Below are 57,671 nucleotides of genomic sequence, written 5' to 3' on the forward strand. Positions count from 1 at the left end.
GCTGCCATTACCTTGATTTCCTTGATCATGTGGCTCAATTAATCATTCACCAGACACGCCCTAAAAGAGGAGGTTATATCATTGAAACCAAAAAGAATTTTCTCCCTTTCTCTAGTTGTTGCTTTAATTTTTTCTGTTTTTGTACCTAATGCTAATGCAGAAAACGTTGAATTGATCAATGAAAATGATGCTCTTAAAGCCGCCAAAAAATATTCTCAAAAGATAGGAATATGGGAAGATGCAGAATTTGTAATAGATTCACACCTCTATGATATTGATGATAGCTTACTTGGTTACCATATGCTAGTTAAAATTAATAATGAGTTAGCAGGTTATCTTGTTGTTTCCGCAACCAAAGATCGAGGACCCGTTATGCAATATGGAACCAATATCAAATCGGTTAGAATAATAAATGAATTAAAGTCTAAACAAGAAAAAATCTATTATTTGGGTGCCTCAGACTATGTTGGTGCAAAAAGCAGCACAAATTTAAAAGAGAAAATAGATACTGCTAAAAAAACTATGTTAACAGAATTAGAGAGCCAAAATTTAAAAAACAGCGAACAGTACAATGTAATAAAAAATAAAGAATTACGTTCACTCCCTAAAGATCCTAACAGTCAAGACTTATGGAATTCATTGCTTTCAACTGATGTAGAACCAAAACAAGATGTAACAGTAGAAGCAGAGTATCAAAAATATTTGGATGTTGATCCAATTTCACAACGATTAAGTGGAATTAACTATCCAAATTCCTCTTGTGGTCCAACCACTGCCGCTATGATTGTAGATTATTATAAATCAAGAGGATATAATGTCAAAGCTGGTGTAGATTATCCCCAAGGGGATGTAGATCTTATCAACCATCTATATGGTGAAATGTATTCATCTTATTATGGAACAGTTGGTAATGATTTCGCAGCAGGTCTATTACAGCATTTAAGACATGTAAACAGCAATTGGTTGGTGGCCAGATCTCCTGGAGAAGGATATTACGGTACTTACCAATCTTACATTCAGGGTAATGCACCTGTAGCTATTATGTTCAACGAGAGATATAGTGATTGGTTTAATGATGATGCTAAATGGCACTGGTTAGCTGGTTATGGGTATAACAATACGAGTGGTTCATATTTTTACGTAAGAGACCCTGACGCTGAGTGTTCAAAACAAGGAAGTACAGCCTCAAGTTGGTGTTGGGATTCATATAAATGGGTTGATTATGATCAAGATATGGAGCTAGTTTATTCTGAATATAACTGGTAAATCAAAAGGCTCGTTCTATAAACCGGCCTTTTTAAATTGATAAAATTCATTTTGCTCGAATGCAATACAATTCTATAAACAAACAAATCATTGTATAAACACAAACAAAAACCTTGCTTTTACTTCAGCATGGATTCATCCATTTCCTGTTCCCATTCGCTATGTAGCTTCTCTAAATTCCAACTTCCATCCTTAACGGGATTGAAAGTCGGGATTTTGTATTACATGATCTCTTAGCGGGGAAAATTCGCGTTTTGACGGCGGGATCCCTAGAAGCGTTTTAATGTTCATTCGTAACCAAATTGCCATTTAAGTCCATAGGAATTACAGGTGGATCAATTGAATGTATGGATAAACGTTGCGTTCAAGTTATCTCTTTTGCCAAAGCGTCCTTTATTTGGGCGCTTTTTTGACGTTATGGCCACTCAATCCCGACAATCCGATTTAACTTAACTCGCTTCTTAATGCTACCATTCTCAAGAACCATTTCTCCAGCAACCAGATCCACTTTACCGAGGAACCCGCAGAAGACCTCTACTCCTTGTTTCGTTGCACTTGAAACGATAATAGGCTTCTCATTCTCGATGGCCTCGGATAGCATCTGATCCCACTCTTCCCATTTCTGTTCGTCTGGCTCAGGTGGTATGTATTCTTCTTGTTTCATTAGCTTCAAGGCTTCGACATGCTCAGGTAACATGATTCGCATTGACGTGAAGAGGCGGTTGCCGCGATCCAATGCACTCATACACGATCATTCCTTTCAATTTCCAGTTTAACCAAACATTTGTTCGTTATCTACTAGAAATTGATTCCAATGAGATTCCTTAGCCCCAGGGACACAATCTCCGGAGCATTACTTATGCCACAGCACAAAAACAGGCCCCTAGAACCGCTTCTAAGGCCCCTGTTTTTCATCCCGAATACCCTAGGTACCCCCAAGGTTTTCATTTTTGAGTTTTTGCACGAATCTCTAAAGTGCGCCGATTCATTACCTCAACACACAAATCAGCGATACTCTTTGCGTTCGTGAAAATAACTTGTTTGGTGATCGGGTCAATGTATTGGCCCAAGCCTGGACTTAGTTTTACTTCCATGTCGTTGTTGTCATCAATGATGAATTGCATGACTGTATCATGGATACTATGGATTTTGTAATGATCTAGGGCTCGGGCAGTAGATTCCACCAACGGGATAATTTTCTCGTGGATATCAGGATACATATCCTGCGCAATGCCTTCATTTAGGATGAAGTCCAATCCATTCGTTGTTTTATCGAAGCGGAACAAGAAGATCAATATGTACACTCCCTATCGATTTTAGTACATACTGATCATACCAGAACCCCATAAAAAAAGAGGCGTTATTTCGCCTCAGAGCCATTGAATATATAAAAGAGCATGCTTGCCCCTGCACCTCTGCACCCCTGCCGCCCTCAGGCATTATCTCTCGTATGCGGTCACGGTGATCTCAGCGCTTCAGCTCATGCTCTGTCGATTTCATTTATTGCCACTATTTGCGCGGTTTATACATCAAAACAGTGTAGCTTATTGGATACATAAATTTCCTTTTCATGCAGATCGATTGGTTCATATACACAGGGCAATGAAGATGATTCATAGGAAAGACATTATTTTTTGACTAATCGAGCTATGTGTGTTATCCTAATATTATGTTGATTAGGTCTCAGACCTAGCATTTAGCTACAAACCCCCCGTATTTTTCGGGTAAAATCAGTTTGTAGCTAACGGAGTTATGCAGGTTTTGAGCATCGAGAATCCCCGAAAGCCAGTAATGGCGGAGGGTTCCATTGTATCCATTTTGGAATTAGAACATAGACTTGCATGTAAAATGGAGATTCTCTCCAACTATTTTCCGTTCCATTGTATCCATTTTGGAATTAGAACATAGACCTTTGGTTTGTCCAACAAAAACTGGAATTTGTTGATCAAGTTCCATTGTATCCATTTTGGAATTAGAACATAGACTCTATCGCTTGGTTCCGGATAAAATCACAGCGAAACACGATCGTTCCATTGTATCCATTTTGGAATTAAACAAATAACCTCCTCTGATTCATTCAGGGGAGGTTGTCTTATGATAGATTCCATTTCTTGAGCAGATGGCACCAAAATCGACGGATGCTACTTTGGTTCTGCTTGACCTTCTCTTTTCAGGAGAATTGTGATAAAATATTGATTAGTAAGAAGCTAATCGCTTCTTTTTCTCAGAATGAAAAGTTGCGTAAAATTAGTATTTTGTGCAACTTCTACATAAATCACAAACGAAGGAATCAGGTCTCACGGAGGTGCTAAGCGTGAAAAAAAAGTTGCGTAAAACTCATAGAGTCCTTTTTTGAGCATCTCGAACAGGAGGGAATGAGTTCAAAAACAATCCGCACATACCGCAATATCCTTTCGCAATTCGAAACATTCGTTACTAAAAATGGCGGTGACCTAAACAACCTCACCCGAGTCGATGTTCAAAGCTATATAAATCACATGGAGCAGGAGGGCAAAAAGCCATCGACGATCAACAACCACTTTGCTTGTCTGTCCTCTTTTGCTCGATTCCAGAAAAAGACATATATAATGGAAGGGATTCGTCGGCCAGAGATTAGACGCATCCAAAACATCGCCCCCAAGTCCCTTGATCGGAATGAACGGAACCGATTGCTGCGTGAAGTGGAGAGAGAGGGGAAGCTCCGGAATATCGCCATTGTTTATATGCTGTTATATACCGGTCTTCGCGTATCCGAACTGGTTGCCTTGAACCAAGAGAATGTAACGATGGGAGAACGATCAGGAAGTGTCTTGGTAAGAGAGGGAAAAGGAAGTGTTTCGCGTCGGGTCCCGTTGCCGGCCGAGGCTCGTTTCCATCTTAGACGGTATCTGGAGGAAAGAGCAGAGAAAGGAACATTGGATCTACCGCCCTTGTTCATCTCCAACTATCAAAAACGGATCAGCGAGAGAAGTGTCCAAGACATGTTAGCCAAGAAATTCAATATCCATCCTCACATGCTACGCCATACTTATGGCAGGGAGCTGGTTGCCAATGGGGTGGACATCGCCACGGTGGCCGAATTAATGGGCCATGCCGATATTAACGTAACCCGACGATATGCGAAACCAACCGAAAGAGAACTGAAAGAAGCCGTATCGAAGGTTTTTGGGTAAAACGTACGTTATCTCACAAGAAAACCTCCCCTGAATGAATCAGAGGAGGTTGTTTGTTTAAGTCCAAAGTGGATTCAATGAAACCATGTGATACGGCAGCATGGCATGGAAGGGATTGTAATGAAAAAGTATTTGTTCTAATTCCAAAATGGATTCAATGAAACCCTCCGCCATTACTGGCTTTCGGGAATTTCCGATGCTCAAAACCCGTATAACTCCGTTAGCTACAAACTGATTTTACCCTATAAATACGGGGGAGTTTGTAGATAAATACTAGGTCTGAGCTCTAATGAACATAACATTAGGATAACATTCGATTAGTCAAAAAATACTGTCTTTCCTATAAATCGCCATCATTGCCTTGTGTATATGAACCAGTTGATTTGCTGATAAGGAAATTTATGTATCCATTTAGCTACAACCTGAGGGCAACAAGATACGCTTGAATTGAAAGCCCATTCACCACAGGCCGCCTTTTCCGTTGATTTCATCCGTTACGGATCCGAAGCCAAAACGCTCCACACCATATTCAGGCCCCACAGTCTTCGGGCTCGACAAAGTCAGCCATGCCCACCCCCTCTTTCTTGGAAAAAGAGGGGGTTTTTCACATCCTTCCCGGATGAACGACAAAATTTATCGATTTCACGAAGGAAATAAGTTGAAAATAGAGAATATTTTATCCCCAAACAAAACTTCCGCAAAATCGTTCATAAAGGTGGGAAATCCATGTTTAAAAGCAAAACCCCCCAATTTTTCGACCAGAAGAAAAGGAAGATTGAGGGTAGCGTTGCAACAATTGAGAAGATTGAGCTGGGCGGGCATGAGCAAACCATCATGATTCGTGGACGGGACTGCAACCATCCGCTCCTTTTGTTTCTTCATGGGGGCCCTGGATTTGCCCAGATCGGCTTTGCACGCCATTATCAACAAGAACTGGAAAAGCATTTTCTGGTTGTTAATTGGGATATGCGTGGGACGGGAAAATCATTCTCCTCTCATCTCTTAAAAGCGGACATGACCATCGATCAACACCTTGAAGATATATACCAACTGATTCACTATCTACTGGAGAAATTCAGCCAAAAACGCATCTTCTTAGCCGGACATTCTTGGGGAAGCATCCTCGGGATGTTGTTCGCCAAAAAACACCCCGAGCTCCTGCATGCCTACATCGGGATTGGGCAATTGAGCAATGTGGAGAAAGGGGAGCTCATCTCCTATCAGCATGTGCTGATCCACGCCCGCCAGTTGGAAAAGCGACGTGCCGTTTCCGCATTGCAGAAGCTGGGTTATCCTCCTTACCAGCGGACACGCGACTTGTTTGCCCATCATAAATGGGTCTCCCGATTCGGGGGCGATGTGAGAAAAGGAAGCATCTTCCGCTTTCTGTTGCGTGGCGTGTTCTCATCCGAATACACCTTGCTCGATTGGTGGCGTTATTATAAAGGGCTGCGTCTCCATATGCGCAGCTTTGGCCGGGAGATCATGCGCGCCAACCTTTTTGAAGAAGTGGAAGAACTGTCGGTTCCCGTGTACTTCTGTGTGGGGAAATATGACTATCTCTCTCCGCATGAGTTGCAACAGCGGTTTTTTGAGCATCTTTCCGCACCTAACAAAGACCTTATATGGTTTGAAAATTCTGCACACTGCCCCCATCTGGAAGAGCCGCCATCGTTTTTGATCACAATGTTGCGCATCAAAGAAGAGTTGCTCATTTATAAGCAAAAAGACCTATTAAAGCTCAAAAGCCCTCTTGGCGTAGCCCAATCAGGATAGTCTGTTTTGCATCCTCCGCTCAAAGGCGGCTGGGCTTCTTATCAAAAAGGCCACGGTAAGGCACGTGCGATGGGCGCATGAACCCATCGCACGTGCCTTTTTGGGGTGGATTTTCCACAGAATGAATTGAATATTCGACCGATTATGGTTAAGATGAATATGAACCGTGTTTATCCATCAAGGAAATTGCTTTCAAACATAGGACAGTTGTGGAAAAGTATTTGATCTTCGATCAAGTACTTTTTTCGTTTGAGAGGTTTGGTGAAAGAGATTCATCTCAGAAAAACAAAGGGGTGAGAGGCTTGAAGAAACGAATTTGCATCATTGGCAGTGGTACCGCAGGTCTGCAATTGGCTTATGCCCTTAAGGAAGATTTTGATGTCACCGTCATTCACCATCGCTCCCCAGACCAGATCAGAAGCGGTCGAATTCGATCCACGCAAGTCCATTTTGGATCGACTCGAACGCGCGAAAACCGTTTTAACATGCCAAAATGGGAAGAACGGTCTCTGATTGAAAGCATCCATATCACCCTTGGACAACAAAAGCTGTTTGTCGGCAAATTGAAAGAGCCGGCGTTATCCGTTGACCAACGATTCACTTTCTCACATTGCATGCGGGATCTTGCTGAGAAAGGCGTCCCTTTCCGTTTGGAACGAATAGATAAAGAGAAAGCGGAAACCCTCATCGATGAGTTTGATCTGATTATTGATTGTACGGGAAAGACAGGACCGGTGCTGCCGTTTGCCATTGAGAAGGACTTGTCTCCATTCCAAGCGCCCCGGAGAAAATGCATCGTCGGTTATTTTGTGGGCGTCAAACCAACCCAACCCCTTGGAATCGGCGTGACCGTCCTTCCGGGATTGGGGGAGATGTTTGAGATCCCCGCCATCACGGAACAGGGCCCGGTCACCATCTTGTTCATTACCGCCGTACCCCATAGTGAGTTGGATGGGTTCAAGGGAATCACACAGGCTGATGAATTTGTTCGCCAAATGACAAGCACTGCACAAACGTTTTTCCCCGACATTGATAAACGAATCAATGCGCAACATTTCGCTTTATGCGATGAAAACGCGTTTTTGCAGACAGCGGTCACACCCGTTGTGCGAAAGCCATACCTCATGCTAAAAAATAAGTTGGTCATCGGGTGTGGGGACAGCGTTTTTCTTAATGACCCCATCACCGGGCAAGGCTGCAATCTCACTTCATTCTGTGCCGAACAATTGTACGAAACGCTGATTGACCACAAGGATGCAACTTGGGATGAACAAACAGGAGAAGCCTATTGGCATCGAACCAAACCATTCGTAAAGAAGGTAACCGAATGGACCAATGCCATGACCTTGCCGCTGCCCGAACATGTTGTCCAATTGCTGTTACAAGGGGCGCAAAACCAAGCCAAAGCAGACGAAATTGCGGAATGGTTCGCCGATCCGTCAACCGCGCATCAAGCCTTTTTCCCCACATCGGCCACAAACGGCAGGGAATAGACCGTTTGCTCTCTGCCACGCATCGCCTAGGGCGTGTCTGATAAATATGTCGACGGCTCCAAAACCGTTTTCCCATTTTTGACCATCTTAAACACTTGTCAAGATGGTGTCGATTATTTTCTGAAAACACTTCCCGTGTCGAATGAGAAAAACAAGAAAAACAACGCAAAACGGTGGCTTTCCAACATGAAAACATGAACAATTGCCTTAAGGGCGCTTAAACTTCCAGGAAAAGACTTTAGAAAATCAAGTTTTTATGAGAAAATGTTAAGTAGGAAAAGGAACGTGTCTCGCGTATCTCCTCTTTTACAGGTAGTGGATGACAACACCGCCATACTGGAAAGGAGAGAATGTCTTGAAACTAAACAAATCCTTACAGTCAGAAGATCTACTACTTCCAGCTTCCGAAACCGCTCCTTGTTCCATCTGTGGCAAAGAAGCACATTATGTGGAAATTAGCTTTGAATCGCCGATCTGTTCAACCGAATGTGCAAAACAGATGTGGAAACACTATGTGGACACCCAGGTATCACGCAAATATCGAACAATCGATGAATGGCCCCATTCGCCGAAAGATAAATAAAACAGCGTACAGCCTAATCCATGACATGGGCTGTACGCTGTTTTTCTATTGTTGGAGCGTTAAAGGGCCGATCCTCTGTTTCTTCAGGCGAGTGGCTTCCTTCAGTTCTTTTTTTTGATCAACAAAACGGTACTCCGGCTTAACCGTGCGCTTTTCAAGATCGACCGGCATCATGATAAACGCATCTTTGTACACATCCACGACAACATAGGTGGTGTTTCCTTCTTGCGCAACCAAGTATTCCACTTGATTGGACGCGATCAGATAGCCGCTGGCCCGGGAGATGGACACAACGATCACAACAAACACGAGGCCCGCCCAAACCCACCGTTTGTGCACGGCCAAAATAAACAACACGGTCGTAAAAAAGATGTACAAGAGAAGATAAAAACAAAACATCAACAAGGATTGCTTCACTTGAAAATCCAGCTTTAAACCCAGCATCAGCCCAACCGCAAGCGGCAATAAGATCGGTAACAGATATTTTCCCACCCGCCGCAATTCCGCATATTGCGTAAAAACCCAAAACAACAGCCCCACGGCCACAATGCAGGACATCGACAGGACAATCACGTTCAAACTGATATCCGCATAGAGCGAAGGCAGGCCGAAATAAGCTTTATAGGCGCTGTCCGACAAATAAGCGGCGAAATAGCCCAATCCCGTCACCGTTCCCAAAGCCAATCCTTCAGACAAATGAACTCCTTTTGCCACTGAGACATCGTTTGCGTTCTCTCTCTTTTCTAACCAATCCGCTAGCATGACTGTACATCGCCTCAAAATCATGAAGTTTGACTATCATAAATGAAATAATCCACCAATTAGGATAACTTTATTTTAATATAAAATAAATGATGATTTGGGATCATTTCAACTGACGCAAGCTGAATATCCATGCACTTGGCAGAATCATCGACGATCATTGGGGTGGTATCATCCCAAAATCCATCTGGACGAGTCCCGATTCACCTCGGAAGCTGTCCTGGGGTTAGAATCGTTTTCCCATTTTGAAGTGATTTTCTATATGGATCAGGTCAGCACTGACAAGATCCAAACGGGTACGCGACACCCACGAAACCGCACAGACTGGCCTCGGGTCGGCATTTTTGCCCAACGCGCCAAAAACCGCGCCAATCAATTGGGTTTGTCCCGTTGCCGACTCTTAAAAGTGCAAAGATTGACGCTGACCGTACAATCCTTGGATGCGATCGATGGCATTCCCGTAGTGGACATCAAACCATACATGGAAGAATTCGCAGCCGAAGGCCCGATTAAGCAACCGACTTGGTCAAAGGAATGGATGCGTGACTACTATGCGCCATTTTCCTCCAAAGATACGTGATTCCGTCATTGATGAAGCCTATGGTCAGTTGCTTTCACCATTAAAAAACCCTTCTATCCGCTTAGGGAAAGAAGGGTTTGTTCTGTTACATCAAGACGATTCCCACCGCAGAAACCACCGCGATCAAAATCCCCACCAGTATAAAGAAAGTGTAATAAGCCGTCCCTTTTTGATCCAAATGCATAAAAGTAAAGAGTTGCAAGAACACTTGAATCGCAGCCAGGACAAGGATCAGCGGCAGAATCATGCTCGTTGGAACGATATCATACATCACAAGGGCGAACGCGACAACCGTCAGCGCGATCATGAGCACGAACGATAAAATGTGTTTCATCGCGCTTTCAGGCTTGGCCGGTGAAGCGTGATTGGATGTGTTTTGCTGCTGTGCCACCGCTTAACCCACCTTTCCGAGCAAGTATACCAAACTGAAGATGAATACCCAGACAACGTCGATGAAGTGCCAGTACAGGCTGGACACAAACAGCTTTGGTGCCGTCTCTGTGTTGATGCCGCGTCTGGCCGCTTGAATCATCAGCGTGGAAATCCACACAATCCCGAAAGTTACGTGCGCACCGTGTGTTCCCACCAACGCATAGAACGAAGAACCAAACGCGCTGCTCATGAAGGTGTGCCCTTCATGAACATAGTGAATAAACTCGTAGATCTCCAGTCCCAAGAACGATGCGCCAAGGAGTACGGTGATTCCCAACCACAATTGCATCGTCTTTAACTTCAATTGATTCATCGCCAACATGGCCAACACGCTGGTCAAGCTACTGGTCAACAGGATGGCCGTAGCCAAGGCAACCAGCTTCAAATCAAACAGTTCACTTCCTTCTGGCCCACCCAGCGATTGGTGGCGCAGAGCGAGATAAGTACCGAATAAGCAAGCGAAGAGCACCGTTTCCGCTCCCAGAAAGAGCCAGAAACCAAGCACTTTATTTTTTCCTTCAAAGGTTGCCGTCTCCAGATGGTTAGGCATATTTGGGCTTGCTTTTACTTCCGAATGTGCTGCCATTATGCCTTAACCCCCTTATTCGCTTCTTCGATTTCATGAGGTTCAATATGGTACCCATGATCCTGGTCAAAGGAGCGCAAGAACATGGACACAATCACTACAATTAAGCCAATGATCCCCATCGCATAGTTGTCACGGGCGATAAACCCAAACCCTGCGACAAAGAAACCGATGGACATCAGCAAAGGAATATAAGACGGGGATGGCATATGAATCGAGCCGAGCGGTTCCGCTGCTGGCATTTCTTTGTTGCCCGCTTGTTTCTCCATCCACCATGCGTCATAACCGCGAACCAATGGCGTTTGCGCAAAATTATACTCCGGCGGCGGCGAAGAGATGGACCATTCCAGAGTACGACCGTTCCAAGGATCGGCCGGCGCTTTGGCCCCTTTCTTGAAAGTGAGCCAGATGTTGAAGATGAAGGCTAACGTACCGATCACCATGCCGAACACACCGATCGTGCTCACCAGGTTCAATTGCTCCAATCCCACGCCGGCTTGATAAGTGAACACACGGCGCGGCATACCGAACAGTCCCAAGAAGTGTTGTGGGAAGAAAGTGAGATGGAAACCAATCAAGAAAGTCCAGAAATGGATTTTTCCCAAGGTTTCGTTCAACATCTTGCCAAACATTTTTGGCCACCAATAATATGCTCCTGCAAAGAGACCCATGACGGTACCACCGACGAGCACGTAGTGGAAGTGCGCCACGACGAAATAACTGTCTTGATATTGGAAGTCAGCCGGTGGCAATGCCAGCATAACCCCGGTCATCCCACCCATGACGAAGGTTGGGATAAATCCGACGGCGAACAGCATGGCTGTCTTAAACCGGATTTCACCACCCCACATCGTAAACAGCCAGTTGAAGACCTTAATCCCCGTAGGCACGGCAATCGTCATCGTCGCCACCGCGAACACGGAGTTAGACCAAGGACCCAAACCTACCGTAAACATGTGGTGCACCCACACCATGAAGCCCAAGAAACCGATCAATACCGTCGCAAATACCATGGATGTGTAACCGAACAAGCGTTTTTTGGAGAACGTGCTGATCACATCCGACATGATGCCGAAAGCCGGCAGAATCACGATATATACTTCCGGGTGACCGAAAATCCAGAATAAGTGTTCCCAGATCACGGAGCTTCCGCCCATCGTATGGTCGAAGAAATTCGCTCCAAACAGGCGGTCAAACATTAACAGCAAGAGAGCCACCGTCAGCGCTGGAAAAGCGAACAGGATCAGGGCCGAAGTGACAAATGACGTCCAAGTGAACAGCGGCATTCTTAAGAAGGTCATGCCTGGCGCACGCATGTTGATGATGGTGACAAGGAAGTTCAAACCACCAATCAGCGTACCGATACCGGAAATCTGCAAACCCAACACATAGTAGTCTACCCCAGGGCCAGGGCTATAATCATTCAGCGCGAGCGAAGTGTAAGATGTCCAGCCCGCGTCAGGTGCCCCACCAAAAATCCAGCTCAGGTTGAGGAGTACTCCCCCCGCCGTAAACAGCCAGAAACCAAGAGCGTTCACAAACGGAAACGCCACGTCACGCGCTCCGATTTGCAAAGGTACCACGGCGTTCATCAGACCGAAGATCATCGGCATCGCAGCCAAGAAGATCATCGTCGTACCGTGCATGGTCAATAGCTGGTTAAAGGTATCGCCCACAAACAGGTCGTTGTGGGGAACAATCAACTGCAAACGCATGAAGAATGCTTCGATACCACCGATGAGGAAGAAGAAGAAACCCGAGATGAAATACAATATCCCAATCTTTTTATGGTCCACCGTGGTGAGCCAATCCCATGCTTTGCTCTTCTTGAACTTCGCGATGGTTTCTTTGTTATAACCACCGGTCAAAATCGCCGTGATGAACAAAGCAAAGACGATTAGCACGATAAGCGTCCCCATGGTGTTCCCTCCTTCTTAAACGAGATTCGATTATTTTTTGTACTGGAAAGCCGTACATTACTCTTTACTTGCGGCTCATCAGATAATCAACCAATGCGTCCATTTCTTTCGGCTCTAAGTAATCGATTTTCGGCATGAGCGCACCTGGTTTTACGCTTTGTGGATTTTTGAGCCATTTTCTCAGGTTCTGGTCATCATGCTTCAGGATCCCGGCAATGGTCTCACGATTGCCAAACTTGCTCAAGTCCGGGCCTTGAATGCGCGGATTGGTTCCGGCATGGCAACCCAGGCAGTTTTGCATGAAGATCTTTTCGCCTTCTTTTTGGCTCGCGGTTTGTGCGACAGCCGGCTTTTGCATTTGCGCTACCCACTTGTCAAACTTAGCCTGATCGTCCGCGAATACTTTGAAGTCCATCAAGGCGTGTCCAGCTCCACACAGCTCCGCACACTTCCCTTGGTATACACCAGGTTTCTGCGCATCCAACCACATCGTGTTTACACGACCAGGGATTACGTCGATCTTCCCGCCAAGCGCTGGTACCCAGAAGGCGTGCAATACATCTTCACCATGAATTTCAAGATGAACCTTTTTCCCTACTGGAATATGTAATTCCTGGGCGGTCTTGATATTCAATCCTTCATACTGGAATTCCCACCAATATTGATGCCCAATAACTTTCACTTTGATGGCATCGTCCTCCTGCGGCACTTCCGCTAAATCAAAGGTGTAAGTGACCGTAGGCACTGCCAATACCGCCAGCAGGATGATCGGCACGACAGTCCAAATGATCTCAAGAGTGACGCTGCCGTGAGTTTGTTCAGGCATCACATCTTTGCCTTTGCGTTTTCTAAAGCGGATAAGGACATAGATAAAGATCGTAATTACCACCGCAAAAACCCCACACATGAGGAAGAAGCTCCACTTGATGAGGTCAAGCTGCTTTTGCCCCGCAGTACCGGACGGATCCAGGACGTTTAAGCTTGGATCCCCTTGACAACCGGCGAGAACCAGTGTCGCGAGAACCAGTACTGTCAAGACTCGCCACATTCCTTGTCGACTCACCACGATCAAACCTCACTTTCTGTTAACTTGACCCGCCTCGTGTCACCACCCGAGGCGGATCACTGATTTCACAGTGCAAATGGCATCTATATCAAGCTATTTATAAGCACTGTTCCTATTTTGTCAGCATTGCGATGCTTTCTGTTATAACCACATCCAGCATGATGACCAACAGAATCGTTGTCAAATAAATCAAGGAATAGAAAAACATTTGTTTCGACCATTTTTCTTGATCATCTGTATAGAATCCCTTGATTGCCAGAGCAATATAGATGACACCTAAACACAGGGCGCATACGAGATAGAACCAACTGTTCGCTCCAGTTACAAAGAGCAATACGGATGATGGGATTAATAATAACGTAAAGATCAGCGTCTGTTTCTTGGTCTCCTTCAACCCTTTGACAACGGGAAGCATCGGAATGCCCGCTCGGCGATAATCATCCGCTTTCCGTATCGCCAGCGCAAAAAAGTGCGGAGGCTGCCACATAAACAGAATGAGGAAGAGCGCCCAGGCATTCAAATCAATCGAATTTGTTACAGCAACCCAACCAATCATCGGAGGGACCGCACCAGAAAAACCACCAACGACTGTATTCAACGTGCTCGTTCGCTTCAGCCACATGGTATAGATGAAAACATAAACCACAAAGCCCACCAATGCCAAGACGGCGCTTAAGAGATTTACACCTATACCCAGGACAAGCATGCCCACCACAGTCAAAATAATTCCATACCACAGCGCAACGGTTGGTTTCATCCTTCCCTCTGCCACCGATCTTGTCTTGGTGCGCTCCATCAACGGATCGATATCGCGGTCGTAAAAGTTATTGATCGCACAACCGCCCGCAATGACCAACGCCGTACCAAGCAGGGTAAACACGAGCGTGCTCCAATCGAACAACGTAAACCCCGCCGCCAGAAAATAACCGACAAAGGTGGCAAACAGATTGCTCTTGTTGATCCCCGGTTTGGTCACTTCCACAAAATCGCGCCAGGTTGCCTTTGAGGCTGCTTCAAGCGATTCTAAAATCGGATCAGCAGCTGATTGCTGAGGCATAGATCGTTCCACCATACAGACCTCCTTTCCAACCAAGAAACCTATGAGCCAGTTAACCGTTTTCACACGACCAAGAAGGGGTTGGAGTACCCACTTATTGTCATTCGTGTAGAATATATTTGGCTATAACACACAAAAAAATGTAACCCCATAGGCTCAATCGTCCTATGATATTACATTCCATTTCTCAAATATTGGAATTGAGAAATGTCAAAAGCCATGCTTTATACCAACATCATTTTAGTTGATCAGAATGAGGGATGCAAGCGTGGGTAAAAGAGCGATCTAGGCAACAAATCAATATTTACCAGTATTATTGCCTTCTTATTGCGATTCTCTTCACAAACTCCCTTATTCAATAGTCTAATCGATGCGATCAGGAGAAAGATGACATATATGTGAACAATTTTTGATAAGCGATAAAAGACACAGAGGGTTCTCTTTTGGTCGGTAGAATTCACGACGAATCCAACCCAATTTCTGTTCATCCAGGTAGTTTGCACCAGCCGCATTGTTAAAAAAGCTGCTTTTCCATGGAATGAAAAGCAGCCAGGATACATTTATTTTTCATTATATTGCTTACTCGTATTCAGCCATTTGATCACTTCCACACAAGTGCCCGAGTCCACCGGGATCTGTTTCATTTCATCCATCAACATGTCCACATGCTGTAATCCCGACGTCTCGCCAAAGACCTGTTTCTTCCCTTTGGTAATTTCCTCAAAGTTGGATATGCCCGGTCCCGCATCTTGAACCTGGATCTTTAACCCTTTTCGCGATTCTTCCTCGACAACATCAACTGAAATGGTGCCGTTATCCGCATACTGAATCACGTTGCGCGCAAGCTCTGATACAGATTGGACGATGCGTGCTTGATCCAATTCATCAAAACCCATTTCCCGGGCCATTTCCCGCACTTCACTGCGAATGTGTACAATATCCCACTCATAATTGATTTGGAATGTTTTACGCATGTTTTCCCTCCATCAAACCGCTTGCGTCCTGTTCTGTATTGCTATTTTCCTCGGGCTTGCTTCCCAGATGTTGCACATTGAACAACCGGGCATAGAGGCCACCTTCGCGTAGTAGCTCTTCATGCGTTCCCCGTTCAACCACTTTCCCCTGATCGACAACCAAGATTTGATCGGCATGGGTAATGGTGGACAAACGATGCGCCACAATGATGGTTGTCCGGTCTCTCGCCAGACGTTCAAGCGACTCCTGTACTAGATGTTCTGATTGTAAATCAAGGGCCGACGTGGCCTCGTCAAGGATGAGGATGGCTGGGTTCTTCAAGAAGACCCTAGCCAAAGCGATCCGTTGCTTTTGGCCGCCTGACAGTTTTACGCCTCGTTCACCGATTTCCGTCTGGTACCCTTCCGGCAATCCCGTGATAAAGTCATGGGCGTTGGCCGCTTGGGCCGCTGCCACGATTTCGTCCATGGTCGCATCGATTTTGCCCATTCGGATATTTTCTTCAACCGAGCCGCTAAACAAAATGTTTTCCTGCAACACCAATCCCATATTCTGGCGCAAACTGGCCAGGGTAATCTCACGGAGTTCGTGTCCGTCTATGCGGATCTCCCCTTCCGTGACATCATAAAACCGAGGGAGAAGCGAGATGATGGAAGACTTTCCGCCACCGCTCGGTCCAACCAAAGCCACCGTTTGCCCCGGCTCAATCTCCAAATCGATTCCGTCCAAGATCCAGTCTTGGCCCTCATGATAACGGAACCGGACTTGGGAGAACCGGACACTCCCCTTCACATCGGCAATTGGCTTGGCTCCCGGAAGATCGGTAATCTCATACGCTTCATCCATAAATTCAAACACGCGATCCATCGATGCGAAAGCTTGAGTTAACGTGGTTGAAGAGTTGACCAAGCGGCGGATTGGATTGTAAATCAAACCCATATATCCGTAAAAAGCGGTCATTTCACCAATCGTTAATGTTCCTTGTATCACAAAATAACCGGATAGCGCAATCACGATGATGGGAGCCAAATCCGTTAGCGTATTGATTGAGGCGAACGTCTTGGCAACCCACTTCGTATGCGTCATCGCCTTATGGAGAAAATGTTGGTTTCGCTTTTCAAACTGCGTTTGTTCATACCCTTCCAAATGAAACGCCCGAATCACGGAAATGCCTTGAATCCGTTCATGCAGATGCCCTTGCAACTCGGCCAGTGCCTGCGAACGCTCCTTTGTGAACCGGCGCATGTTCTGGAAAAAATATTTCACAGCCACCCCATAAAACGGGAAAATGATGAGGGAGATGACAGTCATCAAGGGATCAAGATAAACCATCATCCCGATCGCAATCACTAGAGTTGTAAAGTCAAGCCAGATATTCATCATCCCGGTGATGACAAATTCCTTGGTTTGTTCCACGTCGTTGATTACGCGCGAAATGATCTGGCCCACTTTTTGGTTTTGGTAAAACCGCAAGGATAGTTTTTGAATATGATCAAACAATAGATTACGAATATCGTATAATACTTTGTTTGCCGTCCATTGCGCAAAGTATTGCCGATAATACTCTACAGGCACGCGCACCACGGTAAATAAAAAGAAAGCCCCGGCGATGACCCAGGCCAGTTTTTCTAATTTGTCTTGATTAGACAAATGAGAAAGCAGTAGATCATCCACTACGTATTTCAAGATTAAAGGCAGTAAGAGCGGGATACCAAATTTGATAATCCCGATTACCATGGTAAGCGCAATCTCTTTCCAGTAGGGTTTGACAAATTGGAGATAGCGTCGCATACTCTCCATCCAATTCAACTCCCGAACAATGAACATGGACACGGTACCCATTATAGCAAAGGAAAATAGAGAGTATGTGAACAACGCCGAGAAATTCCTTTTACGAATCTAAACGGTTCCGTGCCCCCAAAAGTTATTGTCTATTTTATGACAGATTGATAAACGATGCGGGCCAGTTCTTTTCTCACCTGATTGATATTGGGTCCCGTGCGTACAGGATGGACTCGATTCGTCAACAAGATCACGACCACTTTCTCTTCCGGCGCCACAAAGAGCGACGTACCTGTAAAACCAGTATGGCCAAAGGTCGTCGATTTAGCAAATGGTCCCATATACCAAGACTGGTTCAATTCCCATCCCAAGCCGCGGTATGCGTCGGAGATGTGCCCCGTTTGCAGCCCAATCATGGCGCGCACTGAAGATGGCTGAAGAATCTGTTTGTCTTTCCAAACCCCTTTATTTAAAAAGAGCGCGGCCACCTTCGCCAGATCCTCGGCAGAGCTGAATAAGCCCGCATGTCCCGCCACTCCCCCCAACGCCCAAGCCGTTTCATCGTGCACCTGTCCCCAAACCAATCCCCGCTTGGTGTTTGTCTGCATCTCTGTCGCCGCAATCCGTTTCTGAAGCCATGCCGGAGGTCGATACATGGTGGAATGCAAGCCCAGCGGTTTCAAGATGGTTTTCTGCACATAACGATCCAAGGAAACGCCACTTGTCGCTTTCACCAACTCCCCCAACACGATGTAGCCAACATCGCTATAGATGACTTTCGTGTTTGGCTGCGTCTCCAACTCTTTAGCGAACGCGGCTTGAATCAAGTTCGCATTCTTAGTGACCGGTTGATTGGGTCGCACGAGCGAGGCTGGCAGTCCGCTCGTATGGGACAGCAGTTGCCGCACAGTGACATGGCTTTTTCCATTGGAAGAAAAGTCTGGAATATATCTGGCCACTGGTGCGTCCAACTCGATTTTTCCCTCCTCATGCAACTTCATCACGGCCATCGCCGTAAAGATTTTGCTGAGCGACGCAATATCATAGATGGTCTGATTGCTCGCGCGTTGTGGCTGTTTAGCCGGCCTTTTCCGATCGTCCTGGTAACGGTAGGCATAGCCGAACGATCGCAGGTATTCCGTCCGTCCAGCTTGGGCGACCAACACCGTGCCACCTGAAAAAACTCCTTGGTCAATCGCCTTTTCCATCAGTTGATCTATTTGTTTAAGACGCTCCACTGATAAGCGCCCCGCTTTCCCGTATCCGTTGAATTCAAAGAGCGGTGGATTTCCGTAGGCAAGAATGGTGACCAGCACGATAAACAGGAGCACGATTCCTGTCCCCCAATCCCGCCTCTTTTGGTTCAATAAGCTTCGCATGACTCCCCCTCAACTAAAACCACACGTGTCATTTCCCATTCCATCGTCCCATTTCCCCCACAATTAATCACATTATACCGCAACGTTCCTGAATTTTCATTCAAAAAAAGAAGACCCGAAACTCCTCAATGAGTTTCGGGTCCGTTCGATTAGTGACGGGCTTTTTCTAAAGCTGGGAGCAATTTGGGGTTGAGGATTTTGATGTAGGTTCCTTTCATCCCCAATGAACGGGATTCCACGACACCAGCCGATTCCAATTTGCGCAGGGCGTTGACGATCACGGAACGGGTAATGCCGACACGGTCCGCGATCTTGCTGGCAACCAAGAGCCCTTCCAATCCGTCTAATTCGTTAAAGATATGCTCAGCCGCTTCCAACTCACTGAAGGAGAGCGAGTTGATCGCGAGTTGCACCACCGCACGACTCCGTGCTTCTTCTTCTACTTGTCCGGCACGCTCACGCAGAATTTCCATGCCTACTACGGTTGCCCCATACTCAGCCAAGATGAGGTCATCTTCGCCGAATTCAGCGTTCAAGCGGGACAGTACCAGCGTACCCAAGTGATCTCCACCGCCGATGATGGGCACCAAAGTGGTAAATCCTTGACGGAACATGTCTTTCATTTCCGTTGGATAAGCGGTGTACGGACTTTCTACGCCCACGTTTGGCATGGTTTTGTCCACTTCCATCAACAGCTTGGCATAATCGGTTGGGAATTCGCGCGTTTTGATGTATTGGGCCATCCGCTCGTTTTCTACCTCATGGTTAATGGCCAAGCCCAACATTTTGCCCTCCGGGCTCACTACGAAAATGTTTGCACCGATGATGTCGCACAGTGCTTGCGCGACTTCGTCAAAGTCCACCAAATGATGACCTACGTTTCTTTGAAGAATTTTTGAGATACGGCGAGTTTTTGTTAACAGATCCATTGCTAAATGCCTCCTAGTAATTTGATACAGTTTGTATGTTTATTGAGCCGTCCATACTGACGTCCGATTGGGCTCCAGGACGATCTTGTTAGGGATTAACTTGGGAAAGTAGGATAACACTTACCTATTATGCGACATTTCATTTGGAACGCAATTTGATTTTTGTGAACAATTTTTGACTTTTATACCTATTTTAAATTATTCCCTTCAGCAAGTAGTTATAGCGGTGTAGCCAAAGAAGGGCGCCACAAAATCAATTCCACTTTCCCATCAATCAAGGTAAAAGGAACGAGTCCAACGCCGGAATATCGGCTATCCCTTGAGGCATAGCGATGGCGATTATCTCCCATGACAAAAACGGTCTCTTTCCTTACCTTGACCGGTCCAAAATCCCCGTCTTCGATCAAGCTGTCGATATACGGTTCCCGCACCTGCTTTCCATTGCGATACAGTCTTCCTTGGCGTATCTCAATGGTGTCTCCCGGTAACCCAATCACCCGCTTCACCAGATAACGCTCTGGATCAGACGGATCGCGGAAGGTGATCACATCACCCACCTTTGGTTTGTCCAACAAAAACTGGAATTTGTTGATCAATAAATGATCTCCATCGTGCAAAGTCGGCTGCATGGAAGTGCCATTCACCACAGAGAATGCAATCCCGTAATGATTGACTGTCCAAGCAAATAGGCAGGCATATATCAGTAACATCGCCCAACCATATAGCCGTCTTACTTGCAACATCTCATCCACTCCATCAACCTTCTTCTGCAATAGTCAGGTACTGATGATACCAATATGGAGCGAACTCAGGAGCAAATGGTTCCGCACGGCGATGAATTTTATTTTCCAACTTCTCTTTCGCCTTAAACACCTGTTCGCAACCTTCACAGGATATTGATATATAAGGCGATTTTTGGCAAATTCATCCTCATCTATCCAGCGATGGCGACCAGGTTCCACAGAGGGTTCGAAGTCGTAATTGGAGTGGCGTTGTCCACATCGTAGCGCTTAAGCTGAAACGCCTCGGCACACAGCACAACCGTATGGAACCAATCAAGTTTGGAAAAATGACAAACTGCCAATTTAGACGTCTCCCACACATCCCCATCTTTTTCTACCATTTGTGTATGATAGTTGGCAAGTATCAATGACTCATCTGTTCACAAAATGACGGGTTTTTTCCAAACTATGTAAATGATCCTTCCGTGTTTATAACTCTCCACTTAAACGGTATCATCAACGTGAAGTGCGGTTTGATTCACTTTTTGCACCCTATTTTTCTTTATTTCCAAAAAAAGAAAAAGATAAAACATCCAAAACTCAGAATTTAATACAATTGCTTTTTTGGGTTGATTTACCAGATATTCGCGTGTAGAAGGCGGGGCAGTCACAGTAACTGTCACACTTGGGATTACCCTCTTTCCCCTTCGTTCGGCACTCCGCTTTGCCAGTCCTTCCCAATCCATAGCTTTGAATTGGATATTTTTCGAACATTGCGAAATTGGATGGGCCACTCTGCTGACTTGCTTCGCACACGCGTTTTTCCTTAACTTACCACAATCCCGACAGAAAAGAAAAAGAAAAACCGAACCAAAAGTCCGGTTTTTGTGACGATTCTGTGTACGCTTTTGCCGCAGGCATATTCGGTGCTTCGGTGGAGCATGCCACAATGAGCATTCACTGTTTCTGCATATTCATATCTTGGTATGAGGACAGATCTCTATCTTTGCGGGCAAGCAGGTTGGCCCCCATCTCAATTGAGCGCTCCTTGGCTCGCAGCACTGCCCGTTTCATCGCTTCAGCCACTTCATATTGGCGCAATATCTCCAATCCCGCCATCGTCGTTCCGCCTGGCGAAGTCACTTCATGACGCAGTTGTCCCGCTTCTTTTCCCGTCTCCACCAGCATATGCGCCGCTCCCAACAGCGTTTGGACGGTTAATTGGCGAGCCGTTTCGGCTGATAATCCCGCCTGGACCCCCGCCGCTTGGAGTGCTTCCACCATATAGTAAAAGTAGGCCGGACCACTGCCTGACAATCCGGTGACAGCGTCCATGGCCCCCTCATTGACCCGAATCACCGAACCAATACTCTTGAATATGCGCTCTGCCATGGACAGCTGCTCCTCCGCCACCCCGTTTCCCCCACATAGTGCCGTCGCGGATAAACCGACCGCACAAGAGGTGTTGGGCATGGCGCGAACCACAGCCATCCGGCCCCCCAGGGCTTGCGCGATGGTTTCGGTCGAAATTCCGGCGACAACGGAGATGAATAATTGTTCACGACTTAAACGCGACCTCCATTCGGATAAAGCTTCCAACACATCTTTCGGTTTTACCGCCAGAATCACGATATCCGCTTGGGCAACATGGCCGATTGTTTGTTTGTCCGCGGTCAAGTGATATCGGTCGATCAATTCCGATAAGCGAAGCTGATCGGTGCGGTTGACCAGTGAGATTTTATCACTGGTCACTTCTTGTTTCGCGAGCAACCCGGCCAAAATGGACTCTGCCATCGAACCAGCGCCAATAAAACCAATTGTCCGCTCTCTTAACATGTCTGCTCCCCCTTATTAAAAATAAAAACACCCCCTTACGCCCCAAAGGACGAAAGAGGGTGTTCTTCCGCGGTACCACCTTTGTTGGCACGCGATTCACTCACGTGCCCAACTCCATGCGATTGTCCATCGCAACCTGATAACGGGAAGGATCCCGAACTGGCTCTTCACCAGTCGCATCGGAGAATGGGTTCGAACAGCCATACTGGCAAGGCCTCTCAACCGATGGGCCTCACTCTCTGTACAGTTGGACTTGCTCTACTAGTCCTCGTCATCGCGTTTGTTCCGAATTATTTCTTAATATTATGCAAAAGCCTGTATAGAAAGTCAAGTAAAAAATTGCATCTTGTGTTAACAATCCATGTGGATCTCATCAAATGGAGAAAACTTCCACCCCATCCGCAAGAAATATTGAGGGAACAGTCAGAAAATATTATTCCGACGAATCATACCAACCGTTTTCAACATTAAAATTTTATATCCAATTTCATATATCAACAGAAATAACATGCTTGTTTACAAATTAGACAAGAATTCATATACAAGAAAAAATGATTTGTTTAATGAATTTTAAATTGAAAGCGCATTCAAAGTGTAGTATTCTTAATACTATATAGGTATCCTAAAAATGAGAAAGGGTTTGGATCAAAAAAAATCTGCCTAAGTTAGGCAGACAACAATGCATGTCATTCCCTTATAACAAATAAAAAGAAAAACTAACCAGTACGTTCATGTGGACCGGAAGATACCGAGTAAAGTTCCTTTTCCAAACGCGTAGAACAACTATTGGTATATCCAAGGTACTGATAAAAAGGAAACAACTTTTCCGTACCTTCGTCCACCGTGATCCAAATCCTTTTCACACCCTTTTGCAAAAAGCGTTGCTCCAATTCGCGCACCAGCATCGTGCCAACTTTGCGCTTTTGGTACTCAGGATGAACAGCCAAGCAGTAGAAGAACCCCGTATGCCCATCCATGGTACCCACTATCGCTCCCACCACTCTTTTATCCGGCGCTTCTGCTACGATTACCAAATCACGATCAAAGCCTAGTTGCTCTGCCAAGACTTGTAGTGTTTCTTTTTCTTGCTCGTGTGATGCGGTCATTTGCCAGATCTGGGAGACATCATGGGCATCGGCAAGCTGAAAAGACCGTAGGCGCATAAAGTTTCTCCTCCAATGGGGAAATATACATCTAATTTGGCTTTTTTATTGTAACTCAAGATTGATTTCCATTTCAATCCGAGTCTGTATGGAAGGTTTATCTAGAACATACAGGTTTCAGCTCTTTTGCCGCCTTCCATAGCCAAGGTACATAGAATGCCAACGTCAAGCCCAAAAAGACTGAAAATGTCGACAATGACCAATGAACGACTACCGAACCGGCCAGCAGCATGATCCAAATGCTGAGGGACCACCAACTCAACCGACGGGAAAAACCCTGGGTGTAAAACATGGCGGCGGTATAAATAAAGCCCCCGACCGCTAAACATGATGGGGCAAACACGGTGGCAAGGTGTGAGAGCAAGGCATCCCATTCTTTGACATGATGCAGTAAAGCAGTGGTCGGCATATGAACAAGGTACTTCAACAAAACCGGATACAACACCATTTGAATCACATAATGAAGCGCAAGCGCTGCATTGCCTATCAACTGAATCATCCAAGCCCATTGCAGAATCAACCGAAATTGTTTGTCCAAGGCGTAAGTCAAAATGCCGAAAGTGCTGACAAAACTCAAACTGGATAAGAGCAGACTTGACCAAGAAACCGTCACAAGCCATTCATTTTGCACGATAAACTTCGTCCGCATGACCCAACTTCCATTCATGGCATGGACGAGCACAAAGAGCATGAAGAGGCCAGCCAACCCATGCAAGCAGGCAGAACTTCTAAAAACCCAGGCAAACCACATTCTTCTTGCTCCAGAAGATGATGACGCCAACACCGCTTTCACCTTTGGGAGTCCTCTTGCCATCTTTCCCCCCCTCACCTGCCATACCTATCCCCTCTTCTTATTTTAGCATATTTGCGTAAGAAGTCCCCCACTTCTAAAGTGGCGGGATGAATGGTGTTTTGTTTAGTATCCCCATTACGGGGATGTTTATAACAAACTTTTTTCTAGGCAGGAAAGAAAGGAGACTTTATAGAAAACAAGGTACGCACATATGTGCTGTACTTTGATAAAAGCGAAACAACGCTCCATCCTTCCGCTTGGCCTCTATCATGACATCCAGTTGATCAATATGGGAAGCGGCCATCGTTAGAAAAGGATAGATATCATCCAACTCCACATAATCCGCATGCCCTCGATGATCCGTTTCACTTTTGGGACTGAGATATGGATCTTGGGGGAAAACGGTTCCCCTGACCAAGTAGACACAACTCTCGGCCTTAAGCTTTCCACGGTTTCCCCTTGGTGATTGCAGCGGTGGTGATGAGAATGATTTTTTCCATCGTAAGTTTCGGCTGTCCAATTTGTTGAAAAGCTTTCACTGTCATGGTTTTGGCTGGCGATGCGTTTTTCACATGACTGCTCATCGCCACAAACCCAAAGCGCACAATCATACGATCACCCTTCGTAGCATGCCCCTTGCTTTTATTTGCCACTCGAGTGGCGGGCCGTCACCCTTTGCATACAAAAAACCTGTTGACCATAACGATCAACAGGTCATTTGCGTTTCTGTCCGCTTCCATTTAGCCAGTGACAACGCCTTTTGCAACGCACGGGCCTTGTCCAGCGTCTCTTGATATTCTCTGTCAGGGTCGGAATCGGCCACAATCCCCCCACCCACGTGGAAAAAGGCCTTTCCTTGATGACATACGATCGAACGGATCACCATGCTCAGGTCAAACGACCCCCGGACATCGATATAGCCGAGTCCCCCTGAATAAATGCCGCGTGCCACCGATTCCATTTCATGCAAAATTTCCATGGCTCTGATCTTGGGAGCTCCCGTCATCGATCCCCCCGGAAATGCCGCTTCAATCACATCCAGCGAAGAACGTTCCGCGGATAGCGTCCCTTCGACCGTTGACACTAGTTGGTGGACGGTGGCATAAGACTCGACTTGCAATAGCTTAGGAACACGAACGGAGCCCGTGTCGCAAACTCGTCCCAAGTCGTTCCGCACCAGATCGACGATCATCACATTTTCCGCGCGATCCTTGGGATGGGTCTCAAGCTCCCGCATCAACCGCCGATCTTCCCCCACTTCTGCGGCACGTGGACGCGTTCCTTTAATCGGCCTGCTTTCCACCACCCGGTGTTCATCCATACGCAAAAAACGCTCAGGAGAAGAGGAGACCACCGTCCATTCCCCCAATCGTAAATAAGCGGCGAACGGGGCCGGATTGATGTGTCGCAAAATACGGTAGAGAAGGAACGGATCCTCCGCATAATCCGTTTCAAATTGATAGGTATAACACGCTTGATAAATGTCGCCTTGGCCGATATATTCTTTGATCCGCCCTATCCGCTCACGGTACGAGTCCGGAGTCACCGTCATGCGAAAGGTTTCTTCCTGCTCCGCCGAAGCCGCCTCCGGAATGGAAAGCGGAGAGGGAGGTTGCCGCATCGCTTCACGCAACTTGCCCATCCACGTCGCCACGGTTCGCTTGGCCAAAGCCGGATCCCCCTCATATAGGTGACTCACATAGGCTTTCTCTTCCAGATGATCGTATATCAGCACTTGGTCGACATACATCCAGATCATGTCAGGTGCTTGGGTGGGGTCAAGCTGATGGACAGGCACTTGTTCCAGATAGCGGTTGCACTCATATCCCACGTATCCGACCCACCCGCCTACAAAAGGCAACGGGGGCTCGATCCCCATATGGCATCGAGTGGAATCCAATGCTCGCCGCAACATGGCGAAAGGCGATTCTTCCATCCGCTTTCGCACTCCGCCCCCGTCCATCCACTCCGTTTGGCCATGCTTGCTCCGCAAGATCAACTGCGGTTGGCCGCCCATCATGGAATAACGACTCAATCCTGTGATCAGGCGGGAGCTGTCCAACCAAAACGCATAAGGCTCCTCCTGATACAATTCTGCAAAAACCTGTTCCAAATCAATCGGAAATGGAATTTCCTCTATCAGCCATTTCATCGCATTCTCGCCTTTCTTGTAATCAACCCGTTCTATGTATGTTTTGCCCAATTCCTCTCATACTAAGCGGGAGGTGATACCTGTGTATGAGGGTAGAACGTTTGACGAATTAAGCATGCTTCCTTTATCGCAGTGGACCATGGAAGAATTGTCTTATCATCATTTTGTGATGGCTCAGATGTCCCCGTTGATGAACGTGCAAGGGATCAGTCTGCACCATGACCTTATCAGGGAAATTGAACAGCGCGGTGGTCTGGCCGCCATTCAACCGGATCAACCTTTTAAATGAATGTCCCGTCCACATGAAAAAACACCCGGGTTGACCGGGTGTTTAACCATCAAAATCGAGCGAAGGGGTGGATTAGTTTCCTGTCTTGGGCAATTGTTCCGACGGCTTCGTTGGATTGACTTTCACTTGTGTAAACGTTTCTGGAGCCGCTTGAACTTTTTTCTTGTTCACCTTCGCCCCTGGGGCCGTATAGGTATAAACCGTTAGGTAAGGACCCGCCATTTTAATCTTGATCAAAACGGGCTTATTGAGGTTATTTCTGAACTTGAAATCGGGCCCGCCCCAAGAAACCGTCGCATCCCGTCCTTTGGGCACATAGGTCACTTCGGCGCTATGGTGATTGACTTGCACCATTTTCAGCCCGGCTTCATCCACACTGTTAAACAAGGTGGACGATACTTGGCAGATGCCTCCGCCGATGCCTTCTGTAAACTCACCCTTCACAATCACACCGGCCGTTTTATAACCGCGCTTGGCCGTGCGTGGACCCACAACCGCATTAAAGGAGAACTTCTCACCCGGCATGAGGATGAGTCCGCTGATGGCTTTGGAAGCCAGCTTCATATTGGTCGTCCGGTTCACGTTCCCTGGATCAAACTTGGTGCCGTATTTGCCGATTAGCTTTTTATCCACATTTTTGATATCTTCCGTTGTGACAAGTGGTTTCAACGTGATCGTCGGAATTCGTTGCGGTTTATTGATCAATGGCTTGATATTCTTCAGCCACGTTTCCACCTTTTTCACATCCACCTTACGTCCCGGTTCTTCCGGCGTAATCTGGGCACCCAAGCGTGTGGTTTCCGCATTTTTCGGTTCCACATTCACTTGCTTTTGCACGGTGTCCAACCAAGCGCGCAACTTGCCTTGGTCAATCGTGTTTTGGTTTTTGCCGTCATAACCGATCGTGTTCAAGTCAAGCTCAAACTTTTGGTCATCCAAGTACAGCTGGAACAGGTTGGGCTTCTTGACCGGTTGCACTTTGGGCGTATCCGCCACAGCGGTGGATTGTTGCTCATAAGCGAAGGCGCTGAAGCCCACCGCGCCCGCGATTACCATCGTTGAAGCGATCGCGGCCACCAACAGTTTCTTCGGTCTCGGAGTGCTGCGGATTTCCCGTTTCACCGATTTGAACACGCCCGTATCGTCCGGCACTCCACCCGCCTCGACAGGAACTGGTTCCGCTTGTGTCGGAGCTTTTTGGGCTTCTTCAGCCGCTCGGGTCTCTCTTTTTTCAAATTCGGCGATATCCTCGCTGAAATCAACCATCACAGAGGCAGGCGTGGAGACCGGGGCCTCCTTGACTAGTTGGCGCTCTTCCGCCGCTGATACCACTTCTTCCGGTTGATTTTGCACGGTCTCTTCTGTTTCTGCCGCCAAGGCCTCATCCGGCGCCGCATCTGCTTCTTTCTTTTGCCCAATGGTCGGCGCTGCTTCACCATCCGTGTCCCATTGGCCAAAAATCTTAAGCTCCATCGTGTCAAACGCACGATCGTGCGATGATTCTTCTTTTGCCTCTTCTGTCACTTCCGCTTTCGTCTCTTCCTTTGCACCGGCAGGTTGGGGATCGTTTTCCCCCTTCACCTCTTCTGCATGCCCGCTATTTATTTCTTCCGTCACTTCATCAACCGGAGCGGTTGGCTTCATTTCGGCATCAGGTTCTGGCGCCGCGGCCATTTGCTCATCACTTTCATGGTTTGCCGGCGATTGCAACTCTTCTGCCGCATCTTTCTTCCCTTCAGGCAACTGCTCTTCCATCGGTTTTTTACTTTCCACTGAAACTCTCTCCCTATCTGATGTAAATCGATTGAAAAACATTTGGTTTTGAGACTCCATTAAGTTGCCTGGTCATTTAAAAATCATATGAATAATTGCAGTGCTTTACGATAAACGTTTGAAAATGGTTTTTCATTCACTTGATCCGCTGTCATCCAAGACCAAGATGAAGGCAAAGGAGAAGCCCATTCGCTTACTTCACCTTGAATGACCGTTACCTTCCAATGCTGATGACTGAAGATATGCTCAAATTTCCCCGCTACTTTTATATTCGTAACATTCAACCCGTTTTTGTCACAAAACAGGTGTGCTTCCTGCATGGATTCTTCCTCAGCGACTTGGATGGTCGGCAGTCCCCACATGCCCGCAAGCAGGCCTTCATCGGGCCGCTTTTCAATCAGGGCCCGCTGACCTTGAGACAGCCACAACATCACCATTTTCATCTGTTTTGGCGGTTTTGCTTTCTTTTTCCGCGGAAGTTCTTCTTCAATCCCCTCCGCATATGCATTACAGACAGAACGTAAAGGGCAGAATAAACATTGAGGTGACGATGGCGTGCATATGAGTGCACCTAATTCCATCAGTGCTTGGTTGAAATCACCCGGCACATTATTCGGAATCACTTGCAGTGCGATATGCTCCATCTTTTTTCGGGTTGAGGCCAGCGCGATATCATCCGTCAGCGCAAACAGACGTGAAAAGACGCGCATGACGTTTCCATCGACCGCTGGCGCTTTTTTGTTGAAAGCAATGCTTAAAATCGCGCCAGCCGTGTATGGGCCAACCCCTTTCAGTTTGGAAATGGTTTCTAGATCATCAGGAACTTGACTTCCATATTTGGCCGATACTTCTTTCACTGCAGCATGCAAATTCTTAACGCGCGAATAATACCCTAACCCTTCCCACGCCTTGATCACTTGTTCTTCTGGTGCTTGAGCCAAGTCATCCAGTGTGGGAAATTGTTCAATAAAGCGCTGAAAATAGGGAATAACAGTATCAACACGGGTTTGCTGAAGCATGATTTCCGAGACCCAAATCTTATATGGATCTTGATTCTTCCGCCAAGGAAGATCCCGTCGATTGCGATAATACCAATCGAGGAGTTCCCGCCCAATAACCTGAACCACTTCCTTATCTATGGTTAGATGATCTTTTTTACCCAAACCCTTTGCCTCCTTACACTGAATTACCGGCAAAGTCAAAGGAAGTGTAAGCGCAATCCCTTATTAAAAAGATTGGTTATATACATCATACACCGTTATTCCAACCAAAGGATATAGACAGATTTTTAACATTCCTTAAGAAATCAGTGCTTGCAGGATATGATAAACGAAAATACCGTGTTTTGTTCCGCCCTGATTGGGTGAAAGCTTTCCAAGATGAAGAGTATGAAGCTACTCGTTGAAACATGTCGAAAACCCACGATTCGGATTTTCGCTGCGTTCCCCGATGGCCCGTGGAGCCAGCTCATGAATGCATACCTTTCTCCATCGCGATGCGCATCAGCGTGGCCTGTTCTGCTCTCTCCCATGTCGCCGCATGAATCATTTCCCCGATGAGCCCTGATTGATCGTGATTTGCCTAACTGGGATCGCGGGCATGCAGGTCTTTTTCAGTTTGGGAGGTGCTTGCTCCACTCCACATCCATTTGAGCGTCATACCAAATACAACAATCTTCACTCCTTCTCAAGGAAGTTTTCACCCATCACACTAAAAAATCTGTTAGACTTTTGTAGAAGTCTCTATCACCACTTTACTGCAGAAAAACCTGTTTGAAGCGGTTGATATTCCCAATGACAGAAAAAAATATATAAAATCCATTATTTTTTAGGGGGGATGGTGAATGGATACGGCCACCCACTTTGTGATGGGGATTGGACTGTTTGGCTTGGCACAACTCGATCCCACCGTCGGTGCCAATCCTGACAACGCGCAAGCAATCCTCTTGGGTACGGTGATCGGGTCCCAAATGCCTGATTCGGATACGATCTATCGCATTCGTGGCAACGCCACCTATATTCGACAGCACCGTGGCTTCAGCCACTCACTGCCTATGCTGATCATCTGGCCCAGCCTCATTGTCGCCGCACTGCATCTGTTCTTACCCGGCGCCAACCTGGTTCATCTCTGGTGGTGGACCTTTCTGGCTGTCTTCATCCATATTTTTATCGACCTGTTTAATTCTTATGGGACACAGGCTGGACGCCCATTTACAAAAAAATGGATCGCCTTTCACACATTGGCTATCTTCGATCCCTTTATTTTTGCCATTCATTTGGCAGGTTTTCTCCTTTGGTGGTTTTTCCCAAGCCGAATCGGATTTCTCTTTCTCATCATCGATTTGATCATTGCCGTCTATATCATCATCCGGCTATGGATTCGCCAACAATTAATCCAGGTAGTACAGCAAAACCATGGCAATCGGCCCGGCCGGTATACATTGATCCCCACTGGCAACTGGTCCCGTTGGAAAGTGATCGCCGAATTTGCGGAAGAAGTCCATTTGGGGGAAATTCGAAGTAACCAGCTGTTGTGGACGGGTAAGATCTCCACGAAGGGACTTGATCATCCAGCCACCAAACAATCCCAAAAAGCGGAGCCCATCGCGGCTTTTTTGGACTTCACTTCCTTTGGCTACCCTGAAGTCCGCAAGCGTCCATACGGTTATGAGGTGAGATGGATCGATGTGCGGTATCACTCCAAGAAACATTTCCCATTTGTGGCAGTTGCCCTACTTGACCAAGAATATAACATTTTTTACTCTTTTGTAGGGTGGATCAGCCAAGAGCAATTAGACAAGAAAGTCAAAGAGTCCTTGCCGTCCGTATGAACGATAGCGAACAAACCGATGGCGCGGCCATAAGGTTGAAATAAACTTTTGCGTTACGGAGGTGCACGTCCTTAACCATGCAACAAGAAACCTCGACAACCCTACAACAGCAGGTTTCCTCGGTGGGCAATTTCGCAACGGAAACCAAAACCCTCTTTGCCAAAATCATTGAAAATCCTGTCCAATACGTCTTGCTCCCTATCGGAGAGATTATGCTCATCATCTTGCTGACGGTGATCGCCCTCCGCTTTATTGATCGATTGATCGATAAGGTGTTTGAACTGAGCCGCATCGAAAGCAAAAAAGCCAATACCTTGCGCAAATTGATCAAATCCATCTCGCGTTACGGCATCTACTTTATGTCAGTGCTTACGCTATTGATCAATCTTGGCTTTGATCCACTGCCGGTCTTGGCGGGTGCCGGAATTTTGGGGCTGGCCATCGGGTTTGGGGCGCAAAACTTAGTCCGCGACATCATCACGGGTTTCTTCCTCATTTTTGAAAGCCAATTGGAAGTGGGGGATTTCGTGGAGATTAACGGGCAAATCAACGGAACGGTTGAAGAAGTGGGGTTGCGCGTCACCAAAATCCGCGAGTTCAACCAACGGCTTCACTATATCGCCAATGGAAACATCACGCAGGTGACCAACTACAACCGCGAAAAGATGCGGGCGATTGTGGCTGTGACGGTGCCATATGAATCCGACTTGTCCGTGGTAAACGAGGCATTGGATCAAGTATGCAGTTCCATCGCCAAACGCTATGCCCCTTATCTCATCGAACCACCTGAGGTGATGGGCATCACCCGGATCGACCAAACGGGGGTGGAGTTTACCGTCACCGCATTAAGCGAACCGGAACAACATTGGTCCCTCGAACGGGAGATGCGCAAGGAAGCGGTTATCAGCTTGCATAAGCAAGGGATTCAGATCGCTTATCCACGCAGTGTGATTTACAGTCCCGACCAGCTGGAACAAGCGCAGCTGGCCGCCAAAGTGAAAAGTTGAAGCTGCACACCCACCTCCCCTTTTGCCTGAAAATGAAGGCGAAAGAGGAGGTTTTTTTTGCATATAAAAACCCCCAACCGCAATCACACGGCAAGGGGTCTCACAATGGTTTTCCTAAAATAATGTCCGCTCCACAATCGCCATCACCACGACCACACCCACCGCAATGCTGATCCACAAAGCCGTCGCTTTGAGATCGCGCATCAACACGCCATTTGCATCCACGGCGGCGACACGTTTTTCTCTTATTTTCTTCTTAGCCAAGAGGAGCGCCTCCTTTTCATCTTCCATTCATTATGATGATCATATCACATTTTGCTCAACCCGACTTCATATTATCTAGCGTATCCCACAAATAAAACGTCACATAGCTGCGGTAAGGCGCCCATTCTTCCCCCAATTTCCGCACTTCCGCCTCCGATGGCTGATGGTCAAGCCGGTAAACACGCTTCAGCGCATTGCGCAAACCAATATCGGCCGCGGGCAATAAATCGGGGCGTCCCAAGCCAAATAACAAGACGCATTCCACTGTCCAACGTCCAATCCCTCTGATGGGCAACAACATCCGCAAGACTTCTTCATCGTTTAGCTCCCACAGCGAGTCCAGGTCCAATTCCCCATTGGCCACCAGTCGGGAAAGATCAATGACATACTCCGCTTTGCGTCGATTGAATTGGAGTGCTTGCAGATCTTCATACTCCAACCGGGCCGCTTGTTCCGCCGTGGGAAAAAGAGGCCATTCCCGTCCGTGGAAGGACACTTTTCCGCCGGCCCGTTCCTGAAAACGCCGGATCAACGTCGCCGCAAAAGAAACATTGAGCTGTTGGCCGATGATCGTTTTAATCAAACATTCATACAAACTGGGTTCCAACACAAAGTGCATCCCCTCCCGGGCCGCAATCACAGGCGCCAAGACGGGGTCCCGCCCCATCTGTTCATAAAACGGAGTCAAATCGACAGCGGTGCTGAACATCCGGGACAACGTTTGCTTTAAGGTTTCTTGTTCACCTTCGGCCAGACTCCCCTCGATTTTCACATGCAGCGCTTTTTCTCCCTTGACCGGCCCGATCGTGCACAGGAGCGGTCCGCGTTTGCCGTGAATGGTGCGGGACAATCGTTCTCCCGCCGCAGCAAAACTGCTCTTCTCAAAGGTACGCAATCGTTTTATCGTTTTTTCAAAGGAATAGGGGTAGTTTAACGGCAAAAAAAATTCCACAAAGCCAACTCCTTCTCAATGAAAATTATTTCACGCGTATTGATTAGCTACTCTCTCGAATCAGCTCAAACTCCTTTTGTCCCACCGGCCGATACAATGTCACCAACTTCATCAGGCTCGCCCTTTCCAGTTAGTGTTTATTGTACCATGGAACCCGTTTTCACACGATTTCAAAATCATCGTCACTTTTTGTTCAGAACACAAAGGTTCCCATACCATCAATGCACGTTATAATTTCATCATGAAAAAAACAGCCTAGATCATTTCTAGACTGTACCCTACAATCGCAGCGAATGCTGAAGCGCTCCATTTAAAATCGATTGTTCAGAAGCGTCTAAGCCATATTACTCAACTACTTCGACACGGACATTTCGCTTGACTCCAAACGCCCGTGCTTCAGCCACGCTGTTCATATATAGATCAATCCGCTTACCTCGGATCGCCGATCCCGTATCTTGGGCGATCCGGTAACCAATCCCTTCAATGTATACACGCGAGCCGATGGGGATTACTTCAGGGTCCACCGCAATCGTCACTCCTTCAAGAACCGGTTGGCCACTGGAAGTAATCCCGTACCCAGGCTCCCCTGCTTGTTTGCCCGTTGATTCCGGTCCCGCTGTATAAGCGGTTACGATAAATTCACCCAACTGACTGCCACGCGTCATCACAGGCACATCAGGAGCGGAGTCCCTGTCGCTGCTTTGCTCCTGGTCCGGCGCCGCTTCAGCTTGCCCCGGAATGCGCAATACCTGACCAATCCGGATAAAATCAGGGCTCATCAACCCATTTGCTTGCTGAAGTTCCGCTACGGTTGTCTCGTGTTTTCGTGCCAGCTCGGTTAATGTATCTCCTTTTTCCACCTTAATTTTCATGTAAGCTTCTTCGGCTTTCACCTGCGGACTGGCCATCAGCGCCATACCGATCGTCAAACATAAGGCCAATCCCCAAGCGGTGCTTCCCATCTTTTTCATGGCTTGGATCTCCCCTCTATTTTGATAGATTGCTAGAGTTGGTATCCAGTCTAGACAGGAGACGCCGATTTTATACAACAAAAAAACGGGCCATTTAAGCCCGTTTTCGATAATTACCTCCAACGAGATCAACCAACACCCGCAAAGGTCCGCCTTTCAGCCAAACCACCGCGGCTGAAAGCATCCTTTTCATGATCGTCCATTCCGATGCCTGGGCTTTGCTTCTTTCATCCCAAATGGGTTTACACAGACAACGCCGTTCATATTGCGTATGAATCATGATGACACTCAACATAAACATCAAACCGACCTGGGGGGCGATGATCGGGTAATCATACATGCCATGTCCCAATAAGGCAATCGTCAACGAAAGCAACATCCCCGCAAGCCGCTTCTCTTCTTTCTGGTTGGCCTGCTTCCGCCACCGGCGAGCCCGGCGAATGGTCATGAAGACAAGGGCCAAGAACAGGCCAAGTCCAATAATCCCATATTCACTGGCCACTCCGAGAAAAATATTATGGGCATGCCAAACATAAAATCCGGCGATTTTGGCGAAAAGCTGTCCAAAGTGCAATGGCAAAACACCAAACAACCAGTTTTCCTTAAAGATGTCAAGCGCCGTCAGCCACACTTTAAGACGAACTTCAATGGTGGCGTACAGCGACTCTTTCCTGGGAATGAATTGCGGAAAGAGATAGACGAACAGCAGAATCGCCAAAGTAATGGTCACTGTCCGTTTACGATGTCCCGTCATCCAGAGTTGGACGATCATCCCGATGACAAGGCCTACCCATGCCCCGCGCGATCCGGTGCACCAAATTGCCGCACAATAAAGGACAAACACGGCAAAAGCTCCGATTTTTTGCCACGGCTTCTTTAAAATCGACATAGCATAAATGCTCATAAGGGCGAAACAGATAAGCAATGCCGCGGCTAAGTTGGAGTTCCCCGATGTCCCCACACTCCGTACCGAATGCTCAGATTCCCAACGATGATCACTGTAAAAATCCATCAGCGGTCCCAGCAAGTTATTGATCACATGCCAATCGATTTGTTGAATGATCACAATCAGGGCGACATAAAGACCGGCCAACCAAAAAATCAGGTAGGCTCGTTGCACCTCCGGCCAAGACCATTTGACCACGTGACGAACCCATTGGGATAGCAAAAAGTAAAGACCAAACATTACAATGGGGATAATGCCGATCGGCACCCAGTAAAACCAAGATGGATTGTAAACCCAGCTAATGCAAGAAAGAACGATAAAGCCAATATAGATTTTCTCCGGCCATTCATTAACCGTCCACTTGTCCCGGTATGCCGCCAACATGAGGATCCCGACGATCGCCAACATGACGGGCGGCAAAAACGTGGACACAACAATGGATATGAACAATCCCAGCATCAGCCAGTTTATTGCAGTACGATTAATCACCTTCAAAAGTATAAACTCCCTTATTCAGAAGTTTTCACCCCATTATTACCCAATTTCACCATATTGTTCGCCACTCCACTCTTCTTATTCCTTAGGTGCGGGCAGAGGTAAACCTATTTTATTCAAATTCGATTCTATCCTTTTTCTTTCCCTCTTTTTTTCTACAAAAAAAGGAAATGGTCATAGAAAAGGTAGGGTAATTGGGACAAAATCCTTAACCTGTATCACCCTACCATAGTGTCTAATATAACCAATGTGTGTGCAGGGGTCAAATGTCAGAAGTATTTAATGATAATCAATATCATTTTCATTGACGATTGAAAAACATTCTCATAGAATGAAATCAGAAGGAATTGTACGGTTTTGGGTTAAATTTCAAATGGAGGCGATACTGTTGGCTCAAGGTCTTACTACCCAACAATTAACATTGTCATATGGTGCATCCGCCATTATCAAAGAATTGGATCTCACCATCCCTCATGGCAAGATCACGGTTCTTGTGGGAAGCAACGGTTGCGGCAAATCCACCTTGCTTCGGTCTTTGGCCCGCTTGCTTAAACCGGCGGCGGGTCAAATCCTCCTTAACGGGAAAGAAATCAACACGTTGTCCACCAGAGAGGTAGCCAAACAATTGGCAATCCTGCCGCAAGGGCCGGAAGCACCGGAAGGGCTAACCGTCCTCCAATTGGTGAAACAAGGGCGCTATCCTTACCAATCATGGGCTCGCCAGTGGTCAAAAGAAGATGAGGCCAAAGTGAACTGGGCCCTTGAGAAGACACAGCTCACAACGCTCGCCCATCGCCCTGTAGACGACCTGTCTGGTGGACAACGGCAACGTGCTTGGATCGCGATGACGCTCGCGCAAGATACGGACATTATCCTGTTGGATGAACCGACCACGTATCTGGACTTGACGCATCAGATTGAAATCCTCGACCTGTTGTACGAGTTGAACGAAAAAGAAAAACGGACGATTGTCATGGTCTTGCATGACCTCAACCTTTCTTGCCGTTATGCGCACCACATGATCGCAATTCAAAATAAACAAGTCTATGCCCAAGGAGCACCTGAACAAATTGTAACAGAAAAATTGGTGCAGGATGTCTTTCAATTGCAATCGATGGTGATGACGGACCCGATTGCCGGTACCCCTTTCTGCATTCCTTATGGCAAAGGAAGGGATTTATCCGCGCATTCCTCTCTTGCCATGGGCAAATAGGGGCGCCGGCAAGCTAAGGTGCACACAGCTTGGCCAGACACGCATTAGCATTAGCAGGAAGTTACTCCGCGCCCAGCGGAGTTTTTTCATTTTGATCCCCCAAATAACGGGGGGTCACTTTCGATTCGTTAACCTTCCCATCAACCAGCCCCACTTGATAAGCAAAAGCATGTTCCCTAGAGCTGACGATGGCATGGAGGCCCTCATCCACATAATGCAACGCAACCCCATCATCACAGGCCCAGCCCGGTTTGATGAGCCCCGACCGCAATAACCGGTGATAGGAAGTCCGCCAACTCGCTTCACTGTCATAATGGGGACAAAAGCTTCCCTCAAGCAAGCCCAAGGCGGGCAAAGCGGATAATCCACCCAGGTTGGAATCAGTGACACACGAAGCAAACCAGCAATTGGCGCCTGCGCTGAGACCGGCCAGGACCACTCCTTGTCGCCACGCTTCCCGCAAGATTTCGTCGATCCCCCACTCCCGCCAAAGCACCAACATATTGCGGGTATTCCCTCCCCCCACATAGATCACGTCTTGCGATAAGATAAAATCGCACAAATCGGTTACTTCCGCGCGAAACAGAGACAGATGGGTGGGGTGGCAGGCTTCTTTAGCGAAAAAGCGGGTGAACCGGCGAATATAAGAGCGCGCATCTCCGCTAGCTGTCGGCACAAAACAAATGCGCGGCTTGGCCACACCCGTCTGTGCCAAAATATAGCGATCCAATAAGGGATTTTTCGGTTCCATGGAGAACCCGCCCCCGCCCATGGCAATGATTTGTCTTTTGCGCCGCATCTTAACCCTTCCTCTCACAGCGGGGAGTGATCACATTTTTCTTTTTCACGTTCACCACTCCTGCGCTCGTCAGGCGCACTTGGGGCAGGTGGGTGGAAGAGAGGAACTGCAAGGTGTAGATCGGATCAAGGAACGTGTAACCGGCTTCATTCAACCGCTCCACCAACCCCTGGCAGAGCGGGATCAGCTCATCCACGGTGAGATCACTCATCGTACCCAAAATCGGCAGCGGAAGCTCAAATCGGACCTCTCCATCCTGCAACCAATAGATCCCACCATTCCGCTCCAACACATGGTTGGCGGCTTTGGCCATCGCTCGGGCGTCCCGACCGATCAACAGCAAATCATGGGTACAGGTGTAGCTGGAAGCAAAGGCGTCAATCCGTCGTCCAAACCCCCGCACATAGGCACCGGTTATCCATGTTCCATGCCGATCAATCATAAATACGGCCAGACGGTCATCTTCATCCGGAAGCAAGCGGAAATCGCGGGAAAGCGGGACGGGTTCGAGTGACAGTTTGGTAATGACCGCATTGACCAAATTGATGACGGGAACGGTGCCCTCTTCCGTCTGCGCGACAATCAACTCATCCGGCGCAATCTGAAACGTGCCTCCCCAAGCTTGTGCCTTCACCGGAAGGGTCGGTGCCTGGGTGGCCGGCCGGATCCATTCCCCCTCGTTTAACACCCCGAGCGGCGTCGGCTCAACCAGTGAAGAGAGCAGATTGATATCCGCCAAACGCCCCGGTGCGATGCTGCCGATGTGTTCATCCAACCGATAATAGGTGGCCGGATTGATTGTGACCATCTGGTAGGCATGGATGGGATCCACACCCTGCTCCAAGGCCAACCGCAAGAGATGGTCGGTGAAGCCCTGGGCCAAGAATGCGGGGGTGGCTCCATCGGTGGTCATCATGAGACGATGCCAAGGAACATCGTCGTATTGCAGTAATCCCTGCAACAATTCCGGCAAATCGGGGCGGATTGAGCTATGACGCAGCGTCGTCATGTAACCCAGCTCCAACCGACGCCAGATTTCCTGGGCGGTGATACTCTCATGATCCCCAGTCACCCCCAACGCGGCCAAACGGGAAAGCGTACGGTAAGAGGCCCCCGGCGCATGCCCCTCAATCCGCTTTCCCTGCGCCCTGGCATGCAGCAAGCAGGCATTCATTTTTTTATCCCCCAACAACAGGGGCATCCAATCGGACAGCTCGCCCGCTTGCACAACATGCGGGGAATTCAAAATGGATTGCACCCGTTCCTTGGCGAAGATCGTCATTGCTTCGTCTTCGTTAAGGAGCGTTTGGGAATCCAGCCTGCCCCACCAGAAAAACTTCACCGGCGAGGATTGAAGCTCATCAAAAAGCGTCAGCAGTTCGATTGTCTCCAACTGCATAAAGAAGGGCAGCGTATCGCAAACCAATGCAGTTGTTCCATGTTGCACCGCCTTCGACGCCAGAGATAGTGGGTGATAAATCTGGCAGGGGTGGGCGTGCGGCTCGATATAACCCGGTACCAAAACGCGTCCGTTCGCATCATCCACGGCCACAGACTCGTCAAACAGCAACCCGCTTTCCTCCAGGGAACCCACATAAGCGATCCACCGGCCAGCCAAGGCGATATCTTTCTTTTCCAAGCGCCCTGTGTGTACATTCAACACCTGGCCCCCACGGATGACGCGAGAGGGCGGCTTGCGACCCATCACCACATCCAACAGGGTTTGGTGCTCTGCAAATGTTTTTGTGACCACGTTCGTTTCCTCCTTCAAGTGTGTTTGAGCCACGCCCTCCTAGTCAAAACCTGGCAACTTCCGCTCGCATAGAACCGTCTGTAAGGCAACAGACTAATCCCGAGCAGCTAAGCAGCGAAAGGAGGAGGTCGTTTTATGAAGCAAAATGTTGGCACGGTCGATGCACTCTTGCGAATCACTTGCGGCTTGGTTGGACTGGCTTGGTGTGCGGCCAAAGGCCGTCGCAACTTCCCCTATATGATCGCGATCATGTCAGCGATGAAAGTGGCAGAAGGAATCATTCGCTATTGTCCCATGCTCGATATGATGAATAAACGCACTTCATAAATTCACCACTTGTCGAAGTTTGCGTACAGGGAGATCGGGGCTCATATATTCATCAATCAACGATTTCCCTGTCAAATGATATTGACACAGGCATTCAATATACAAATAGAATAAAAATATAAAAAAATGAGTGCAAATCCCTTGCCTATATTCAGACTTTTTTGTATAATAGTTTCCAAGAAACTTGGTTAGAAAGTTGGTTGCAGATCAAACTATTTTCAGAGTATTGAATTACTTTCGACATCCATCTCCTCTCCCCTCCTAATGGTTTGGAAAATCGATATATTTCGGGGAAACTGACTCTACCAACCAAACGCCATTGACGGTACGATAAAAAGAGATAACCATCCTGCGCCATCTCTTGGGCCCTTAACTCTAAAACAACGGTTGTCCATTGCGCATTCCGGTCCGGGTGGTCGTTTCATAACTGTAAGTCAGATGCACATCGTGACGCTGTTGTTTCTTCAGCCCTCCTTGGCCTTATCGGAGCGTAGAAACGTTTGGCAGTACCGTGAAACAGTTTGTTTGAGGGGATGTTGGCTCATATCCTAATTCAATATCTACCGAATGACCATGGTTGGCCCGCATGCTTTTTCCATCTTCACTCAAGCCGAAACGCTGTTTGTCGTTCAAGGCGATCCTGGCATCAAGTCGATGGGTTTGCTGAATTTTTGACAAGCTTCAAGCAGATTCCCTACCTCTCTCAGCCGGCATGATCGAGTTGGATGTTGATTAAATCCGGTCTATGCCTTAGAATCAAACTTAGAAATTTACTTAACTGAATGAGTTGTTTAGCTTTTCTCTGCATCAGTCCATCACATCCCAGATGAAATTTTAGCCCAAATCATTGAACATACGCAAACCGCAACACATTTGCTTAAGCTCTTTCTCTTCAATTTAGCATATCGAATCGACAAAAATCGAATATTAACAATCTTGCATACAAAATTCGTCATTTTTTATCAAAAAAAGAAGGACATCTTGTAACATGGCGTCGAAAAAAAGAAATATAGATTTTTCCTGAAGAGTAGTGGCAAATGAAGAGCAACATGGTAGAATGAGTTAAGAGGATGCGAACATACGATCGGTAAAAGAGAACGACACAACACCATTAAGGAGCGTGAGTGCAATGTCTCTTAGCGAAATGGAAAAAGAAACCGTGATTCAATTTGACGAATCCACTAACCTTGCTACTGTTTATACTGCTAGCTGGACAGTTGCTCGTTCCTTGAAAAAAGCAGGGTACCAACCAGTCAAGAAATCACAAGGTGGTTGGTGGTTTAAAATCCCAGTCAACGGCATCAGCATTCAAGGTGAAAAAGAGACGACAAAAATCGGTTGACTCACGACCGATGAAGAACAACGAGCCCATGATGAGTAGGCTCGTTTTTTATAAAAAAAGCCGACCCTTCACACACGGAGTCGGCTTTTTGTGCTATAGCGCTTTGGCGGCGATATCGGTGCGGTAATGCATATCTTTAAACGAAATCGTTTTTACCTGCTGGTATGCTTTGTCCCGTGCATCTTTAATATCGGCGCCCAATGCGGTCACGCCCAATACGCGGCCCCCAGCGGTGACGATCCCGCAATCCCGCCGTTTCGTTCCCGCATGGAACACGACAACACCATCCGGCACGCTCTCCAAACCGGAGATCGGCCATCCTTTTTCATAGGAGCCTGGATAGCCACCCGCCGCCAAAACCACGCAGACCGCCGCCTGCTCACTCCAAGAGAGGGAGAGTTCGTCCAACGTACCGGAGATGACGGCTTCCATCACCTCCACCAAGTCGGTCTCCAACCGCGGCAAGACGACTTGGGTCTCGGGATCGCCAAAGCGTGCGTTGAATTCAATGACCTTGGGCCCTTCTGCCGTTATCATCAGGCCCGCATATAAGACCCCTTTATACTCGATCCCTTCTTGGCGGAAAGCCTCATGCATCGGCCAGAGTATGGTATCGATCGCTTGCTCCACCACTTCCGCCGGGATTTGCGGCACAGGCGAATAGGTCCCCATTCCCCCTGTGTTTGGCCCTTTGTCCCTCTCAAACGCCGGCTTATGATCTTGAGCCACCACCATGGGTTTCACCGTTTTTCCGTCTAAAAAGGCCATCAACGAAACTTCTTGACCACTTAAAAACTCTTCGATCACCACTTCATTGCCTGCTTCGCCAAAAACCTTCTCTTCCATCGCCTCGGCTATGGCCCGCTCAGCCTCCGCTACCGTCTGTGCGACGACAACCCCTTTTCCTGCCGCCAGACCATCCGCTTTGATTACGATCGGCGCCCCTTGTTCGCGCACGTAAGCCTTGGCTTCTTCAGCATTTGTGAAGGAAGCAAAAGCCGCGGTGGGAATGTTGTGCTTTCTCATCAGCTCTTTGGCAAACCGCTTGCTCCCTTCGATTAAGGCCGCCTGTCGCCGCGGACCGAACGCTTTGAGCCCTTCTTGCTCAAAGCGATCCACTACGCCAAGCAACAAGGGCACTTCGGGGCCAACCACTGTTAAGTCCACCCGCTGTTCTTTCGCAAACGCGACCAGTCCGTCGACATCCTCCACCGCGATGGGCACACACGTGGCCAATCCGGCAATTCCCCCGTTGCCAGGCGCACAATAAATGTCTGCCACTTTGGGGCTTTGCTTCAATTTCCACACGATGGCATGTTCCCGCCCACCATTGCCAATCACCAAAATACGCACTGCTTGTCCCCTCCCATTTTCTCTCTAAACAGAAACACACGCCCACACCTGAACTTTTGCTATGGCAAGATCAAACTCAAACCGAATAGCCCCACCGTCACCAACAAACAGATAAACGACCATTCTTCACGATAGAAAAAACGTTTCCGACTGCGATAAGCTGCGTCAGTTGTCAGCACACCACCGACGATGAGGGCGATCATAAAGAAAACTCCGCTGGCTGTGCGCAGATGCATTTGCCAGACTTGGAGATTAAAATCATAAGAAAGGTAGGATGTAATTCCTGTTAAGAATATGGCAACGGCCATCCAGCCGATCGCCCACGCGAATAGACGCATAAGGACCCTCCCTTAGCTTTTATCATAGTATACGCATAGAAGGGTCCCACGATACATAAAGAACAATCTTAGTGTTTAAAATGACGCAATCCGGTGAAGATCATGGCAATGCCATGTTTGTTCGCTTCCTCAATCGACTCTTGGTCACGAATCGAACCGCCCGGCTGGATAATGGCGGTAATACCCGCTTTGGCCGCTTGTTCGACCGTATCCTTCATCGGAAAGAAGGCATCCGATGCCAACACGGCCCCTTTCGCTTCCGCCCCCGCTTGGGTGAGCGCGATCATGGCCGAACCGACACGGTTCATTTGCCCTGCGCCCACTCCCAGGGTCCGGGACTCTTTAGCCACAACAATCGCATTCGATTTGACGTGTTTGACCACCTTCCAGGCAAAGAGGAGCTGTCTCCATTCCTCTTCACTCGGAGCACGTTCTGTCACCACTTTGCAGGCGTCTATTGCCACTTGCGCAAGATCCGCCTCTTCCACTAACGCGCCTCCGCCAACCGATTGCAGTTTCAGGCTCTCTTCCGGCGCCGCTTGGAAGGCGTCCCCCAACTCCAACAGCCGCAAGTTCTTTTTCGCGCTGAGAACGGCCAGCGCTTCCGGCGTAAAAGAGGGAGCCAAGATGATTTCCAAGAAAATCTCTTTCATCTGCATGGCCGTTTCTTTGTCGATGGGACGGTTTGCGGCCACAATGCCCCCGAAGATTGACACAGGGTCCGCTTCATACGCTTTTTGGTAGGCGGCGTGGATTGTTTCGCCGATTCCCACCCCACATGGGTTCATATGCTTTACCGCCACGACGGCAGGTTCGGCAAACTCACGCACGAGTTCCAGTGCCGCATTGGCATCATTAATGTTATTATAGGATAATTCTTTCCCATGCAATTGTTTGGCGGAAGCGATCGTTCCCGCCGCCGCCAATGGTTCACGGTAAAACGCCGCCTGTTGATGCGGATTTTCCCCATACCGTAAATCTTGCTGTTTGTTGTAGGTCACGGTCAATTGATCAGGAAAGGGGATATCCAACAATTGATTAAAGTAACCCGCGATCAAGGCGTCATATGCCGCTGTGTGTCCAAACGCTTTCGCGGCCAACAGCCGGCGCGTCTCCAATGTCGTGTTGCCCGTGCTACGCAATTGGGAAATCACTTGCCCATAGTCACTGGGATCAACCACAATCGTAACATATTGATGGTTTTTGGCAGCGGACCGAACCATGGATGGACCACCGATGTCAATGTTTTCAATGGCTTCTTCCACTGTCACGCCAGGCTTCTGGATGGTTTGTTGAAAGGGGTAAAGGTTGACCACCACAAGGTCAATCGCTTCAATCCCGTTTTCCTCCATCGCTTTGACGTGCGAAGCCAAATCGCGAATCGCCAAGAGTCCGCCATGAATCTTCGGATGCAACGTTTTGACCCGCCCATCCATGATCTCCGGAAAATGGGTCACTTCCGAAATACCCGTTACCGGAACGCCCGCCGCCGCCAAGGTGCGATGGGTCCCCCCTGTGGAGATGATTTCCACTCCAAGCTCAGCCAATTCTTTAGCAAACTCAACAATCCCTGTTTTATCTGAAACGCTGATCAGTGCGCGACGAATACCACTCACCTGTATATCCTCCTGTTCCTCATTGCTGGAGATGTTCAAAAAGCGATGCGGGCGAATGAGCTTACTGACTAAATGTCCTGGAGTATTTTTGAGTCTCCGTTCCTTGGTCGCTTTATCGGGAAGTAGCTCCCAATCACTTCGCCTCTAGGATTGGTCATGATTCTGCATCTTCCCACTCGCCTGATGTTGAACTGGCTCCTAACCGATCCTGCCTGGCGCCGTGACGGCACCGGTGATCAATCGGTAAACCACCTCCGGATAGAGGCGATGCTCCGCTTGATGAATCTTCGCGGCAAAGCTCTCCACATTGTCTTGTTCGTCTAACTGAACGGGAACTTGCGCGATGATCGGTCCCGTGTCCATCCCTGCATCGACAAAATGCACCGTCACGCCCGATACCTTCACTCCGTACTCAACGGCCTGTTCAATGGCGTTTTTACCCGGAAAAGCCGGCAACAAAGATGGATGGATATTCACGATCCGCCATGGATACGCTTCGAGTAAAGTGGAACCAATCAAACGCATATAACCGGCCAAGACAATCCATTCGATCTGGTGTTTTGAAAGTTCGCTTAAGAGAAACGCCTCAAAGGCCGCCTTATCAACAAATTCCTTTGGACTGACGCTTACCGCGGGAACGCCCAACTGTTCAGCCCGCTCCAACACTTTCGCCCCCGGTTTGTCACAAACCAGTAGCCGAATGGGCAGCGGCCACTGCTGGCGCCGCGATTCCTCCACCAGCGTCTGAAAGTTGCTTCCACTGCCTGAGGCAAATACGGCGATGCTCATGCCCACACCACTTCCCGCGTGCCGGCTACCACTCGTCCGATGACGGTTGCTTGCTCGCCAAGCTCCTCAGCCACTTGAACCGCGGCTTCCGCTTCAGCCGCTGGCACGGCCACCACCATCCCGATCCCCATGTTGAACGTGCGGAACATATCCTCTTCAGGCACTTGGCCCGCTTCGCCAATCCAGCGGAAAATCGCCGGAACATCCCATGTGCTCTTATCGATCAACGCTTGGCATCCTTCCGGCAACATGCGCGGCACGTTTTCGGTCAATCCGCCCCCGGTGATATGGGCGCCCGCCTTGACTTGGAACCGCTCCATCAGCGCAAGGAACGTTTTCACATAGATGCGCGTTGGGGCTAACATCGCCTCACCCAAGGTCTGCTCTGTTCCAGGCACTTTCCTTTCAAATGGATATCGCCCCTCATCGAGCAGCACTTTGCGCGCGAGGGAGTAGCCATTGCTGTGCAAACCATTGGACGCCAGGCCGATCAGTGCATCTCCCGGTTGAATCGTCTCACCGGTCAAAAGGCGTGAACGCTCGACGACACCCACACAAAATCCCGCCACATCATATTCGCCCGCGGCATACATGCCCGGCATCTCCGCCGTTTCACCGCCAATGAGGGCGCAACCCGCTTCCACACAACCGTCGGCAATGCCTTTTACCACCGCTTCGGCTTGCGCTGGAGCCAATTTTCCCGTTGCCAGATAGTCGAGGAAGAAGAGCGGTTCTGCCCCTTGCACCACCAAATCATTCACGCACATGGCCACACAGTCGATCCCGATGGAGTCGTGACGATCCAGGGCAAACGCCACTTTCAGCTTGGTGCCGACCCCATCCGTCGCCGCTACCAGCACCGGCTCTTTATATGGTTTGAGGGCAAATAATCCTCCAAACCCGCCGAGGCCACCCAACACCTCTTCCCGCATGGTGCGCGCGACGTGCTTTTTGATGCGGTCTACGGTTTCGTTGCCGGCATCGATATCCACCCCTGCCGCTTTATATGCCTCACTCATTTTTTCGCCCCCTCCAATACCAGCTCATCTTCAATCACGGTTGGGTAAGCCCCGGTGAAACAAGCGATGCAATGACCGCGGTTCCGTTCCCCCGGAGGGCGTCCGATCGCATTCAGCATCCCTTCCACACTGATGAAGGAGAGCGTGTCAGCCCCGATTTCCTGCCGTATCTCCTCAACGGTTTTATTGGCTGCGATCAATTGGTCCCGATCCGGTGTGTCAATGCCATAGAAACATGGATTTTTCACGGGGGGTGAACTGATGCGCACATGCACTTCCGTCGCTCCGGCTTCCCTGAGCATATTGATGATGCGGCGGCTGGTTGTCCCGCGCACAATCGAATCGTCCACCATCACGACGCGTTTGCCGGATACGACCCCACGCACCGCGCTTAATTTCATTTTAACCCCTTGCTCGCGCAACTCTTGGCTTGGCTGGATAAAGGTTCGGCCAACATAGCGGTTTTTGATCAAGCCCAATTCATAAGGAATGCCCGTCGCTTCGGCAAAGCCAATGGCCGCCGATATGCTGGAGTCAGGCACCCCGGTCACCACATCCGCTTCAACTGGTGCTTCCTCCGCCAAGATCCGGCCCATGCGCTTCCGCGCCGCATGGACATTGATGCCACCGACATTGCTGTCCGGACGGGCGAAATACACATGCTCAAACGAACAGATCGCCCGTTCCGCCTTAGGGGCAAACGTAGTCGTCCTTATCCCTGACGCATCAAAAATCAGCATTTCACCAGGCTCAATGTCACGCACAAACTCGGCGCCTATCACGTCAAACGCGCACGTTTCGGAAGAAAAGACAGTGGCCTCACCCATCTTGGCCATCGACAATGGGCGCAAGCCATGGGGGTCTTGGGCGACGATCAAGGAATCATTGGTCATGATCAAAAGCGCATAAGCTCCCACCACGCAATTTAACGCTTCCTTGACGGCACTTTCCAAGTTGGGGGCGGCGGAACGGGCAATCAAGTGCGCAATCACTTCCGTATCCGTCGTAGTCTGGAAAATGGAACCCGATTCTTCCAATTCGCGACGCAACTTTTTGGCATTCACCAAGTTACCATTGGTCGCGATCGCCAATTCCCCTTTGGCGTAGTTAAACACCAGGGGTTGCGCGTTGGCGAGTCCAGTCCCTCCCGTCGTCGAATATCGAACATGACCAATCCCCGTTGCCCCATGCAATTGCTTGATATTGTTGTTGTTGAACACTTCCGTAACCAAGCCAGTGCCGCGTCCAACCGAAAACTTCGTGCCATCTGTCGTCACAATGCCTGCGCTCTCCTGCCCGCGATGTTGCAATGCGTGCAAACCATAATAAGTGAGCTGGGCGGCATCGGCATGGCCAATGATGCCGAAGACGCCGCACTCTTCATTTAGTTCGTCGAGGTCAAAGATACTTTCATCGCGCATGGAATGGCTTCCTCCCAACGTTTGCTCAAAAGTGCGACTTCCTGTTGAATCACGCTTTCTCCATTGACTTGGATCGCGATTTCTTCCGTCGACGTCACCGCACCGATTTGACGGCACGTTATCCCTTTCGACTCAGCCACTTTCATCACATCGGCCACCGCATCCGCCTTCACACTCAAGATGATGCGGGATTGGCTTTCACTGAAGAGGAAAACGGTTGGCGCCAGTTCGGTTTCAAGGTTGACCGTTGCGCCCAGCTTGCCGCTGATGCAGCTTTCCGCAAGCGCCACCGCGATGCCGCCTTCGCTGACGTCGTGCGCCGATTGCACCCATCCGCCGCGAATGGCCGCCAACACGGTTTGTTGCACCGCCAACTCTTTGTTTAAGTCACATACAGGAGGACGGCCGCTGATTTGTCCCGTCACAACATGTTGCAGTTCGCTTCCGCCCAATTCCGCAAAGGTATCACCCAACAGCAGGATGATATCGCCCTCTTGTTTAAATGCTTGGGTAGTGATGTGTTCACGCTTTTGCACCAAACCGACCATTCCCACGATGGGGGTGGGATAGATCGGGTTGCCTTTGGTTTCGTTGTACAAGCTGACGTTTCCCCCGACAACAGGGGTCTTGAGCACCCGACACGCTTCGGCCATGCCGTCAATCGCTTTGGAGAGCTGCCAGTACACTTCCGGCTTTTCGGGGCTGCCAAAGTTGAGGCAGTCCGTGATGCCGAGCGGTTCCGCTCCGGAGCACACCACGTTGCGCGCCGATTCGGCCACGGAGATGCGTCCCCCTTGCACTGGATCGAGATAAACGTAACGGCCATTTCCGTCGGTGGACATCGCCAACCCTTTCTCTGTGCCGCGAATCAACACAACCGCCGCATCAGAGCCGGGGCGAACCGCCGTGCTAGTACGCACCATGTGGTCATACTGCTCATACACCCAACGCTTGGAACCGATGTTGACCGAAGACATCACCTGCAGAAGTGCCTCTTGCGGATCAATCTCGGCCAATGCCTCTTCTGGGCGAACCGTTTCATTCTCCACATAGTAGAGAGGCACTTTTTCTTCCCGGACATAGATTGGCGCGTCATCAACCAGCGTATTGACGGGAATATCCGCCACCAATTGCCCTTGATGGAACAGGCGGTAACGATTGCTTGCGGTGACGCGGCCCACCACAGCCGATTGCAACCCCCATTTGTCGCAAATCTCCTTGATCTCATGCTCGCGGCCATCTTCCACCACCAACAGCATCCGTTCTTGGGACTCAGACAACATGATTTCATAAGGAGTCATCCCTTTTTCGCGTTGCGGCACCAAGTCGAGGTTCATGTCGAGGCCATGCCCCCCTTTTTGTGCCATTTCCGCGCTGGAACAGGTCAACCCCGCCGCGCCCATATCCTGAATCCCGATCAGGATGCCTTTTTGCACCATCTCCAAGCAGGCTTCAAGCAATAGTTTCTCCATAAAGGGGTCGCCCACTTGCACGGCTGGGCGCTTCTCTTCGGAAGACTCATTCAGTTCTTCTGAAGCGAAGGTGGCGCCGTGAATCCCATCCCGACCCGTGCTTGCCCCTACATAAATCACAGGGTTTCCTACGCCGATGGCCACGCCTTTTTGCAACTCATCATGGTTGAGCACACCCACACACATCGCGTTGACGAGCGGATTGCCTTCATAACTGTCTCCATCGAACACCACTTCGCCGCCTACGGTTGGGATCCCGATGCAATTGCCGTAATGCGCGATTCCGGCCACGACTTGTTCAAACAGGTAACGAACCCGCGGATTCCGCAAATCACCAAAGCGCAAGGAGTTCAGCAAGGCCACCGGACGCGCTCCCATGGAGAAAACGTCACGGATAATGCCGCCTACCCCGGTAGCCGCCCCTTGGAATGGCTCGATCGCCGATGGATGGTTGTGGCTCTCGATTTTGAACACCACCGCTTGGTCATCACCGATATCGATGACGCCCGCCCCTTCGCCGGGCCCTTGCAACACGCGCGGCCCTTCCGTTGGGAAACGCTTCAACAGCGGTTTGGAGTTTTTGTAGCTGCAGTGCTCGGACCACATCACACTGTAGATTCCCACTTCGGTCCAGTTCGGCATGCGGCCCAAGTGGCCGCACACTTGTTCATATTCCGCATCGGTCAAGCCCATGTCCCGATACAATTTCTGTTCGCGAATCATCTCCGGCGTAGGTTCCAAGCCCACACGCTCTACCACTGTTTGTTCAGACCGCATGGCAATTCTCCTTCCAGTATTGAAGCATGGATTTGAAGAGATGTTTTCCATCGTCCGAGCCCATCCAGTCAAAAATCGCCCGTTCCGGATGGGGCATCATGCCCAGGACATTGCCGGCTTTGTTGCAAATCCCAGCAATGTTGTCCACTGAACCATTGGGGTTGTCCCCCGCATAACGGAACACGATTTGGTTGTTCGCTTTCAGTTCGGCCAGCGTCGCTTCATCACAATAGTAGTTGCCTTCCCCATGGGCAATCGGAATGTTGATCACCTGTCCGCTTTCGTATTCGCCTGTAAAGGGCGTTTGATTGTTCTCTACGCGGATCGGCTGAATGTCGCAACGGAATTTGAGGTGGTCATTTCGCATGAGCGCCCCCGGCAACAATCCCGACTCACACAACACTTGGAATCCGTTGCAGATCCCGATCACCAGCTTGCCCGCTTCGGCCGCTTCCTTCACCGCCGCCATCACCGGGGAGAAGCGGGCGATCGCCCCACAGCGCAAGTAATCGCCATAAGAGAAACCGCCTGGCAAGATGACCGCATCAAAGGAGGAGAGATCGGCTTCTTGATGCCAGACTGGCGCCACAGGCTCTCCCAAGACATCTTCAATCGCATGGATACAATCATAATCACAGTTGGAACCAGGGAAAATCGGAACGGCAAACCGCACTTACGCCACCTCTTCCAATTCAAAAGTGAAATTCTCAATCACCGGATTGGACAATACTTTTTCGCCAAGCTCTTTCACTTGCTTTTCCGCTTCTGCGCGATCTTCGCAATCCAGCAACACTTCCACTCGCTTGCCAATCCGCACATCTTGCACGCCGGTAAAACCAAGGGTATGAAGAGAACCTTTCACTGCTACACCTTGTGGGTCCAAGACACTCTCTTTTAAGGTGACATAGATTGTCGCTTTAAACATGTTATTTTCCTCCCAAGCGATTCCAGATTTCGTGATAAGCTTCTACTACTTGTCCCAAGTCGCGGCGGAAGCGGTCTTTATCCAACCGTTCGCCTGTCTCTTTGTCCCAGAAACGACAGGTGTCTGGAGAAATTTCGTCAGCGAGCAAAACATTTCCATCCCCATCCAAACCAAATTCCAGCTTGAAATCGACGAGGATGATATTTTGTTCTAACAGGAAGGCGGATAAGATGTCATTCACTTTCAATGCTTGTTCCTTCAACTGGCTTACTTGTTCGTTCGTCGCCAAATCAAGGACGGATATATGCTCTTCGGTGATTAAAGGATCGCCCAACTCATCGTCCTTGTAATAAAACTCGACAATCGGGTGTTTCAGCTTAGTGCCTTCGGCCATTCCCAACCGTTTGGCCATCGTGCCTGCCGCAATATTGCGAACAACGACCTCTACTGGGATGATAGTCACTTTTCTCACCAGTTGTTCAAGTGGGGAAATTTCTTCAATGAAATGATTGGCAATTCCCTTTTCATTTAGCAATTGAAAGAAAAACGTGCTGATGCGGTTATTCATTTCCCCTTTGCCTTCTAGGGTGGCCCGTTTCTGGTTATTGAATGCGGTGGCCGAATCTTTGTATTTCACCCGCACCACCGTTGGATCTTCCGTCAAGAACAGTTGTTTCGCTTTCCCTTCGTACAGCATATCTCCTGATCTCACAGCATGGTCGCCCCTTTTGTTGAAAGTGGATGGTGAGGAGAAGAGCGCTTCTTCTCCTCATGCACTTGAATAGAGATTGTTTTAAAATGAGTGGCTGGCGGAAAACCCTTTTCTATTGCTTGCGCTGCTATTTCAAGCCCAACCGGGCGAAGATGGTATCCACTTGCGACAAGTGGTAGCTATAGTCAAAGCAATCGTTGATTTCTTCTGGGGACAAGGTGGCGGAGATCACTTCATCCGCTTCGACGAGTGGTTTGAAAGGACGTTGCTCTTCCCATGCCCGCATGGCGAGACGTTGCACGCGATCGTATGCTTCTTCCCGTTTCAGCCCTTTATTGATCAGGCTTAAGAGAACGCGTTGCGAATAGATCAGGCCGAAAGTGCGCTCCATGTTCCGCTTCATGTTGTCTGGGAATACAGTGAGATCGCGCACGATATTGGTAAAACGGTTCAGTAGGTAGTTGAGCAGGATCGTCGCGTCCGGGAGAATCACCCGTTCAACGGAAGAGTGGGAGATATCGCGCTCATGCCACAATGGCACGTTTTCATAGGCGGATACCATGTGTCCACGAATCACGCGGGCCAAGCCGCTAATGTTTTCACAGCCGATTGGATTCCGTTTGTGCGGCATCGCCGAGGACCCTTTTTGTCCTTTTCTGAATGGCTCTTCCACTTCACGGGTTTCACTCTTCTGCAAAGCGCGGATCTCCGTCGCGAACTTGTCGAGCGAAGTCGCGATCAGCGCCAAGGTGGCCATATACTCCGCATGCCGGTCACGCTGCAAGGTTTGCGTGGAAATCGGCGAAGCTTCCAAACCCAACTTCTCACAAACATATTGCTCCACAAAGGGGTCGATATTGGCGTAAGTCCCGACCGCACCGGAGATTTTGCCCACACGCACCGTCTCCATCGCGCGCACAAAGCGCTCGCGGTTCCGCTTCATTTCGGCATACCAAAGAGCCAACTTAAGACCAAACGTGGTCGGTTCAGCGTGGACCCCATGCGTCCGTCCCATCATCACGGTGGTTTTGTGCTCTTCCGCTTTCACTTTTAGCACTTCGATCAGGCGATCAATATCTCTAATCAAGATTTCATTCGCTTGACGCAGAAGGTAAGAAAGCGCCGTATCGACGACATCAGTGGAGGTTAAGCCATAATGTACCCATTTCGATTCCGGCCCGAGTGTTTCCGCTACCGCGCGTGTAAAAGCGACAACATCGTGCCGGGTATCTTGCTCAATCTCATAGATCCGTTCAATGTTCACCTTGGCGTGTTGACGAATCAGCGCCACATCTTCCTTGGGAATGACCCCCAGTTCAGCCCACGCTTCACATGCCAGGATTTCCACTTCAAGCCAGGCCTCAAATTTGTTTTGTTCAGTCCAGATATTCGCCATCTCCGGACGCGAATAACGTTCGATCATTTCCTAGTCCCACCTTTTTAGAAGCCTAATGTGTCAGGTACAATCTTTTTCCTAAAAAAGATTGAGCTTGTTGACAAAGTAGCCCGGAGTCGATTTTTGAGTCTGCGTTCCTTGGTCGCTTGATCGGGAAGTAGCTCCGCTGCCGAACTCCGGCGCGGGCAAAGTCACTGCCGTTCTTAGGGTTGCCCGCTTTCCTCCTAAGTTCGGCGCTCCGCTTGATAAAAAGCTCCCAGTCACTCCGCTTTCAAAAATCTTACTCCACTTGGGTTTGTCTTCAATCTGAATCTTTTTCCTAAAAAAGATTATTTATCATAAATAACCTTTTTTTCACGTTCCGTCAAAGGCGGCCAGATCTGCGATGCTTCGATCCAAGCGATTGCGCTCTCCAAATCATCCACCACCGTGACGTGTCCCATCTTCCGTCCTTTTTTTGCCTCTTTCTTTCCATACCAATGCACTTTCACATTTCCTGGCAACGTGCCATACGCTTGATTAAAAGCTTCACCATGTTCACCCAGAATATTCACCATCACCGACGGGGAGGTGAGTTCCGTCGGCCCAAGGGGCAAACCGATCACCGCCCGCACAAATTGTTCGAACTGGGAGGTGAGGCAAGCATCAAACGTATAATGTCCCGAATTGTGTGGGCGTGGCGCCAATTCATTGACCAGGAGCTCGCCAGACTCTAGCGCGAACATCTCCACCGCAACCAGCCCAACCACTTCGAGTGAAGCGGCCACTCTCTCAGCCAAGCGCACCGCCTTGTCACTCATTCCTTCAGCGAGCGGCGCTGGAGTCACGGTCATATGCAAGATATGATGGCGATGCAGGTTGACAGAGGGAGGAAAGGCTTTCACCTCGCCATGAATGCTTCGTGCCACCACCACCGAACATTCTTTGTGGAAGGAAATGAATTTCTCAAGAATCAAGGGTTGTTCTTGCATAAACAACTCCTTTGGCAAGGCCGCCACATCTTGCTCCGTTTTCAGCATCCACTGGCCTTTGCCGTCATATCCGCCAGTCGTCGTCTTCAATACAGCCGGCAACCCCAGCTCAGTCAGGCCTCGATGCAAATCCGCTTCTGTCACGACGGCGACATAGGGGGCAACAGGGATGCCCGCCGCCGTGAGCGCTTGCTTCTCCAACAACCGATGTCGCGTGATTTCAAGCAATCGGCTGCCTTGCGGAACATGCACTTGCCGTTCTAACGCACTGACCACAGTGGGATCGATATTTTCAAACTCATACACGATCATGTCAGCCGCATTCGCCAAGCGCTGGGCCGCCACTGGATCATCATAAGGCGCCGCAATATGTTGATCGGCCACTTGGCTACCCGGGCAGTCTGCCGCTGGATCCAGGGTGATGAAATGAAATCCCAACTTCCGACCTTCGAGAATAACCATGCGCCCGAGCTGTCCACCGCCCAAGATGCCGATGGTTTGTCCTGGCTTGATTAAAGTCGCTGGCTTGTTCATCGTCTCGATCATGTCAGTTCACTTTCCTTTATCACACGTTCGCGAATCCGCTCCCGCCGCTCGATCAACCGTTCACGCAACCGTTTATCTTGGATTCCCAGCATTTCTGCCGCCAGCAAACCGGCGTTGATCGCTCCGGCATCACCGATCGCCACCGTTGCCACAGGGACGCCGCCTGGCATTTGGACAATCGAAAGAAGGGAGTCGATTCCATTCAGCGTTGACGTTTTAATCGGCACGCCAATCACCGGCACAATCGTTTTCGCAGCAACCATGCCAGGCAGATGCGCCGCACCGCCCGCTCCAGCAACAATCACTTCAATCCCGCGCTCCGCCGCCGTTTCCGCATAACGAAACATCTCGTCTGGCGTGCGGTGAGCGGAAACGACTTTGGCCTCGTATGGAATCTCTAATTCGGCTAAAACATCACATGCTTTTTGCATTGTTGGCCAATCTGAAGTACTTCCCATTATGACCCCAACTTTTGGTTGCATCATGTCCCGTTCCCTTCTATCTATTCTTGATGAAGACAAGCCTAATCAACAGCCTTTCTCAGGATAATAATATAGAAGTCTACTACTTAGGCTTATCTTCATCTTCAACGCTTTTACAGGATTGTGTGAGATTTTCTCCTTAAGCACATATTCAGTGTAACAATGAAGAAGGTGAAAAGTCAACGATAAAAACGAACATTAACAATCCAATCAAATCCAGCGTTCGTGTTTGGTAGTTATTTTCTTTTAATCTTTCCTCCAGGAAGATGATTGCTAAATAAAATCATGAACATTCATCAGCCGAAATCTTTCCTTTGCCAAGATGCTCTTTTTTTCCAATAAGTATAATAAGCGAATACCTTTGACCGTGTCCCATAAGGAGGAAGCGTTCAGCACCAAGTTGGCGAAAAAAACATGCATTTATTCATTATCATGACGCCAATGGATACGAACATTGGGTAACAGACAAACCCCCTTCTTCCGTATTGGCGAAAAGGGGGTTTTTTGTCTTTGTTATTTGTCTAAACCAATGGCTGTGCTATCGCGTGATGAATCGCCCGCTCCATAATAGGTTCCTGTTTTCTGGTCGATCCAAATCGCATTGACATTGCCGATGACCTCCGGCTCTTCCGCAAAACGGTGCCCCATTTGCTCAAGCTCCGCCCTGACTGCATCAGGTACTCCCTCTTCCCAGCGGACCGTCGGATATTGGGAACTGAAGATTCGCGGCTCTTCAATGGCTTGCTTGAGATCAAGCCCCTTGCTCAACTTGTTGAACATCACTTGATACACAGAAGCGATGATGGTGGAGCCACCTGGCGAACCAACCGTCATAAGTGGTTTTCCGTTTTGGAACAAGATGGTTGGCGTCATGCTACTCCGTGGGCGCTTATTGGGTTGCACTTCATTGGGTCCACCGGGGGCGGCGTCAAAATCAGTCAACTCATTGTTAAGGAAAAAACCATAACCCGGAACCATAATGGCCGTGCCAAACTCCTGTTCAATCGTGGTTGTGTAGGAAACCAAGTTCCCCCAGCGGTCGGCTACCGTAAAATGGGTGGTCTGTCCATTTTCATTATCCTGGAGCGCGCCCACCTGTGCCGGTGACTTGTCCTCATACTTCCACGGATTCCCAGGTTTAACGTTGGTGTTTACGCGATCGGGATCGATCAGTGCGGCTCGTTCGGCGATATAACGCGGATCAAGCATTCCTTTTAGAGGCATTTCCACAAATTCGGGATCTCCTAGATAGGCTCCCCGATCCGCATAAGCCAGGTGCATCGCTTCCACAAATAAGTGATACTTCTCTTTGGAGCGAAGATCTTGCTCCTTCGCTTTCACTTGTTCCAACAACTTGAGGATATAGAGCGCCGTCACTCCCCCCGAACTCGGCGGTGGCATGGTGGCCACTTGCACTCCCTCTATTTCTCCCCAAAGCGGTTGATCCATCGTCACTTGATACCGTCTCAGATCAGTCAGCTTCATCTGTCCGTTTCGTTTATTTACTTCTTGGACCAACGCTTTTCCGATTTCTCCTTGATAAAACGCGTCTGTCCCTTTCGCTTTAATCAAGCGGAACGTGTCAGCCAAATCACGCTGCACCAACACCTCCCCTTCTTTTAGCGGTTGTCCATGGGGGATGAATAATTCCCGCGCAGATGTTTGCGCCAGCCACTCTTTATTATCAGCAATCGACTTAGCCAAAACCCGGTTGACCTTGATCCCTTTTTCAGCCAAATGGATAGCGGGGTTAATCAACTCTGCCAAAGGGCGGGTGCCCCATTGGCACAAAGCGACTTCAAGCCCTTTTAAGGTGCCGGGCACGCCGACGGCATAACCTTCATGTGAGCGGACATCAAAGGGAATTTCCTTTCCCTTTTCATCTAAAAACATGTTGGGATGGGCCGACATGGGTGCTCGTTCGCGGCTATCGACAATGCTTACTTTTTTCTTCTTGGCATCATACACCATCATAAATCCGCCACCGCCAATACCGGACATCATCGGTTCCACTACATTGAGAGCGAATTGAATCGCCACTGCGGCATCAACGGCGTTGCCCCCTTTTCTTAACACATCCGCTCCCACTTTTGACGCAAGCGGATGGGCTGTCACTACCATGCCCGTTTTCCCTGTCTCTATCCCATTGGAAACTGATAAATCTCGATGATACGAATTGACCGGCGCAGCAAATAATCCCCCTGCTGAAACAAGTATGAGAAGCAAGCTTAAGGCAACTGCGAAGCACACTTTCCAACGCCGCAAAAACATCCCCTCCCCATGTTTTACATAAATGTATCAAAAGATATATATAGATTATTTTTAATTAATCAATAATAATTCCTTCTTGAATAAATTTGATTATTTTTTCCTAAGAGACGCTCCGTCCAATCTTCATGAGATAACGACGGAAACACCACAAGGGGCGCTTTACTAATAGCCGTTTGGAGTCTTGATGGTCTAGGGCAT

Annotated in this window: 53 protein-coding genes; 11 read left to right on the forward strand and 42 right to left on the reverse strand. The window is 48.7% G+C overall.

The features are described 5' to 3' along the window. Positions 1-81 precede the first annotated feature (81 nt). Positions 82-1,266 carry a C39 family peptidase gene (locus ACFQNG_RS06050; protein WP_379863994.1) on the forward strand — a complete coding sequence of 395 codons (1,185 nt, stop codon included), beginning with the start codon at positions 82-84 and terminating at the stop codon, positions 1,264-1,266. 415 nt (positions 1,267-1,681) lie between these two features. Here ACFQNG_RS06050 and ACFQNG_RS06055 read toward each other — a convergent pair whose 3' ends face one another. Both ACFQNG_RS06055 and ACFQNG_RS06060 read right to left on the reverse strand, forming a co-directional pair. Then, the gene (locus ACFQNG_RS06055; RefSeq protein WP_379863995.1) at positions 1,682-2,011 is read right to left on the reverse strand and encodes a YolD-like family protein; all 330 of its coding nucleotides are present in this window, start codon (positions 2,009-2,011) and stop codon (positions 1,682-1,684) included. 199 nt (positions 2,012-2,210) lie between these two features. Next, positions 2,211-2,561 (reverse strand): hypothetical protein, encoded by a 351-nt coding sequence (locus ACFQNG_RS06060; protein WP_379863996.1) that lies wholly within the window; start codon positions 2,559-2,561, stop codon positions 2,211-2,213. Between the two features lie 1,044 nt (positions 2,562-3,605). Between ACFQNG_RS06060 and ACFQNG_RS06065 the strand changes: the two genes are divergently transcribed. From ACFQNG_RS06065 to ACFQNG_RS06075, 3 genes are all read left to right on the forward strand, one after another. Further along, on the forward strand, positions 3,606-4,439 hold the full coding sequence (locus ACFQNG_RS06065; protein WP_379864044.1) for a tyrosine-type recombinase/integrase: 834 nt from the start codon (positions 3,606-3,608) through the stop codon (positions 4,437-4,439). Positions 4,440-5,165: 726 nt separating this feature from the next. Next, entirely contained in the window at positions 5,166-6,215 is a 1,050-nt protein-coding gene (locus ACFQNG_RS06070; protein ID WP_379863997.1) for an alpha/beta fold hydrolase, read from the forward strand. Between the two features lie 302 nt (positions 6,216-6,517). After that, complete coding sequence (locus ACFQNG_RS06075) at positions 6,518-7,708, forward strand: styrene monooxygenase/indole monooxygenase family protein (protein WP_379863998.1); 1,191 nt, start codon at positions 6,518-6,520, stop codon at positions 7,706-7,708. Between the two features lie 628 nt (positions 7,709-8,336). Here ACFQNG_RS06075 and ACFQNG_RS06080 read toward each other — a convergent pair. Beyond that, the gene (locus ACFQNG_RS06080) at positions 8,337-9,053 is read right to left on the reverse strand and encodes a hypothetical protein (protein WP_379863999.1); all 717 of its coding nucleotides are present in this window, start codon (positions 9,051-9,053) and stop codon (positions 8,337-8,339) included. 160 nt (positions 9,054-9,213) lie between these two features. On the opposite strand from ACFQNG_RS06080, the gene ACFQNG_RS06085 reads away from it, so the two are divergent. Next, positions 9,214-9,633, forward strand: a complete 420-nt coding sequence (locus tag ACFQNG_RS06085) for a TrmO family methyltransferase domain-containing protein (protein WP_379864000.1) — start codon at positions 9,214-9,216, stop codon at positions 9,631-9,633. 85 nt (positions 9,634-9,718) lie between these two features. Here the strand turns inward: ACFQNG_RS06085 and ACFQNG_RS06090 are convergent, their stop codons facing one another. The 17 genes from ACFQNG_RS06090 to pabB all read right to left on the reverse strand — a co-directional run bounded on the left by ACFQNG_RS06090 (position 9,719) and on the right by pabB (position 26,424). Further along, on the reverse strand, positions 9,719-10,024 hold the full coding sequence (locus ACFQNG_RS06090) for a cytochrome C oxidase subunit IV family protein (RefSeq protein WP_379864001.1): 306 nt from the start codon (positions 10,022-10,024) through the stop codon (positions 9,719-9,721). Positions 10,025-10,027: 3 nt separating this feature from the next. Continuing rightward, positions 10,028-10,651, reverse strand: coding sequence for a cytochrome (ubi)quinol oxidase subunit III (locus ACFQNG_RS06095; RefSeq protein WP_379864002.1), 624 nt, complete (start codon positions 10,649-10,651; stop codon positions 10,028-10,030). Next, positions 10,651-12,570: a cytochrome c oxidase subunit I gene (ctaD, locus tag ACFQNG_RS06100; RefSeq protein WP_379864003.1), complete on the reverse strand. Its 1,920-nt coding sequence runs from the start codon at positions 12,568-12,570 to the stop codon at positions 10,651-10,653. Before ctaD ends, ACFQNG_RS06095 begins: the two co-directional genes overlap by 1 nt. 64 nt (positions 12,571-12,634) lie before the next feature. Beyond that, positions 12,635-13,618 carry a cytochrome c oxidase subunit II gene (gene coxB, locus ACFQNG_RS06105; RefSeq protein WP_379864045.1) on the reverse strand — a complete coding sequence of 328 codons (984 nt, stop codon included), beginning with the start codon at positions 13,616-13,618 and terminating at the stop codon, positions 12,635-12,637. 130 nt (positions 13,619-13,748) lie between these two features. Further along, positions 13,749-14,705 carry a heme o synthase gene (gene cyoE / locus ACFQNG_RS06110; RefSeq protein ID WP_379864004.1) on the reverse strand — a complete coding sequence of 319 codons (957 nt, stop codon included), beginning with the start codon at positions 14,703-14,705 and terminating at the stop codon, positions 13,749-13,751. A gap of 548 nt (positions 14,706-15,253) precedes the next feature. Then, on the reverse strand, positions 15,254-15,667 hold the full coding sequence (locus ACFQNG_RS06115; protein ID WP_379864005.1) for an ATP-binding protein: 414 nt from the start codon (positions 15,665-15,667) through the stop codon (positions 15,254-15,256). Further along, complete coding sequence (locus ACFQNG_RS06120) at positions 15,660-17,468, reverse strand: ABC transporter ATP-binding protein (RefSeq protein WP_379864006.1); 1,809 nt, start codon at positions 17,466-17,468, stop codon at positions 15,660-15,662. The genes ACFQNG_RS06115 and ACFQNG_RS06120 overlap by 8 nt, the downstream gene beginning before the upstream one ends. A 131-nt stretch (positions 17,469-17,599) precedes the next feature. Next, complete coding sequence (locus tag ACFQNG_RS06125) at positions 17,600-18,829, reverse strand: serine hydrolase domain-containing protein (RefSeq protein WP_379864007.1); 1,230 nt, start codon at positions 18,827-18,829, stop codon at positions 17,600-17,602. A gap of 149 nt (positions 18,830-18,978) precedes the next feature. Beyond that, entirely contained in the window at positions 18,979-19,758 is a 780-nt protein-coding gene (gene codY, locus ACFQNG_RS06130) for a GTP-sensing pleiotropic transcriptional regulator CodY (RefSeq protein ID WP_379864008.1), read from the reverse strand. Between the two features lie 218 nt (positions 19,759-19,976). Further along, complete coding sequence (lepB, locus tag ACFQNG_RS06135; RefSeq protein ID WP_379864009.1) at positions 19,977-20,501, reverse strand: signal peptidase I; 525 nt, start codon at positions 20,499-20,501, stop codon at positions 19,977-19,979. A gap of 191 nt (positions 20,502-20,692) precedes the next feature. After that, a complete protein-coding gene (locus ACFQNG_RS06140; RefSeq protein ID WP_379864010.1) occupies positions 20,693-20,842 on the reverse strand; it encodes a hypothetical protein in 150 nt (49 codons plus the stop codon). Between the two features lie 141 nt (positions 20,843-20,983). Beyond that, positions 20,984-21,274 (reverse strand): hypothetical protein, encoded by a 291-nt coding sequence (locus tag ACFQNG_RS06145; protein ID WP_379864011.1) that lies wholly within the window; start codon positions 21,272-21,274, stop codon positions 20,984-20,986. 163 nt (positions 21,275-21,437) lie between these two features. Beyond that, the gene (proC, locus tag ACFQNG_RS06150) at positions 21,438-22,316 is read right to left on the reverse strand and encodes a pyrroline-5-carboxylate reductase (RefSeq protein WP_379864012.1); all 879 of its coding nucleotides are present in this window, start codon (positions 22,314-22,316) and stop codon (positions 21,438-21,440) included. A gap of 716 nt (positions 22,317-23,032) precedes the next feature. After that, positions 23,033-23,479: a GNAT family N-acetyltransferase gene (locus ACFQNG_RS06155; RefSeq protein WP_379864013.1), complete on the reverse strand. Its 447-nt coding sequence runs from the start codon at positions 23,477-23,479 to the stop codon at positions 23,033-23,035. A 97-nt stretch (positions 23,480-23,576) separates the two neighbouring features. Further along, positions 23,577-24,293, reverse strand: a complete 717-nt coding sequence (locus tag ACFQNG_RS06160; RefSeq protein WP_379864014.1) for a hypothetical protein — start codon at positions 24,291-24,293, stop codon at positions 23,577-23,579. A gap of 416 nt (positions 24,294-24,709) precedes the next feature. After that, positions 24,710-24,883, reverse strand: coding sequence for a hypothetical protein (locus ACFQNG_RS06165; RefSeq protein WP_379864015.1), 174 nt, complete (start codon positions 24,881-24,883; stop codon positions 24,710-24,712). Between the two features lie 95 nt (positions 24,884-24,978). Continuing rightward, positions 24,979-26,424: an aminodeoxychorismate synthase component I gene (gene pabB / locus ACFQNG_RS06170; protein ID WP_379864016.1), complete on the reverse strand. Its 1,446-nt coding sequence runs from the start codon at positions 26,422-26,424 to the stop codon at positions 24,979-24,981. An 82-nt stretch (positions 26,425-26,506) separates the two neighbouring features. Between pabB and ACFQNG_RS06175 the strand changes: the two genes are divergently transcribed. Next, entirely contained in the window at positions 26,507-26,713 is a 207-nt protein-coding gene (locus ACFQNG_RS06175; protein ID WP_379864017.1) for a hypothetical protein, read from the forward strand. A 72-nt stretch (positions 26,714-26,785) separates the two neighbouring features. Here the strand turns inward: ACFQNG_RS06175 and ACFQNG_RS06180 are convergent, their stop codons facing one another. Together ACFQNG_RS06180 and mutY are read right to left on the reverse strand one after the other, a co-directional pair. Then, positions 26,786-28,486 (reverse strand): VanW family protein, encoded by a 1,701-nt coding sequence (locus ACFQNG_RS06180; protein WP_379864018.1) that lies wholly within the window; start codon positions 28,484-28,486, stop codon positions 26,786-26,788. Between the two features lie 83 nt (positions 28,487-28,569). Further along, the gene (gene mutY, locus ACFQNG_RS06185) at positions 28,570-29,649 is read right to left on the reverse strand and encodes an A/G-specific adenine glycosylase (RefSeq protein ID WP_379864019.1); all 1,080 of its coding nucleotides are present in this window, start codon (positions 29,647-29,649) and stop codon (positions 28,570-28,572) included. A gap of 680 nt (positions 29,650-30,329) precedes the next feature. On the opposite strand from mutY, the gene ACFQNG_RS06190 reads away from it, so the two are divergent. Next, on the forward strand, positions 30,330-31,316 hold the full coding sequence (locus tag ACFQNG_RS06190; RefSeq protein ID WP_379864020.1) for a metal-dependent hydrolase: 987 nt from the start codon (positions 30,330-30,332) through the stop codon (positions 31,314-31,316). A gap of 122 nt (positions 31,317-31,438) precedes the next feature. Beyond that, on the forward strand, positions 31,439-32,323 hold the full coding sequence (locus ACFQNG_RS06195; protein WP_379864021.1) for a mechanosensitive ion channel family protein: 885 nt from the start codon (positions 31,439-31,441) through the stop codon (positions 32,321-32,323). A 114-nt stretch (positions 32,324-32,437) separates the two neighbouring features. Here the strand turns inward: ACFQNG_RS06195 and ACFQNG_RS06200 are convergent, their stop codons facing one another. The 4 genes from ACFQNG_RS06200 to ACFQNG_RS06215 all read right to left on the reverse strand — a co-directional run bounded on the left by ACFQNG_RS06200 (position 32,438) and on the right by ACFQNG_RS06215 (position 35,945). Then, complete coding sequence (locus tag ACFQNG_RS06200; protein WP_379864022.1) at positions 32,438-32,587, reverse strand: hypothetical protein; 150 nt, start codon at positions 32,585-32,587, stop codon at positions 32,438-32,440. A 55-nt stretch (positions 32,588-32,642) separates the two neighbouring features. Beyond that, positions 32,643-33,539, reverse strand: coding sequence for a DNA-3-methyladenine glycosylase family protein (locus ACFQNG_RS06205; RefSeq protein ID WP_379864023.1), 897 nt, complete (start codon positions 33,537-33,539; stop codon positions 32,643-32,645). 344 nt (positions 33,540-33,883) lie between these two features. Continuing rightward, positions 33,884-34,510 (reverse strand): 3D domain-containing protein, encoded by a 627-nt coding sequence (locus ACFQNG_RS06210; protein WP_379864024.1) that lies wholly within the window; start codon positions 34,508-34,510, stop codon positions 33,884-33,886. A 94-nt stretch (positions 34,511-34,604) separates the two neighbouring features. Then, positions 34,605-35,945: an O-antigen ligase family protein gene (locus tag ACFQNG_RS06215; protein ID WP_379864046.1), complete on the reverse strand. Its 1,341-nt coding sequence runs from the start codon at positions 35,943-35,945 to the stop codon at positions 34,605-34,607. Positions 35,946-36,339: 394 nt separating this feature from the next. Between ACFQNG_RS06215 and ACFQNG_RS06220 the strand changes: the two genes are divergently transcribed. Next, complete coding sequence (locus ACFQNG_RS06220) at positions 36,340-37,164, forward strand: ABC transporter ATP-binding protein (protein ID WP_379864025.1); 825 nt, start codon at positions 36,340-36,342, stop codon at positions 37,162-37,164. A gap of 61 nt (positions 37,165-37,225) precedes the next feature. Here ACFQNG_RS06220 and ACFQNG_RS06225 read toward each other — a convergent pair whose 3' ends face one another. Together ACFQNG_RS06225 and ACFQNG_RS06230 are read right to left on the reverse strand one after the other, a co-directional pair. After that, entirely contained in the window at positions 37,226-37,963 is a 738-nt protein-coding gene (locus ACFQNG_RS06225; RefSeq protein ID WP_379864026.1) for a Type 1 glutamine amidotransferase-like domain-containing protein, read from the reverse strand. A gap of 1 nt (position 37,964) precedes the next feature. Further along, the gene (locus tag ACFQNG_RS06230; protein WP_379864027.1) at positions 37,965-39,716 is read right to left on the reverse strand and encodes an adenine deaminase C-terminal domain-containing protein; all 1,752 of its coding nucleotides are present in this window, start codon (positions 39,714-39,716) and stop codon (positions 37,965-37,967) included. 135 nt (positions 39,717-39,851) lie between these two features. Here ACFQNG_RS06230 and ACFQNG_RS06235 point away from each other — a divergent pair, with 135 nt between their 5' ends. Together ACFQNG_RS06235 and ACFQNG_RS06240 are read left to right on the forward strand one after the other, a co-directional pair. Continuing rightward, positions 39,852-40,043 (forward strand): YgaP family membrane protein, encoded by a 192-nt coding sequence (locus ACFQNG_RS06235; protein ID WP_379864028.1) that lies wholly within the window; start codon positions 39,852-39,854, stop codon positions 40,041-40,043. Positions 40,044-41,172: 1,129 nt separating this feature from the next. Then, on the forward strand, positions 41,173-41,385 hold the full coding sequence (locus ACFQNG_RS06240; protein WP_379864029.1) for a hypothetical protein: 213 nt from the start codon (positions 41,173-41,175) through the stop codon (positions 41,383-41,385). A 93-nt stretch (positions 41,386-41,478) separates the two neighbouring features. Here the strand turns inward: ACFQNG_RS06240 and purD are convergent, their stop codons facing one another. From purD to ggt, 14 genes are all read right to left on the reverse strand, one after another. Next, positions 41,479-42,738 (reverse strand): phosphoribosylamine--glycine ligase, encoded by a 1,260-nt coding sequence (gene purD / locus ACFQNG_RS06245; RefSeq protein WP_379864030.1) that lies wholly within the window; start codon positions 42,736-42,738, stop codon positions 41,479-41,481. A 59-nt stretch (positions 42,739-42,797) separates the two neighbouring features. Then, complete coding sequence (locus ACFQNG_RS06250; RefSeq protein WP_379864031.1) at positions 42,798-43,076, reverse strand: hypothetical protein; 279 nt, start codon at positions 43,074-43,076, stop codon at positions 42,798-42,800. A gap of 68 nt (positions 43,077-43,144) precedes the next feature. Then, the gene (gene purH, locus ACFQNG_RS06255; RefSeq protein ID WP_379864032.1) at positions 43,145-44,692 is read right to left on the reverse strand and encodes a bifunctional phosphoribosylaminoimidazolecarboxamide formyltransferase/IMP cyclohydrolase; all 1,548 of its coding nucleotides are present in this window, start codon (positions 44,690-44,692) and stop codon (positions 43,145-43,147) included. Between the two features lie 198 nt (positions 44,693-44,890). Continuing rightward, positions 44,891-45,481 carry a phosphoribosylglycinamide formyltransferase gene (gene purN, locus ACFQNG_RS06260; protein ID WP_379864033.1) on the reverse strand — a complete coding sequence of 197 codons (591 nt, stop codon included), beginning with the start codon at positions 45,479-45,481 and terminating at the stop codon, positions 44,891-44,893. Next, on the reverse strand, positions 45,478-46,500 hold the full coding sequence (gene purM / locus ACFQNG_RS06265; RefSeq protein WP_379864034.1) for a phosphoribosylformylglycinamidine cyclo-ligase: 1,023 nt from the start codon (positions 46,498-46,500) through the stop codon (positions 45,478-45,480). Before purM ends, purN begins: the two co-directional genes overlap by 4 nt. Further along, on the reverse strand, positions 46,497-47,921 hold the full coding sequence (purF, locus tag ACFQNG_RS06270; RefSeq protein WP_379864035.1) for an amidophosphoribosyltransferase: 1,425 nt from the start codon (positions 47,919-47,921) through the stop codon (positions 46,497-46,499). Before purF ends, purM begins: the two co-directional genes overlap by 4 nt. Further along, positions 47,885-50,170: a phosphoribosylformylglycinamidine synthase subunit PurL gene (purL, locus tag ACFQNG_RS06275; protein ID WP_379864036.1), complete on the reverse strand. Its 2,286-nt coding sequence runs from the start codon at positions 50,168-50,170 to the stop codon at positions 47,885-47,887. The genes purF and purL overlap by 37 nt, the downstream gene beginning before the upstream one ends. After that, positions 50,160-50,843, reverse strand: coding sequence for a phosphoribosylformylglycinamidine synthase subunit PurQ (gene purQ, locus ACFQNG_RS06280; protein WP_379864037.1), 684 nt, complete (start codon positions 50,841-50,843; stop codon positions 50,160-50,162). The genes purL and purQ overlap by 11 nt, the downstream gene beginning before the upstream one ends. Further along, the gene (gene purS / locus ACFQNG_RS06285; protein WP_379864038.1) at positions 50,844-51,095 is read right to left on the reverse strand and encodes a phosphoribosylformylglycinamidine synthase subunit PurS; all 252 of its coding nucleotides are present in this window, start codon (positions 51,093-51,095) and stop codon (positions 50,844-50,846) included. It abuts the gene before it with no gap. A 1-nt stretch (position 51,096) separates the two neighbouring features. Then, the gene (gene purC / locus ACFQNG_RS06290) at positions 51,097-51,807 is read right to left on the reverse strand and encodes a phosphoribosylaminoimidazolesuccinocarboxamide synthase (protein ID WP_379864039.1); all 711 of its coding nucleotides are present in this window, start codon (positions 51,805-51,807) and stop codon (positions 51,097-51,099) included. 127 nt (positions 51,808-51,934) lie between these two features. Beyond that, positions 51,935-53,230 carry an adenylosuccinate lyase gene (purB, locus tag ACFQNG_RS06295; protein WP_379864040.1) on the reverse strand — a complete coding sequence of 432 codons (1,296 nt, stop codon included), beginning with the start codon at positions 53,228-53,230 and terminating at the stop codon, positions 51,935-51,937. A gap of 302 nt (positions 53,231-53,532) precedes the next feature. Beyond that, complete coding sequence (purK, locus tag ACFQNG_RS06300) at positions 53,533-54,720, reverse strand: 5-(carboxyamino)imidazole ribonucleotide synthase (RefSeq protein WP_379864041.1); 1,188 nt, start codon at positions 54,718-54,720, stop codon at positions 53,533-53,535. Beyond that, positions 54,717-55,205, reverse strand: a complete 489-nt coding sequence (gene purE / locus ACFQNG_RS06305) for a 5-(carboxyamino)imidazole ribonucleotide mutase (RefSeq protein ID WP_379864042.1) — start codon at positions 55,203-55,205, stop codon at positions 54,717-54,719. Before purE ends, purK begins: the two co-directional genes overlap by 4 nt. A 510-nt stretch (positions 55,206-55,715) precedes the next feature. Beyond that, positions 55,716-57,467, reverse strand: a complete 1,752-nt coding sequence (gene ggt, locus ACFQNG_RS06310) for a gamma-glutamyltransferase (RefSeq protein WP_379864043.1) — start codon at positions 57,465-57,467, stop codon at positions 55,716-55,718. Between the last annotated feature and the right edge of the window lie 204 nt (positions 57,468-57,671).

Origin of the sequence: Laceyella putida (genome assembly GCF_042665195.1) — a bacterium.
GTDB classification, from domain to species: Bacteria; Bacillota; Bacilli; order Thermoactinomycetales; family Thermoactinomycetaceae; genus Laceyella; species Laceyella putida.

Excerpts from the sequence above, each read along its gene's own strand:
- ACFQNG_RS06055 (WP_379863995.1), bottom strand. The coding sequence starts at position 2,011 with ATGAGTGCATTGGATCGCGGCAACCGCCTCTTCACGTCAATGCGAATC.
- ACFQNG_RS06070 (WP_379863997.1), top strand. The coding sequence starts at position 5,166 with ATGTTTAAAAGCAAAACCCCCCAATTTTTCGACCAGAAGAAAAGGAAG.
- ACFQNG_RS06080 (WP_379863999.1), bottom strand. The coding sequence starts at position 9,053 with ATGCTAGCGGATTGGTTAGAAAAGAGAGAGAACGCAAACGATGTCTCA.
- ACFQNG_RS06095 (WP_379864002.1), bottom strand. The coding sequence starts at position 10,651 with ATGGCAGCACATTCGGAAGTAAAAGCAAGCCCAAATATGCCTAACCAT.
- ctaD (WP_379864003.1), bottom strand. The coding sequence starts at position 12,570 with ATGGGGACGCTTATCGTGCTAATCGTCTTTGCTTTGTTCATCACGGCG.
- coxB (WP_379864045.1), bottom strand. The coding sequence starts at position 13,618 with ATGTGGCGAGTCTTGACAGTACTGGTTCTCGCGACACTGGTTCTCGCC.
- ACFQNG_RS06115 (WP_379864005.1), bottom strand. The coding sequence starts at position 15,667 with ATGCGTAAAACATTCCAAATCAATTATGAGTGGGATATTGTACACATT.
- ACFQNG_RS06120 (WP_379864006.1), bottom strand. The coding sequence starts at position 17,468 with ATGGAGAGTATGCGACGCTATCTCCAATTTGTCAAACCCTACTGGAAA.
- ACFQNG_RS06125 (WP_379864007.1), bottom strand. The coding sequence starts at position 18,829 with ATGCGAAGCTTATTGAACCAAAAGAGGCGGGATTGGGGGACAGGAATC.
- codY (WP_379864008.1), bottom strand. The coding sequence starts at position 19,758 with ATGGATCTGTTAACAAAAACTCGCCGTATCTCAAAAATTCTTCAAAGA.
- lepB (WP_379864009.1), bottom strand. The coding sequence starts at position 20,501 with ATGTTGCAAGTAAGACGGCTATATGGTTGGGCGATGTTACTGATATAT.
- proC (WP_379864012.1), bottom strand. The coding sequence starts at position 22,316 with ATGTTAAGAGAGCGGACAATTGGTTTTATTGGCGCTGGTTCGATGGCA.
- ACFQNG_RS06155 (WP_379864013.1), bottom strand. The coding sequence starts at position 23,479 with ATGCGCCTACGGTCTTTTCAGCTTGCCGATGCCCATGATGTCTCCCAG.
- ACFQNG_RS06160 (WP_379864014.1), bottom strand. The coding sequence starts at position 24,293 with ATGGCAAGAGGACTCCCAAAGGTGAAAGCGGTGTTGGCGTCATCATCT.
- ACFQNG_RS06165 (WP_379864015.1), bottom strand. The coding sequence starts at position 24,883 with ATGATTGTGCGCTTTGGGTTTGTGGCGATGAGCAGTCATGTGAAAAAC.
- pabB (WP_379864016.1), bottom strand. The coding sequence starts at position 26,424 with ATGAAATGGCTGATAGAGGAAATTCCATTTCCGATTGATTTGGAACAG.
- ACFQNG_RS06190 (WP_379864020.1), top strand. The coding sequence starts at position 30,330 with ATGGATACGGCCACCCACTTTGTGATGGGGATTGGACTGTTTGGCTTG.
- ACFQNG_RS06210 (WP_379864024.1), bottom strand. The coding sequence starts at position 34,510 with ATGAAAAAGATGGGAAGCACCGCTTGGGGATTGGCCTTATGTTTGACG.
- ACFQNG_RS06225 (WP_379864026.1), bottom strand. The coding sequence starts at position 37,963 with ATGCGGCGCAAAAGACAAATCATTGCCATGGGCGGGGGCGGGTTCTCC.
- ACFQNG_RS06235 (WP_379864028.1), top strand. The coding sequence starts at position 39,852 with ATGAAGCAAAATGTTGGCACGGTCGATGCACTCTTGCGAATCACTTGC.
- ACFQNG_RS06240 (WP_379864029.1), top strand. The coding sequence starts at position 41,173 with ATGTCTCTTAGCGAAATGGAAAAAGAAACCGTGATTCAATTTGACGAA.
- ACFQNG_RS06250 (WP_379864031.1), bottom strand. The coding sequence starts at position 43,076 with ATGCGTCTATTCGCGTGGGCGATCGGCTGGATGGCCGTTGCCATATTC.
- purN (WP_379864033.1), bottom strand. The coding sequence starts at position 45,481 with ATGAGCATCGCCGTATTTGCCTCAGGCAGTGGAAGCAACTTTCAGACG.
- purM (WP_379864034.1), bottom strand. The coding sequence starts at position 46,500 with ATGAGTGAGGCATATAAAGCGGCAGGGGTGGATATCGATGCCGGCAAC.
- purF (WP_379864035.1), bottom strand. The coding sequence starts at position 47,921 with ATGCGCGATGAAAGTATCTTTGACCTCGACGAACTAAATGAAGAGTGC.
- purL (WP_379864036.1), bottom strand. The coding sequence starts at position 50,170 with ATGCGGTCTGAACAAACAGTGGTAGAGCGTGTGGGCTTGGAACCTACG.
- purS (WP_379864038.1), bottom strand. The coding sequence starts at position 51,095 with ATGTTTAAAGCGACAATCTATGTCACCTTAAAAGAGAGTGTCTTGGAC.
- purB (WP_379864040.1), bottom strand. The coding sequence starts at position 53,230 with ATGATCGAACGTTATTCGCGTCCGGAGATGGCGAATATCTGGACTGAA.
- purK (WP_379864041.1), bottom strand. The coding sequence starts at position 54,720 with ATGATCGAGACGATGAACAAGCCAGCGACTTTAATCAAGCCAGGACAA.
- purE (WP_379864042.1), bottom strand. The coding sequence starts at position 55,205 with ATGATGCAACCAAAAGTTGGGGTCATAATGGGAAGTACTTCAGATTGG.